Raw genomic sequence first — 56,202 nt, forward strand, 5'->3', positions numbered from 1 at the left:
CACTTCCCGCAGACAACGGACCAAAGGCAGCCCCCGGAGTACACGAACGCAAGGCTTCACATGGGTGCGGCTGGGGGTCCTAGGGGGCGAAGCCCCCTAGCGGGGGGTGTTGGGGGGCAGAGCCGCCCCAACGCCCGTCCGGCGAGGACAAAAGGGGGCTCGGGGGCGAAGCCCCCGACAACGGCGCCGCACCGGGGCGGACAACAGACGGGGGCACCCGGGGCACCCCCGGGGGAAACCGGGGCGCAGCCCCGACCGCGCGGCAAGGGACGGAGGCGCACCGTCGAGGGGACCGGGGCGCAGCCCCGGCACGTGGGGGGTGCCGCGGTGGCAGGCGGCACCTCCGGGGTGGGGGCGCCGCACCAGCGTGGGGGCGGCACCTCCGGGGTGGGGGCGGCGCCCCCGCGAAGGGGGCGCCGGGGTCAGTGGGCGCCTACTCCTGTCATGGAGCGGACCTCGAGCTCCGCGTACTTGGCGCCTCCGGCGCCCTCGTCCTTGGAGAGGAGGGAGCCGATCCACCCGAGCAGGAAGCCCAGCGGAATGGAGATGAGGCCAGGATTCTGCAGCGGGAACCAGGCGAAGTCGGCATCGGGGAACATGGAGGTCTCCTTGCCGGTGACCACCGGCGAGAAGAACACGAGGACCACGGAGGAGACGAGCCCACCGTAGATCGACCACAGCGCACCGGTGGTGGTGAAGCGCTTCCAGAAGAGGCTGTAGAGGAGCGTGGGCAGGTTCGCGGAGGCGGCGACCGCGAAGGCGAGGGCGACGAGACCGGCGACGTTGAGCTTGCCTGCGAAGATCCCCAGGCCGATGGCGACGCCGCCGATGATGACCGCCGAGACCCGGGCCGCCTTGACCTCTTCCTTCTCGGTGGCTTTGCCCCTGCGGATGACGTTGGCGTACAGGTCGTGCGCGAAGGAGGACGAGGAGGCGAGGGTCAGTCCGGCGACGACGGCGAGGATGGTGGCGAAGGCGACCGCGGAGATCATCGCCAGCAGGACGGCGCCGCCGGTGGAGTCCGCTCCGCCGCCGATCTCCTGGGCGAGCAGCGGCGCGGCGGTGTTGCCCGCGGCGTTCGAGTCGGTGATGGTCTTCGGGCTGAGCAGCGCGGCGGCGCCGAAGCCGAGCGCGATGGTCATCAGGTAGAAGACGCCGATGATGCCGATGGCCCAGTTGACGGACTTCCGGGCGGCTTTGGCGGTGGGCACGGTGTAGAAGCGGATGAGGATGTGCGGCAGTCCGGCGGTGCCGAGCACGAGTGCGATGCCCAGTGAGATGAAGTCGATCCGGGAGGTCGTCGAGACGCCGTACTTGAGTCCGGGTTCCAGGAACGACGCGCCCTTGTTGCTGTTCTCGGCGGCGGCGCCGAGCAGGGCGGAGAGGTTGTAGTTGAACTTGTGGAACACCAGCACGGTGATCACGACCGTGCCGCCGATCAGCAGGCACGCCTTGATCATCTGTACCCAGGTGGTGCCCTTCATGCCGCCGACCGTCACGTAGAGGATCATGACGATTCCGACGAAGACGACGATCAGGTTCTTGCCGGCCTCACCCGTGATGCCCAGCAGCAGCGCGACGAGGGCTCCGGCGCCGACCATCTGGGCGAGCAGGTAGAAGATCGAGACGATGATGGTGGAGACGCCCGCCGCGGTCCGTACGGGGCGCTGCCGCATCCGGTAGGCCAGTACGTCGCCCATGGTGTAGCGCCCGGAGTTCCGCAGCGGTTCGGCGACCAGCAGCAGCGCCACCAGCCAGGCGACGAGGAAGCCGATGGAGTAGAGGAATCCGTCGTACCCGGAGAGCGCGATGGCTCCGGCGATACCGAGGAAGGACGCGGCGGACATGTAGTCGCCGGAGATGGCCAGGCCGTTCTGGAAGCCGCTGAACTGGCGTCCGCCCGCGTAGAAGTCGGTGGCGTCCTTGGTCCGGCGTCCCGCCCAGACGGTGACGCCGAGGGTGATGGCGACGAAGACGGAGAAGAGGGTGATGATCAGCGTGCGGTGCTCGCCGGCGCCCTCGGCGGCCAGCTGGGTGGCGGGGGCCGCGAGTTGCTGGGTGAGACTCATGCGTCGTCCTCCTGACCGGCGAGCTGGCCCTTGTCCTCGTCCCGGGGTGCGGCCTGGTGGCCGATTTCGGCCCCGGTGGCCCGCTGCAGGTTCTCCGCCTCCAGCCGTGTCTTGAGCGCTTCCGCCTTGGGGTCGAGCTTCACTGCGGCGAACCGCGAGTACCACCAGGCGATCAGGAAGGTCGTCACGAACTGCGCCAGTCCGAAGACGAAGGCGATGTTGATGTTTCCGACGACCTCGGTGCCCATGAACCCGCCTGCGTAGTTGGAGAGCAGGACGTAGAGCAGGTACCAGACGATGAACCCGACGGTCAGCGGGAAGACGAACGAGCGGTAGCCGCGCCGGAGTTCACCGAACTCGGCACTGTGCTGGACGTCCGTGTAGTCGCGGGGGCCCGGTGGGCCGGAGTGCGCGTGCTCTGGGGCGGTGTCCACAGTGACTCCTGAGGGAACGTGAGGGGGGACGGAGCGTTCAAAAGAGTGTGACCCACGTCTCAATGACGAGCAGTGCGCGCATCGTAGATCGTCCGTCGCGCCCGCAACAGGGGTCGGTAGTTGAAACAGATAAGACCGATCACGGTTGCGTACAGCCTTCAGCCTTTCTCCATCAATCCATTGCAGTTACCTGGCTCCCAGAGATAACTTCCGTCGTCTGTGGACAACTTCAGACGACATGGAGACCCCATGCATGTGAGACCATCCAGGCGGCGGCGTGCTGTGGCGGTGCCGCTGGGACTGGTGTTGACCGCCACCCTCGGCCTGGCGGGCGCGGCCTCCGCGAACGCGCAGACCACCGAGCGGGCCGCGGCCGAGGCTGCGACACCCAAGGCGAAGGCCGGCGAGAAGCTCAGCTACATCGTCAACACCGAAACCAGTGGCCGTACCGTCAAACGTGTCAAGAAGGAAATACGCGAGGCTGACGGCAAGGTCATAGCCACTTACCGGAAAATAGGCGTCATCGTCGCGCACTCCAGCAACCCGGAGTTCGGCGAGACCCTGCGCAACGTCGACGGTGTCGACTCGGCGGGCGCCACCCGCACGGCTCCGCTCAAGGCGGCGACCACCACCGAGGTGGGCAAGCCGCACTTCGTCAAGGAGCCGAAGGCCAAGTCGTCGCTGACCGCGGCGCGGGCCAAGGACCAGGAGCCGCTGGAGTCCCTGCAGTGGGACAAGCGGGCCATCAAGGCCGACAAGGCCGCCGAGGTCAACGAGGGCAGCAGGAAGGTCACCGTCGGCGTCATCGACACCGGCGTGGACGACACCCACCCGGACCTGAAGGCCAACTTCTCCAAGAGGCAGTCGGCGAACTGCGTCGGGGGCAAGGCCGACACCTCGCCCGGCGCCTGGCGTCCGTACGACCCGAGCGAGGACTACCACGGCACCCACGTGGCGGGCATCATCGCCGCTCCCCGCAACGGTGTCGGCATCGCGGGCACCGCGCCCAACGTGAAGGTCGCCTCCCTCAAGGTGAGCGAGCCCGAGACGGCACTGTTCTACAGCGAGGCCGTGGTCTGCGCCATGGTGTTCGCGGCCGACCACGGCATCGAGGTCACCAACAACAGCTACTACGTCGACCCGTGGCTCTACAACTGCGACGACCAGGCCGACCAGAAGGCCATCACCGAGTCGGTGCAGCGCGCCATCCGCTACGCGCAGCGCAAGGGCGTCACCACGGTCACCTCGGCGGGCAACTCGTCGAACGACCTGGCCGCGGCCGAGATCAAGGACGACAGCAGCCCGGACGACAGCACCCCGGTCGAGCGGACCATCGACCCGGAGCACTGCAAGGACGTGCCGGCGATGCTGGAGGGCACCACCTCCGTCTCGGCAACCGGTCCGGAGAACCTGAAGTCGTACTACTCCAACTACGGCCGGTACGAGATCGACGTGACGGCGCCCGGCGGTGACCGCGCGTTCCAGACTCCGGAGGAGCCCGCCAAGGACGGCGGTGTGCTGTCCACCATGCCGAACGGCGAGTACGCCTACCTCCAGGGCACCTCGATGGCCGGTCCGCAGGTCGCGGGTGTGGCGGCGCTGATCAAGAGCACCCACCCCAAGTCCAGCGCCCAGGAGGTCTCCTGGCTGCTGAAGGCGCAGGCCCAGACCCTGCCCTGCCCGGAGAGCTACGACCCGGGCAACCGCGGCACCTACGCCGCCACCTGCACCGGCGTGCGGGGCAACAACAGCTTCTACGGCCACGGGCTCGTGGACGCGCTGGCGGCCGTCACCAAGTGACGCCGTGACGCCGTGACGCCGTGACGGAGTGCCGACCGCCCACCGGCCGCATGACGGCCCGGGCGGTCGGCACCAGGGGCCGGACCGCCGATCCAGCGGTCCGGCCCCTTTCCGTTTTCCGTCGCCGGGCCGGCTACCGCTCGGCGGCGAGTTCCGCCGCGGGCCGGGACGGCTGGGCGGGCTCTTCGGCGGGCTGCCAGCCGGGGCCGCGGAAGATCCGGCCGCCGCGCTCCCGCCAGCTGTGCGCCGCGCGCACGTCGCGGGCGATGGCCGCGTACTCGTGCGTGGCGACGCGCAACGGGTTGTAGGAGTCGACGTTCTTGGTCAGGCCGAAGACGCAGGCGTCGGTCTCCGGCACGAACGAGCCGAAGAGCCGGTCCCAGACGATCAGGATGCCGCCGAAGTTGCGGTCCAGGTAGCTGCCCTGGGACGCGTGGTGGACACGGTGGTGCGAGGGCGTGTTGAAGACGAACTCGACGGGGCGCGGAAGCTTCCCGATCCGCTCGGTGTGGATCCAGAACTGGTAGACGAGGTTGGTGGCGGAGCAGAACGCGAGGGCCGCCGGATGGACACCACAGGCGATCACCGGTATGTAGAACGGCCACACGGTCCAGGTTGTCCACGGCTGGCGGAGCGCCGTGGTGAGGTTGAACTTCCGGCTGGAGTGGTGCACGACGTGGCAGGCCCACAGGATGCGGATCACGTGGTGGCCACGGTGCGACCAGTAGTAGAAGAAGTCCTGCGCGAGCAGCATCAGGGGCAGGGTCCACCAGAGGATCGGCACGCGGAGCGGGGTGAGTTCGTAGACCGCCGCGTACAGGGCGACGATCGGGATCTTCCACAGCGCGTCGAACACCAGGCTGCCGAGCCCCATGGTGATGCTCGTCGCGGCGTCCTTCGCGGCGTATCCGGCGGCGTCCTCGTCCGGATGCAGGCGGTAGCTCACCATTTCGATGACGGTGAGCAGGACGAACGCGGGGATGGACCAGAGGACCACATCGGGCAGGCTAGACGGCATGTCAGCAAGGTAAGGCCGCCGGAAGTCCCGCGCCAGAGGTTGTTACCGCTTGGTATTGAATCCCGGCTGCACCACACCCGCCCCTTCCCTCCCGGAGCGGGTACCGCGCGACCGGTGCGGGGCCGGGCCCCCGGCCCCGCACCGGTCCGCTCCGCCCGGTCGTCGGCGCGAAGGCACCGGGGGCCGTCGTCGGCCGTGCCGTACGGGAGTTGAGCGGTTTCCGGGCGGACCGGGACGCCGCGCGGCCGCCGCGCGGCCGGTCGGCACGCACGCCGCCCGCCTCCCGCGTCCGGGCGCGCTCATCCGTGAACGGGACCCGGCGGCGGGGGCTTTCCCGGCCGCGCGACGGGCCCCGTACCCGGCGCAGCCGCTGCCCGGCTGCGCCGGGTACGGGGCGCGAGCGGGAGAGGCGACGTCCCGGCTCCGGCCGCGTGCGGGGAGTCCGTGCACCGTCGGGGCGCGGGCCGGCGGCCTGAGCGGAACGTCCGATCCGCCCGTACCGCTGGGGGTTTGACGGTCTTCCGGAGCGCGGGGACCGGTCCCGCCCGGAGTGCGACGCTGACCCGGGGGCGCGGGCACGGCGTGCGGCGCTGTCAGTAGCGACCCGTATTCTCTGTGACCATGCTCGAAGACCAGACGGCACGCACCGACGGGACCTCCCCGCGCATCCCCGCGCAGCCCGCCGCCGACTCCCAGCCGCCCTCCGACTGGCCCACCGGATATCCGGACGGCTATGCGGTGGTGGACGTGGAGACCACGGGCCTCGCGCGGGACGACCGGATAGTGTCCGCGGCCGTCTACCGCCTCGACGCACGCGGCGAGGTCGAGGACCGCTGGTACACGCCGGTCAATCCGCAGCGCGATCCCGGCCCCACCTGGATCCACGGGCTGACCGCCGAGGCGCTGGCCGACGCGCCGCTCTTCGGGGAGATCGCCGAGGAGTTCGCCACCCGGCTGGCGGGCCGCGTACTGGTCGCGCACAACGCCATCTTCGACTGGTCGATGATCGCGCGGGAGTACGCGCGCGCCGAGCGCGAGGCTCCGGTGCGCCAGCGGCTGTGCACCATCGCGCTGTCCAAGGAGCTGTCGCTGCCGCTGCCCAATCACAAGCTGGAGTCCCTGGCCGCGCACTACGGCGTGGTCCAGCAGCGGGCGCACCACGCGCTGGACGACGCGCGGGTGCTGGCCGAGGCGTTCCGCCCCAGCCTGCATCTGGCGGCGCGGCAGCGGGTGCGGCTGCCGCTGCTGGCGTGCCAGCCGCTGACCGAGTGGTCGGACGCGGTGGTCCCGCGCCGCCCGGGCGGCGGGACGGGTGCCGGGTACCGCGCCTCCGGCCGCGGGTACGGGACCTGGCGGCCCGCGCGCAAGCGCCCGGCCTGCCCTTACCCCAACCCCGGACGCTACGAACCGGAGGGGCGCCTGGTGCAGGGGATGCGAGTGGCCATCTCCGGGGACACCTCGGTGGACCGGGACCTGCTGGAGGACCGGGCAATCGAGGCGGGCCTCCACATCGCCACCAGTGTCTCGCGGCTCACCAGCCTCCTGGTCACCAATGACCCGGACTCTCCCACCTCGAAGGTGGTGAAGGCCCGCAGCCACGGCACGCCCGTCGTCGACGAGGCCGCCTTCACCCAGCTCCTGCAGGACGTGGCCCCCGCACCGGAGGGGTGAACCGCCGGGGGGTACCGTCGGTAGACGTGTACCGCTTCCTGCTGTCCCGGCAATGGGTGATCCTCACCCTGCTCGGCCTCGTGCTGATCCCCGCGATGATCAAGCTGGGCTTCTGGCAGCTGCACCGCCACGAGAGCCGGGTCGCGCGCAACGAGGAAGTGGCCGCGAGCCTGGCGGCGCCCACCGTACCGGTCACCGAACTGACCGGGAGGGGCCGTGAGCCCGCCGACCGCGACAAGTTCCGCACGGTCACCGCGCACGGCACCTACGACACCGCGCACGAGGTCGTCGTCCGGCATCGCACCGGCCCGGACCGCGACACCATCGGCTATTTCGTCGTCACCCCGCTCGTCCTCGACGACGGTTCGGCGGTCCTGGTCAACCGCGGCTGGATCCGCGCGGACCGCGATCTGACGGCCTTCCCCGAGGTGCCCGAGCCGCCGCGGGGCCGGGTCGGCGTCATCGGACGGATGATGCCGGACGAGACCACCGAGGCCAGCGGGATCAAGGACACCCAGGGGCTGCCCGACCGCCAGGTCATGCTGATCAACAGCCGGAAGCAGGCCCCGGAGGTGGACCACCCGCTGCTGGGGGGCTACCTCCAGCTGACGAAGACCTCGCCCCGGCCCGGCGGACAGCAGCCGGAGGTCCTGCCAGAACCCGACCACAGCGGAATCGGGCCGCACATGGCCTACGCCGTGCAGTGGTGGCTGTTCACCGCCGCGGTGCCGGTCGGCTGGGTCGTCCTGGTGCGCCGCGAGGTCAAGGAGCGGCGCGCGGCGGCCGAAGCCCCGGAGCGGCCGGAGCCGGTGGCCGAACCCGTCTGAGACCGGCCGGAATCCAGGGCACCGCGCCCTCGGGGACCGCAGCGCGGTCAGGCAGACTGCTCCCCATGGACCTTGGACTTTCAGAGCGCGTCTACGTCATCACCGGGGGCACCCGCGGGCTCGGGTTCGCCACCGCCGCACAACTGCTCGCCGAAGGGGCGCGCGTCGTCGTCACCGGCCGCTCGGAGAAGTCGGCCGAGGAGGCGGCGGCGCAGCTCGGGGTGGAGGCATCGGGCGCCGAGGGCCGGGCGCTGGGCATCGGCGCCGACAACGCCGATCCCGGGACCCCGGCGCGGGTGATCGCCGCCGCCCGGGAGCGGTTCGGGCGGTTCGACGGCCTCCTCGTCAGCGTCGGCGGCCCCCAGGCGGGCGTACCCGCCGACCAGCTCACCGACGAGCAGTGGCGGACGGCCTTCGACGACGTCTTCCTCGGCGCCGTGCGGCTGGCCCGCACGGCGGCCGGTGAGCTGGGCGAGGGCGGAGTGGTCGGCTTCGTGCTCTCCGGGTCCGTGCGCGAGCCGATCCCCGGGCTGACCCTCTCCAACGGCCTGCGCCCGGGACTGGCGGGTTTCGCCAAGAGCCTCGCGAACGAGCTGGGCCCGCGCGGCATCCGGGTGCTGGGGCTGATGCCCGGCCGGATCGGCACCGAGCGGATGCAGTACCTCGACTCGCTCTCCGGGGACGGGGACGCCGCCCGCGAGCGCAACTGCTCGGGCATCCCGCTGCGCCGCTACGGCACACCGGAGGAGTTCGGCCGGACGGCCGCCTTCGTCCTCTCCCCCGCGGCCTCGTATCTGACCGGGGTGATGCTGCCGGTGGACGGCGGGGCGCTGCACGGCTTCTGAGTGCGGGCTGCCGCCCGGAGCCGGCCGCTTCGGGGCTCAGCTCACCCGTTCCGCACGGTGCCGGGCAGCCCGCATCCTGACCTCGGCCGGCAGCTCGCGGAGCCCGGCCGAGGTCATCGCGTGGGCCAGTGCCTCGCGGTACAGCCGGTGCACCGCGGGGCCCGGCCTGGCGTGCGCGGTCAGCAGCAGCCCGACGCGGGCCCGCGGGCGGCCGCGCTTCCCCGTCAGGACGACACGCGCCCGGTCGATGCCCGGCTGGGACTCGGCCTCCGCGGCGACGGCGTCCTCCAGGGCCCGACCTCGGAGGACGGCGCCCTCGCCGTCCCCGCTGCCGATCTCGACTCCGTCCAGCCGCTGCCACCGCAACTGCGCCAGCAGCCACCACAGGAACAGCAGGAACAGCACGGCCAGGACGGCGAGAGCAACCGGCCACCACCAGCCCTCGTCGGTCCACCGGGTGCGCTCGGCGTCGCTCAGCACCACGTCCTCGGGCCGGCTCCAGGGCCAGTCAGCGGGCATGGTGACCCCCCACCGGCGGGGCAGGTCGAAGCCCGCGAAGAGCACCGCCAGGCCGAGCGCAAGCAGCACCAGCCCGACCAGCGCGAGCAGCACCCGGTCAACAGTCCGCAGCATCGTCCTCGCCTCACCGTCGTTTCGCCGGCCGCCGCACCCGGACGGCCAGTCCCGGTCGTCTGGCCAGGCCCAGCTCCGCGATGCCGGCGCGCAGCGCGCCGTCCAGGTCGCCGCGCACCCGGTCCAGATCGCGGAAGTGCGCCGTCGCCCGGGCCCGTACTCTGCGGCGCGAGACGGTGACCCGCACCGCCTGCACGCCCGAGACCTCCATGGCCCGGTCCCGCAGCACCAGCGCGGCGGCGGAGCGCTCAAGTCCGGCGCGCACCCCGGGGACGTCCGGCCGCATCGTCAGCAGCGACCGCTTGCCGGGAGTGAGTGCCAGCACCAGCAGCCACACTCCGAGTGCCGCGAGCGCGGCGGCGCCCGCCAGCATGAAGACGTCGTCGAGGCGGCGGGAGGCCAGTTCGTCGGTGAGCGTCCGGCGCCAGGCCATACCCGTGCGACCGGCCCGCACGGAGGCCGCGTCGTAGAGCAGGATCCCGGTGCCGGCGAACAGCAGCAGCGCGACCACGGCGGCCGGCACCCTGCGCACCGACCAGAACCGGCCCGCCTTCCCTTCGCCCGCTCCGGGACCGCCCGCCTCCTCGGGAGGCGCGGCGCCGGAGTCGGACGGCCCGGACGCGGCGGGCGAAGCCGACCCGGGCGACTCCGGGGGCTCGGGGGTCTCGGCGGATCCGGGGGCCCGCGAGGTCTCGGACGGGGCGCCCGCTCCTCGCCGGCCGGGCCCGGCCGGGGGCGGAGCGCCTGTGTCGCCTGCTGGGGTCACTGCACCCTCCCGGAGCGTTCGCCCCGCAGCTGCACCGAGGTCAGCCGCTCGATGTCCAGTGCCACGTCCGGCACGTCCATACCGACGAGCTCGCGCACCCGCGCGATGACGCGGCGGCGTACGGCCCCGCACTGCGCGCCCAGGTCCGAGGGGTAGCCGAGTTCCAGCCCGAGGCGTACCCGCGCGGTCCGCTCCCGCACGGTGACCGCGGTGCGGCGCACCGGCCGCCCCGCCGGGAGCCGGCCCGCGGACGGGTCCTCCCCGGCGGGGGCCTGGCGCAACGCCTCACGCGCGGCCTGCGCGGCCACTTTGGCGACCACCCGGTCGGCGATCCTGGTCGCCCCCCGCTCACCGGCGGAGATCTGGGCATCCGTCACGGAGTCACCTGCGGCGCTCGCCGTCCCGGCCGCGGAAGAAGTCCCCCGCCTCCAGGTCTCCGTCCGCGAACCGGCCCACCAGGAAGCCGACGGCCCCCAGCGCCGCGACCAGCACGAAGGCTCCGAACCCGCCGAAGTATCCGGCGAAACCCAGTGCCAGTCCGGCGATCAGGCCGGCAAAGGCCATACTCATCCTGCGCTCCTTCGGTCGGCGCCGGGGCGGGGCACGCGACGCTCCGGCACGTGCTCCGGTGTGCAGCGGCGGTTCATTGCACGCGGGTGCGGTCGGAGTCCTCGTCCTCGTCGTCCTCCTCGTCCGGCAGCTTGACGTCGCTCACCGCGATGTTGACCTCGACCACCTCGAGGCCGGTCATCCGCTCGACGGACGAGACGACGTTCTCCCGCACCGCACGCGCCACATCTGCGATCGACACGCCGTAGTCGACGACGATCTCCAGGTCGAGCGCCGTCTGCACCTCGCCGACCTCGGCCTTGACACCCCGGCTGACCGACCGGCCGCCGCCGGGGACCCGGTCGCGGACGGCTCCGAAGGTCCGGGCCATACCGCCGCCCATCGCGTGGACCCCGACCACGTCACGGGCCGCCATGCCCGCGATCTTCTCGACCACGCCGTCGGCGATGGTGGTGCGGCCCCGGACACCCGCCGCCCCCGGCCCGCGGCGCCCCTGCTCGGCTCCCCCGCCGGTCTGCCGACCGGCGGTGCCGCTGCGGTTCTCGGAGCGGTTGGACGTACTGGTCTCGGACATCTCTGCGCCCCTCTCGGAGGTTCGAAGCGGCCTGCCGCTCCGCGCATCACCGTAGGCACAACCCGGCCGACGACGCGCGCGCAGATCCGGTGCACTCCTCCGTGCGGGTGACCCTTGCCGCCCGTACGCCGTGCGGTCCGCACGGGCGCGCCGTCGGCGCGGAAGGTTCTCTCACGGCGACGGGAACGGCGGCGGACGCGGAAGGGAAGTGCGCCATGGCGGCGGAACGGCTGACCACGCAGGTACGGCAGCAGCTCGGGCTGGGGCGGACCCTGCCGCTGGGCGAGGCGGCGGACGGCGTCTGGGTGGCGGAGGAGGCGGCGTTGGCGGTGCTGCACCGGTCGGTTCCCGGCGCGCGGCTGAGCGCGGTGCGGCTGGATCCCTCCGGCCCGCGCGCCGCCGCCGAGTCCCCCGTACCCGCACCCGCCGGTGCCCTGCCGCCGGGTCCGCTGACGCTGACCGCGAATCTGGCCGTGTACGCCGACCGGCCGGTTCCGGCCGCGGCCGACGAGGCGCGGCGCACCCTGCTGGCGGCGGCCGAGGGTGAGCTGGGGCTGCCGCTGGAGTATGTGGACCTGCGGGTGACCGAACTGGTGGAGGCGGGCGGCGCCGGACGCGTTCGCGGCCAGGAGGAGTCCGGCCCGCGGGAGAGCGCGGAGGCCCCGGACTCCGGGCGGGAGCCGGCGGCGCGTGGCGCCGGCCCGGACGGGCGGTCGGCGGGGTCCGGGACGGAGCAGGAGGAGGCGGCCGACCGTGTCGCCCGGGCCGTGCTCGCGGTGGAGGGCGTGGTCCGGCTCGTCCCGACGCAGGGGCCGGCCTTCTCGCATGTCGCCGCGGGGCCGCGGTTCAGCGCCGTCCGGATCGAGGGCGATCCGGCGGCGGGCCCCTGCCATGTGCTGCTCAGGGTGGCCGTCTCGCCCGCCCGCCGCGTCCTGGACACCGCGCGCGCCGCGGGTGCCGCGGCGCGCGGGGCGCTCGGCACCTCCGGCGGGGTGACCGCGGCGATCCTGGTGGCCGCTGTCGACCGGAGGTGAGCCGCCGTCCGGATGCGTGCGGCTAGTCGCCGAGCCCGGCGAGGTCGCGGAGGCGGCGTGCCTGGGCGGCGCGCTCGGCGGCGCGCTGCTCGTCGTAGCCGCGCGTGCCGGCACCGGCGAGCAGCGCCTTGGTCTCGACGACGGCTCCCCGCGGTGCGGCGAGCAGGGCGGCGGCCAGGTCGGTGACGGCGCCGTCCAGCTCGTCGGCGGGGACCACCAGGTTGGCGAGCCCGACGCGTTCGGCCTCCTCGGCGTGGACGAAGCGGCCGGTGGCGCAGATCTCCAGGGCGCGCGCCGGACCGACCAGGTGCACCAGCGGGTGCGTCCCGGTCAGGTCGGGCACCAGCCCGAGGCTGGTCTCGCGCATGGCGAACTGCACGTCCCGCGCGCAGACCCGCAGGTCGCAGGCGAGCGCGAGCTGGAACCCGGCGCCGATGGCGTGCCCTTGGACCGCCGCGACGCTGATCAGGTCGGAGCGGCGCCACCAGGTGAACGCCTCCTGGTACTCCGCGATGGCGGCGTCCAGTTCCTCGTCGCCGCCGCGCGCGAGGTCCAGGAACGACGGTTCGCCGTCGAAGCCCTCGGGCTCGAAAGCCTGCCGGTCGAGTCCGGCGGAGAAGGACTTGCCCTCGCCGCGCAGCACGACGACCCGGACCGTGCCCGGCAGCACGCGCCCCGCCTCGGCCAGTGCCCGCCACGTGGCGGGCGTCTGCGCATTGCGCTTGGCCGGGTTGGTGAGGGTGACCGTGGCCACCTCGCCGTCGGCGGCGACGTGTACGCCGTCCTGGTTGAGCAGGGTCATCGAGGTCCTCCGGTGGTTACCCAGCAGTATTGCCAACTGAAGAGTAACTACCGGAGGGTCCGCTCGAAAGCCTCCTCAGGAGGAGCTCGACTTCTTGCCTCGGGTCGCTCCGCCGCGTCCGCGCAGGGTCACACCCGACTCACTGAGCATCCGGTGCACAAACCCGTAGGAACGGCCGGTCTCTTCGGCCAGCGCCCTGATGCTCGCTCCGGAGTCGTACTTCTTCTTCAGGTCTGCCGCGAGCTTCTCGCGCGCGGCGCCGGTAACCCGGCTGCCCTTCTTCAGAGTCTCGGCCACCCGTGCCTCCTCATGGGAAGTGCGCTCTGTACGCTCTGTGCTTCTCATGATCACCCCTCCCTGCACATCTGGCCACCCATTCGGCAAGGTCTTCATGGGCGGCTCGGGAACTTGTGCACGCTGGAAGCACCCGTGAACACGCACCTCGCCCCTCATGCAAATGCACGTGCACGACTCGTTCCGAGTCGGGATGGTGGAGAAAAACGCAGGTCAGCGAGGTGACGATGCGGTGTGCGTGGTCGGCTCCCGACCTCTGCCACGCGAATCCGGCGCGGCCGTCGGGCCGCGCCGGGGTACCAGCCGCACTCACTCAGATGAAGGATCAACCGTCGGCCGAATGATCCATCCCGGATGGATCAAGCAAGGGCGACGAGGTCCGCGTACTCCTGGCCCCACAGGTCCTCGACACCGTCCGGCAGCATGATGATCCGCTCCGGCTCCAGCGCCTCCACGGCGCCCTCGTCGTGGGTGACCAGTACGACGGCCCCGGTGAAGGTGTGCAGGGCGCCCAGGATCTCCTCGCGGCTGGCCGGGTCGAGGTTGTTGGTCGGCTCGTCCAGCAGCAGCACATTGGCCGAGGAGACGACCAGCGTGGCCAGGGCCAACCGGGTCTTCTCCCCGCCGGAGAGCACCCCGGCGGGCTTGTCCACGTCGTCGCCGGAGAAGAGGAAGGAGCCCAGTGTCTTGCGGATCTCGACCAGATCCATGTCCGGCGCCGCCGAGCGCATGTTCTCCAGCACCGTGCGCTCGGGATCCAGCGTCTCGTGCTCCTGCGCGTAGTAGCCCAGCTTCAGCCCGTGGCCGGGGACGACCTTGCCGGTGTCCGGCTCCTCGACCCCGGCCAGCAGCCGCAGCAGCGTCGTCTTGCCCGCGCCGTTGAGGCCGAGGATGACGACGCGGGAGCCCCGGTCGACCGCCAGGTCGACGCCGGTGAAGATCTCCAGCGAGCCGTAGGACTTCGACAGGTCCTCGGCCATCAGCGGGGTCTTGCCGCAGGGCGCCGGATCGGGGAAGCGCAGCTTGGCGACCTTGTCGCTCTGCCGCTCGCCCTCCAGCCCGGACAGCAGCTTCTCGGCACGGCGTGCCATGTTCTTCGCGGCGACGGCCTTGGTGGCCTTGGCCCGCATCTTGTCGGCCTGGGAGTTGAGGGCCGCCGCCTTCTTCTCCGCGTTGGCCCGCTCCCGGCGGCGGCGCTTCTCGTCGTCCTCGCGCTGGGTGAGGTACTGCTTCCAGCTCATGTTGTAGATGTCGATGGCCGACCGGTTGGCGTCCAGGTAGAAGACCTTGTTGACCACCGTCTCCACCAGGTCGACGTCGTGGGAGATGACGATGAGGCCGCCGCGGTAGGTCTTGAGGAAGTCGCGCAGCCAGACGATCGAGTCGGCGTCCAGGTGGTTGGTCGGCTCGTCCAGCAGCAGGATGTCGGCGTCCGAGAAGAGGATGCGGGCCAGCTCGACGCGGCGCCGCTGACCGCCGGAGAGGGTGTGCAGCGGCTGGCCCAGCACCCGGTCGGGCAGGCCGAGGCTGGCGGCGATCGTCGCCGCCTCCGCCTCGGCGGCGTAGCCGCCCTTGGTGAGGAACTCGGTCTCCAGGCGCTCGTACTTCTTCATCGCCTTCTCGCGCGTGGCGCCCTTGCCGCTGGCGATGCGCTCCTCGTTCTCCTGCATCTTGCGCAGCACCACGTCCAGGCCGCGCGCGGAGAGGATGCGGTCGCGCGCGAGCACGTCGAGGTCTCCGGTGCGCGGGTCCTGCGGGAGGTAGCCGACCTCACCGCTGCTGGTGATGGAGCCGGCGGCGGGCGTGCCCTCACCCGCCAGGCACTTGGTGAGCGTGGTCTTGCCCGCGCCGTTGCGCCCCACCAGGCCGATGCGGTCGCCCCTGGCGATCCGGAAGGTGGCCGACTCGATGAGGACGCGTGCTCCGGCGCGCAGCTCAAGACCGGTTGCGGTGATCACTGGAAGACTCCAAGGCAGGACTGTGGACGTGCGTACGGAAGAAGTGCGGAAGCGGCGTACGCACGCCTAATGCACGAGGAGATGAGGCATGCGGGCCAGTCTACCGGCGGAAGGCAAACGCATTTCCGGGGCGCTGCCGCACACCGCGGCCCGCCGGGCCGCAGCGGGAGAGCGGACGTGCCCCGCGTCACTCCCCGCCCGTGTGCACCTGGAAGGCGGCCCGGCGCACGGCCTTGGCCAGCGCGGGGTCGGGATGCGCGGCGGCGAGCGCGACCAGGACCTGCACCGTGCGCGGGTGGCCCGTCGCCCGGACCTCCTCCAGCAGCTTGGGCACCGAACCCTGTACGGCGGTGCCCAGATGGTCGACCAGCAGGCGCTCCTCGCCGTGGTCGGTGACGGCGGCCGCGGTGTCCACCCACAGCCAGGTCGCCTCCTGCCGGGTGAGCACGCCGGGTGCGCCGCCCGAGAGGTCCTCCGGGTCGGTGCCCGCCTGCTCGGCCAGCCACAGCAGCGCGTAGGGCCGCAGGGTGGGCTCCTCCGCGGCCTCCTGCACCGCCTCCTCGGCGGGCGCCCCCACCACGCGCAGCGCCTCGAAGGCCAGCCCCCGGATGAGCGCGTCCTCGCCCCGGGCCGCCTCCAGCAGCTCGGTGACCGCCGGTGAGGTGGGGCGCGCGGCGAGCCAGGCGCGGTACTCGTCCCGGGCCGGGCCCGGGGTCATCCGGGCGCAGCCGCGCAGCATCTCGCCGGCGGACTGCTCGATGTTCCCGGCCGGGCTCTGCGCGGCCACGCAGATCTGCTCCAGCTTGGTCCACACCGCCCAGTTGCCGAGCGGGGTGAGGACGGCGGAGCCCTGCCGGACACCGGTCCCCGGAGCGGGTTCCTCGTCCGCGCAGCGGGTCAGCGCACCGACGGCGCAGAGCCCGTCCAGCGCCCAGTCCAGGAGCCCGGGCAGGGCGACGCCGACCGTCGCGCGGTTCGGCTCCTGGTCGCGTTCGGCCCGCAGCTCGGCGATGCGCTGGGCGAGCAGATCGTGCAGCAGGTCGAAGGTGACGGGACCGCCGGAGAGGTGCATCACGGACAGGAACTGCGGCACCGCCTCGACGATCTCCGCGACCAGGCTCTGCTCGTGCGGCAGCGGAGCAGGGTGCGCGAGCGACCAGGCGTCGAAGAGGGCGACCCAGCCGCGCAGCACGGCGCTGTCGTCGTGGTCCCAGGCCCGCAGCCGCCATCCGGCGCGGGCGGTCTCCCCGTGGAGTTCGATGAGGCCGGCCAGCTTGGCCCGGTCCCAGTGGGCGCGCAGCACCGGGACCGTCAACCGCAGCGCTTCGGCCGCGCGTTCGGTCTCGGTGCCGGACTGCGGCGAGCGGCCGGTCCCGGCGGCCCAGCGGGCCACGCGGACGGCCTCGGCGAGGCAGGCGCGGGCATACCGGGCGAGCTGGTCGCGGGGCAGCACACCGTCCGGGGGCGGTGGCGTCCTGGCGGAGCGCCTGGTCGTCACAGTGCGCCGGGCGGCGGCGACGGGCTGTCGGGGAACGAGCCGGAGCCGGTTGTCCCCCGGGGTACGGGACGTCGTCACAGGAGCAGTCTTCACGCTGTGCCGTGGAAACCCAAACCTGGGGTGCCGATTCCGGTCGTTCATCCCCTCCGGCGGGCCGCCCGCGGGCGGCTGAGGAGGACTCAGGGTGACGCGGCCTCACCCGGACGGCGCGGCCCCGGAGCTGCGGGGCACCGGACCGGCAGGCCCTCGGATCGGCAGCCTCCGGACTCGCGGGGCCTGGGATCGGCGGGGTTCCGGAGCGGCGGGGCCTCAGATCAGCGGGGTGATGAAGCGGCGCAGCGCCTCCTCGTAGCCGTGCGGGTCAGCGTTCCACATGGCGGCGTGCGGGGCGTCCGGGATCTCGCGCAGGGAGATCAGCCGGGGGCGGCGCGCGGCCAGCGCCCGGGAGCTGTCCACGGGCGCGACGGTGTCGTCGGGCCCGTGCAGCACCAGGGTGGGCACGGCCAGCTTCGCGGAGTCCACCACCGCGACGTCCCGTCCCTCGGGCAGACCGGCGCGGCCCTGCACGGCGCGCACGACGAGCGGCAGCAGTGCGCGCGGGGTGCCCCGGGAGGCGGCCAGTGCGCGCACGGTGGCCGGCCAGTCCAGTACGGGCGAGTCCAGCACCAGGCCGGCCACCCGGTCCCGCAGCGGGGAGTTCGCGGCGGTGTGCAGCGCCATCGTGGCGCCGCTGGACCAGCCGTGCAGGATCACCCGCCGGGCGCCGTGCTGCACGGCGTAGCGGAGGGCGGCGTCCAGGTCGCGCCACTCGGAGTTGCCCAGGTGGCCGATGCCGTCGGGGTGCGGGGGCGCGCCGGGGTCCCCGCGGTAGGCGAGGTCGAGCACCGGGACGCTGAACCGCCGGTAGAAGGGGACGAGCGCCAGGGGGTGCTCGCGGGTGGCGCCGAGGCCGTGCACGGCGATCACCCAGACGCCTCGGTCGCCGGGGACGAACCAGGCGGGCAGCGGGCCGAGTTCGCCGGGGATCTCGGCGTCCGCGTACGCCGTCCCGAGTGCCTCGCCGGGGTCCCCGACGTACACCTGCGGGGTGAGGCGGACGGTGGTGCCGGTGCTCAGCCGCCCCCGGTCGACGCGGCGCAGTTCCCGTACGACGGCGTGCGGGCGGGGCTGCGCCGCGGTCGCGTCGGTCAGCACCGGGCCGACGACGGCGTGCACCCCGCGCCCGGTCAGGCCGTAGACACCGGGCAGGTTGGCGGCCAGGGAGCGGGTGACGGCGATGCTGCCGTCGTCGTGCGAGTGCACCGTCAGCCGGGTGCCCTCGAACCCCGCGGTGGGCCCGCTGCCGGCGTCGCCGCGGGGCCGCGGGGGGCGCAGCGCGGCGTCGGCCGCGTACCGTCCGGCCGCCAGGGTGGCCGCGCCGGTACCGAGCACGGTGGTGGCGGCCAGGGCCGCGGTTCGCAGGCGCATCCTCCACAGTGTTGACGCGATCGGAGGCGGGAAACCAGCGGGGCGGGCCGGGAGGGTGACACCCGACCGGGGGAACCGGGAGGGAAGCGGCAGCATGCACCGGGGTGTTGGCGGGCGAGCGGCCGCGTCGCGTTGGTTCCGCGGAGCCCGCTGACTACGGTGTGATCTGGCCCACACAACAGGCGTCAGGGGGCGACACTTCGATGCCCGCCCCAGTTCACCTTCCGTTCACTCGCCGTCTTTACGTTCACGACGTCACTGCCCCTCGAACTGATTGTGCCTGGTGAATGGAACACATCACGCTTCTCATCGGGATCGTGATCGTCACGGCCTTGGTGTTCGACTTCACGAACGGCTTCCACGACACGGCCAACGCCATGGCCACGACCATCTCCACCGGGGCGCTGGCCCCGCGGGCGGCGGTCGCCATGTCGGCGGTCCTCAACCTCCTCGGCGCCTTCCTGTCCATCGAGGTGGCCAAGACCATTTCCTCGGGAATCATCGACGAAGGTTCCGGCATCCGGCCCGAAGTGATCTTCGCGGGGCTGGTGGGCGCGATCATCTGGAACCTGCTGACCTGGCTCGCGGGGCTGCCCTCCAGCTCCTCGCACGCCCTGATGGGCGGACTGATCGGCGCGACGCTCGCCGCCGTCGGCACCGGCGCGGTCAACGGTGACGTCGTCGTCATGAAGGTCCTCATCCCGGCACTGGCCGCGCCCGTGGTCGCGGGCCTGGCCTCCCTGTGCGCCACCCGGCTGACCTACCGGGTCGCCCGGCACGCCGACGAGGAGCGGACCGCCAAGGGCTACCGCGCCGGCCAGATCACCTCGGCCGCACTGGTCTCCCTCGCCCACGGCACGAACGACGCGCAGAAGACCATGGGCGTCATCACCCTGGCACTGGTCACCGGCGGCGCGCTGGCGCCCGGCTCCGACCCGCCGGTGTGGGTCATCGCCTCGGCGGGGCTCGCCATCGCACTGGGCACCTACCTGGGCGGCTGGCGCATCATCCGCACCATGGGCAAGGGCATCACCGACATCCAGCCGCCGCAGGGCTTCGCCGCCCAGACCAGCGCGGCGGCCACCATCCTGGCCTCCTCGCACATCGGCTTCTCCCTCTCCACCACCCACGTGTGCTCGGGCGCCGTGATGGGCTCCGGCCTCGGCCGCAAGGGCGGCGTGGTGCGGTGGGGGACGGCCGGCCGGATGGTCGTCGGCTGGGCACTGACCCTCCCCGCCGCCGGCGGAGTCGCGGCGGGTGCCGCGCTCCTGGCCGAGCAGGGCGACTGGGGCGTGGCGACCGTCGCCGTCCTCGCGCTCGCGCTCTGCGGCGCCATCTGGGCCCGCTCGCGGCGCGCGCCGGTGGACCACACCAACGTCAACGGCGACTCCCCCACCGCGGTGGAGCCCACCGGGATCCCCGGCCCGGCCGCCGAACCGACCGCGGAGCCCGCACCCATGTCCGTGCCCGCCGGCGTGGTCACCACCGCCGTCCGGGCCGTCGCCCCGCCCCCGCCGCCCGCGGGACTGGCGGTCGGCTCCGCCGAGGAGGCAGCGCCCTCCGAGACCCCGCAACCGACCGGCCGCCCCGCGTCGGCGAGCAGCCTCAGCTAGGCAGAAGGGACGACCACATGCACATCGACTGGGCCGCGCTCGGCCAGGTCTTCGGCGTCAGCCTGGTGGCGACGGTGGGACTCGTCGGCATCTTCACCCTCGGCATCGTCTCCGGCTCGCCGCGCACCGCCGGCACCGCTCCCTCGGCACTGGCCCGCACCGGCGCCTACGCCTGCTACGGGCTGTGCCTGGCAGCGGTGGCGTACGGGATCTACCTGATCGCGGGCTGAGCCCGCTCCCGTCCCGGCGGCCCACGGCAGGGCTGCCGCGGCCGGACGAGCCGCTTCGGTGAGGGGGTACGGGAGCATCCCGTACCCCCTCACCGACGTTGCTGCTCGCCGCCCCGTCGCAGGTCAAGGGCGAGTTGACGGGGCCGGACCGGCGTGGTGGACTTCCCGTGCCAAACGGCGGCATGGAGAGGAAGCCGGTGCGAATCCGGCGCGGTCCCGCCACTGTCACCGGGGAGCGCCACCCCAACGAAGCCACGGCCCGCACGGGCTGGAAGGCCGGGGACGGTGTGGATCCGGGAGCCAGGAGACTCTCGCCGCCGGTCGACTCGAGCCAGGGCGAGGACCCTGAGTGAGGACGCCGAGATGCGTGGCTGTGCCGCCATATCCGCCGCCGACGTGCCCGCCGCCGCGGGGAACACCGTCGCGGGGACCGCTGCCGTGGGTGAGTGCGCCGGACCCGTCCGCTGATGGGCGGCGCTGACGTCCAGGTGCGCGGGATCCTGCTGGGGTTCGCCGCCGACGCGCTGCTGGGCGATCCGCGGCGCGGCCACCCGGTGGCCGTCTTCGGCCGGGCCGCCGGAGCGCTGGAGCGCCGGCTGTGGCGTGACGACCGGGGTGCGGGCGCGCTGCACACATTCCTCGCCGCGGGCGGCGCCGTCGCCGCGGCCGGTGCCGCCCGCCGTGCCGCGCGCAGCCGGGCGGCTGCGCCGCTCCCCGAACTCGTCCTGACCGCCGCCACGACCTGGGCCGTCCTCGGGGGGACGTCGCTGACCCGGGAGGCGCGGGCCGTGTGCGGCGCGCTGGAGGCCGGGGACCTGGAGCTGGCACGCGAGCGGCTGCCCGCACTGTGCGGGCGCGATCCGCAGCGGCTGGAGGCACCGGAAGTGGCCCGTGCCGTGGTGGAGTCGGTCGCGGAGAACACCTCGGACGCCGTGGTGGGGGCCCTGGTCTGGGGAGCGGTCGCCGGTGTCCCCGGTCTGGTGGGCTTCCGCGCCGTCAACACGCTGGACGCGATGGTCGGCCACCGCTCCCCGCGGCACCGCCGCTTCGGCTGGGCCGCCGCGCGGCTGGACGACGTGGCGGGCGGCCCGGGAGCGCGGCTGACCGCCGTGCTGGCCGCGCTCGCCGGACCCGATCCGCGCGGTGCCCTGCGCGCCTGGCGGGCCGACGCACACCGCCATCCCAGCCCCAACGCGGGCCCGGTGGAGGCGTCGTTCGCGGGCGCCCTCGGGCTGCGGCTGGGCGGCACGCTCGCCTACGGCGGGCGGGTCGAGCACCGGCCCGTCCTCAACGCTTCCGGCCGCGCCGTACGCACCGCCGACATCGAGCGGGCCGTGCGGCTGTCGCGCCGGGTGGGGCAACTGGCCCTGGTGACGAGCTGTCTGACGGGAGCGGCGGTGCGCCGCCTGCGGCGGGGCCGCGCGACGGGAGGAACACGGTGAGCGGGCGCGGAACGGGCGGGCTGCTGGTCGCGGGGACGACCTCGGACGCGGGCAAGAGCGTGGTGACGGCGGGCATCTGCCGCTGGCTGGCCCGCAAGGGGATACGCGTCGCGCCGTTCAAGGCGCAGAACATGTCGCTCAACTCCTATGTCACCTCCGACGGGGCGGAGATCGGCCGCGCCCAGGCCATGCAGGCCGCCGCGGCGCGGGTGGAGCCGAGCGCGCTGATGAACCCGGTGCTGCTGAAGCCGGGCGGCGACCGCACCAGCCAGGTCGTCCTGCTGGGCAAGGCGGTCGGCGAGATGTCGGCGCAGGGCTATTTCGGGCGCCACCCGGGCGGCGGGAGGCCCGCCGGGGACGGAGCGGGCGGCGAGGGCGCGCCGCCGGCGGGGCGCGCGGAGCTGCTGGAGACGGTCGCGGGCTGTCTGGAGGAGCTGCGGCGCACCCACGACGCGGTCGTCTGCGAGGGCGCGGGCAGCCCGGCCGAGATCAACCTGCGGCGCAGCGACATCGTCAACATGGGGCTGGCCCGGGCCTGCCGGCTGCCGGTGCTGGTGGTCGGCGACATCGACCGCGGCGGGGTGTTCGCCTCGCTCTTCGGTACGACGGCGCTGCTGGCACCGGAGGACCAGGCGCTGCTCGCGGGCTATCTGGTCAACAAGTTCCGCGGCGACGGCTCGCTGCTGGAGCCCGGCCTTCAGATGCTGCGGAAGCTGACGGGGCGCCCCACGCTGGGGGTGCTGCCCTACCGGCACGGGCTGGGCATCGACGAGGAGGACGGGTTGCGGGTGTCGCTGCGCGGGACCGTGCGCGAGTCCGCCGTCGCGGGCCCGTACGGCGCGGACGTGCTGCGGGTGGCCGTGCTGCCGGTGCCGCTGATGTCCAACTTCACGGATGTGGACGCGTTGGCGGCCGAGCCCGGCGTGGTGGTGCGGTTCAGCGACCGCCCCGAGGAGCTGGCCGACGCGGACCTGGTGGTGGTGCCGGGCACCCGCGGGACGGTCAAGGCCCTGGAGTGGGTGCGGGCGCGGGGGCTGGCGGCGGCGCTGGCGCGGCGCGCGGCCGAGGGCCGTCCCGTGCTGGGGATCTGCGGCGGCTACCAGTTGCTGGGCGAGCGCATCGAGGACGACGTCGAGTCGCGGGCGGGCGAGGTCGACGGCCTCGGACTGCTGCCGGTGCGGGTGCGGTTCGCGCCGGACAAGACGCTGGCACGCCCGCACGGGCTGGCGCTGGGCGAGCCGGTGGAGGGGTACGAGATCCACCACGGGGTGGCCGATGTGCGAGGCGGCGAGCCGTTTCTGCGCGCCGCTGACGGCGCCGACGGCGCTGACGGCACTCCCGTGGACGGCTGCCGGGTCGGCGCCGTGTGGGGCACCCACTGGCACGGCTCGCTGGAGTCGGACGGGTTCCGCCGCGCCTTCCTGCGCCGGGTCGCCGCCGACGCGGGCCGCGCGTTCGCACCGGCGCCGGACACCCGGTTCGCGGCGCTGCGCGAGGAGCAGCTCGACCGGCTGGGCGATCTGATCGAGGAGCACGCGGACACGGACGCGCTGCTGCGGCTCATCGAGGACGGCGTGCCGGAGGGGCTGCCGTTCGTACCGCCGGGGGCGCCGTGAGAGGCCCCGGGTCCGGGCGGCGCGGCACGGCACGCGGCACAGCAGGCGCGGCACCCGGCGCGCGCGGCTGGACCGGCTCGACCGGCAGCAGGACCAGCAGGACCAGCAGGATCGGCACGGCCGCCTCGGCCACCTCGGCCCACTCGGCCAGCACAGCACGAAAGCCACTCGAAGGAGTGATCAGCGCATGAGCGCCCGGTATCCGTTCACCGCGATCGTCGGCATGGCCGACCTGCGGCTGGCCCTGCTGCTCAACGCCGTCAGCCCGGCGGTGGGCGGTGTGCTGGTGCGCGGTGAGAAGGGCACCGCCAAGAGCACCGCCGTCCGGGCCCTGGCGGACCTGCTGCCGGAAGTGCCCGTGGTGGCGGGCTGCCGGTTCAGCTGCGACCCCGCGGCGCCGGACCCCGAGTGCCCCGACGGGCCGCACGAGACGGCCGCTCCGCAGGCCCGCGCGGCACGCATGGTCGAACTGCCCGTCGGCGCCTCGGAGGACCGGCTGGTGGGCGCGCTGGACATCGAGCGCGCGCTCGCGGAGGGCGTGAAGGCGTTCGAGCCGGGGCTGCTGGCGGACGCGCATCGCGGCATCCTGTACGTGGACGAGGTCAATCTGCTCCACGACCACCTGATCGACGTCCTGCTGGACGCCGCCGCCATGGGCGCCTCCTACGTGGAGCGCGAGGGCGTCTCCGTCCGGCACGCCTCCCGGTTCCTGCTGGTCGGCACCATGAACCCGGAAGAGGGCGAGCTGCGCCCCCAGTTGCTCGACAGGTTCGGGCTGACGGTCGAGGTGGCGGCCTCCCGGGAGCCTGAGGAGCGGGTGGAGGTGGTACGGCGACGGCTCGCCCACGACGACGACCCGGCGGGCTTCGCGGCCCGCTGGGCGGACGACGAGCAGGAGCTGCGCGAGCGCGTCGCGGCGGCCCGTGCGCTGCTGCCCGCCGTCGAACTCGACGACGCGGCGCTGCGGCAGATCGCCGCCGCCTGTGCCGCGTTCGAGGTCGACGGCATGCGGGCGGACATCGTGATGGCACGCACCGCGGTGGCGCTCGCCGCCTGGGCGGGCCGGACCCGGGTCGAGTCCGCGGATGTGCGGCAGGCGGCGCTGCTGGCGCTCCCGCACCGGCGCAGGCGCAATCCGTTCGACGCCCCGGGCCTGGACGAGGACAAGCTGGACCGCACGCTGGAGGAGAACAGCGACCCCGACGGCGGTCCCGGGCCGGACGGGCCGGAAGAACCCGGCGGACCGGACGGCCCCGAGGACGGTGGTCCCGACGGCGGCGGGCCGGGTGGCGGCGGCGGTGGCGCGGCGCCGCCCCGGGAGGAGCCGCGGGACGGCGCAGGCGGCGAGCCGTCCGTCCCCGAACAGGCGCAGCCGGACCCCGCCGAGCAGAGCACCGAACAGCCCGGCCCGCAGCCCTCGCCCCGGTCCTCGGCGCAGGCACCCGACTCCGAGCAGGGCACACCCGACCCGGACGCACCCGCGGCGCCCCAGGGCACCGCGGCCTCCGGCGAGCCGTTCGCGGCCCGCACCCTGACCGTTCCGGGACTCGGCGAGGGCGCGGCGGGCCGGCGCTCGCGGGCCCGGACCTCGCACGGCCGCACCACGGGATCGCGCCGCCCGCAGGGGACGCTGGGCAAGCTGCATCTGGCTGCGACCGTGCAGGCGGCGGCCCCGCACCAGCGCGCCCGCGGCCGCCGCGGCAGCGGCCTCGTGCTGCGCCGGGACGATCTGCGGGAGGCCGTGCGGGAGGGCCGCGAGGGCAATCTGGTGCTGTTCGTGGTGGACGCCTCCGGCTCGATGGCGGCCCGGCAGCGGATGGGCGCGGTCAAGGGCGCGGTGCTGTCGCTGCTGCTGGACGCCTACCAGCGGCGGGACAAGGTGGGCCTGGTGACGTTCCGGCGCGGTGCGGCCGAGGTGGCGCTGCCGCCCACCTCGTCGGTGGACGCGGCGGCGGCCCGGCTGGAGTCGCTGCCGACCGGTGGGCGCACCCCGCTGGCGGCGGGGCTGCTGCGGGCGCGGGAGGTGCTGCGGATCGAGCGGCTGCGGGACCCGGCCCGGCGGCCGCTGCTGGTCACCGTCACGGACGGGCGCGCGACGGGCGGCCCGGAGCCGCTGGTGCGGGCCCGGCAGGCGGCCCGGCTGCTGGCGGCGGACGGCACCGCCTCGGTGGTGGTGGACTGCGAGGCGGGGCACGTGCGGCTGGGGCTGGCCCGCGAGCTGGCCGCCGAACTGGGCGGCGAGGCGGTCACGTTGGAGGAGCTGCGCGCGGACGCGGTGACGGACCTGGTCCGGCACACGACGGACGCACGCAGCGCACGGCAGGCAGGCAAGCACACAGGGAGGGCTGCATAGTGCCGAAGGGACAGCCGGAAGCCGTACCCCAGGACGGTCTCACCACCCGCCAGCGGCGCAACAGGCCGCTGGTGGCGGTCCACACCGGCGTCGGCAAGGGCAAGTCGACGGCCGCCTTCGGGCTGGCGCTGCGCGCCTGGAACCAGGGGTGGCCGATCGGGGTGTTCCAGTTCGTCAAGTCCGCGAAGTGGCGGGTCGGCGAGGAGCGCGCCCTGAAGGTGCTCGGCGACTCGGGCGAGGGCGGCAGCGTGGCCTGGCACAAGATGGGTGAGGGCTGGTCCTGGATCCAGCGCAACGTCCAGGACGGCGAGATGGGCAGCGAGGCGGCGGCCCGGGAGGGCTGGGAGCAGGTCAAGCGGGATCTGGCGGCCGAGACCTACCGGCTGCTGGTGCTGGACGAGTTCGCCTACCCGATGCACTGGGGCTGGGTGGACCCGGCGGAGGTCGTGGCCGTGCTGCGGGACCGCCCCGGCACCCAGCACGTGGTGATCACCGGCCGGAACGCGCCGCAGCAGTTGATCGACGCGGCCGACCTGGTCACCGACATGTCGAAGGTCAAGCACCCCATGGACGCGGGTCAGAAGGGGCAGAGGGGCATCGAGTGGTGAGCGGCAGCGCTGCCGGGCGGCGGGGAGCCGCCGCGTGATCCGTACCCCCCGTCTGGTCGTCGCCGCGCCGTCCTCCGGCAGCGGGAAGACGACCGTGGCCACCGGGCTGATGGCGGCGTTCACCGCGCGGGGGCTGGCCGTCTCGCCGCACAAGGTGGGCCCCGACTACATCGACCCCGGCTACCACGCGCTGGCGACCGGCCGCCCCGGCCGCAACCTGGACGCCTATCTGTGCGGCCCGGAGCGGATCGCCCCGCTGCTGGGCCATGCCGCCGCCGGCGCGGATCTCGCGGTCGTCGAGGGCGTGATGGGGCTGTACGACGGTGCCGCCGGGCAGGGCGAACTGGCGTCGACGGCGCATGTCGCCAAGCTGCTGCGGGCCCCGGTGGTGCTGGTGGTGGACGGCTCCTCGCAGTCGCGTTCGGTGGCCGCGCTGGTGCACGGCTTCGCCTCCTGGGACCCGCAGGTGCGGGTCGCGGGGGTGGTGCTCAACAAGGTGGGCTCGGACCGGCACGAGGAGCTGCTGCGGGAGGCCCTGGAGGGTTCGGGAGTGCCGGTGCTGGGGGTGCTGCGCCGTGCCAAGGCGGTCCGGGCGCCCTCCCGGCATCTGGGGCTGGTGCCGGTCGCGGAGCGGCGCGCGGAGGCGGTGGAGTCGGTGGCGGCCCTCGCGGAGCAGGTGCGCACCGGCTGCGATCTGGACGCGCTGCTGGCGCTCGCGCGGCAGGCGCCGCCGCTGCCCGAGGAGGCGTGGGACCCGGCCGCCGCGCTGGAGGCGCGGCCGGTCGCCCGGGCGCCGCGGGTGGCGGTGGCCGGCGGCGAGGCGTTCACCTTCTCCTACGCCGAGCACGGCGAACTGTTGCGGGCCGCGGGTGCCGAGGTCGTCCCTTTCGATCCGCTGCGGGACCGGGCGCTGCCGCACGGCACGGCGGGGCTGGTCGTCGGTGGCGGCTTTCCCGAGGTGTACGCACCGGAGTTGGCCGAAAACCGACCCCTGCGGGAGCAGATCGCGGCCTTCCGCGGACCGATAGCGGCCGAGTGCGCCGGGCTCCTCTACCTCGCCCGGGAGCTGGACGGCAAGCCGATGTGCGGAGTGCTCGACGCGCGCGGGCGGATGGCGGAGCGGCTGACGCTGGGCTACCGCGAGGCCGTCGCCGTGGCCGACAGCGCGCTGGCCGAGGCGGGCACCCGGGTACGCGGGCACGAGTTCCACCGCACCGAACTGCTGCCGGGCGCCGGGCAGGTGCCCGCCTGGGGGCTGGTGCGGCCCGAACGCCGCACCGAGGGCTTCGTCCAGGGCAACGTGCACGCCTCCTACCTGCATGTGCACTGGGCCGCCGCACCGCGCATGGCGGCCCGGTTCGCGGCGCGCTGCGCGGCGCGGTGGGAGGCCGGGAGCCCGGCGGGAAGCGCCGCATGAGCGCGCGGGGCACGGGAGCCGGGCCCCGGCTCGTCACCGTCGGCGTGGGCACCTGCGCGGGGGTGCCGGCGGAGGAGGTGCTGGACGTGGTGGTGAGTGTGCTGGCAGCCGCGCGCACGGCTGCCGGGACCGGCCGAGAGCCGCTCCCGGCGGACGGCGCCGCCTCCGGCGGGGCGACCGCGCTCGCGACCGTCCAGGCGCGGGCCGCCGAACCCGGGCTGCTGGCGGCGGCCCGGCGGCTGGACCTGCCGCTGATCGCCTACGACGCGAGGACACTGGCCCGGGTGCGGGTACCGCACCCCTCGGACTTCTCCCGCGCGGCCGTGGGCACGCCCTCGGTCGCCGAGGCGGCGGCGCTGCTGGCCTGCGGAGGCGGCGGCGGGACGACCGTGCGGGGCGGCGCCCCGGTGCTGCTGGTGCCGAAGACGAAGTCGCGTCCCGCGGCGGGAGCCCCGGTGCGCGCCACCGCAGCCGTGGCCGCCCTCGCCATCCCGGGGCGGGAGCGGTGAGCGGGCACGAGCCCGGCACGTCCGGGGGCGCACCGGCCGCCGCGGACGGACTGCGGCACCACGGGGACGCGGAAGTGCGGGGCGACGGAGCCGGGTTGACCGACCTGGCCGTCAACGTGCGCACCGGCACGCCCCCGGCGTGGCTGCGGGAGCGGCTGGCGGCCTCGCTGGCGACGCTGGCCGCCTACCCCGACGGCGGGGCCGCGCGCGCCGCGGTGGCCGAACGGCACGGGCTGGCCGCGGAGCGGGTGCTGCTGACGGCGGGAGCCGCGGAGGCGTTCGTCCTGCTCGCCCGGGCCCTTCCGGCCCGCCGCCCGGTCGTGGTGCATCCGCAGTTCACCGAGCCGGAGGCGGCGCTGCGGGACGCGGGCCACCGGGTGGAGCGGGTGCTGCTGCGTCCGGAGGACGGGTTCCGGCTGGCGGCGGACGTCGTGCCGGACGAGGCCGACCTGGTGGTGGTCGGCAACCCGACCAACCCGACATCCGTGCTGCACCCCGCCGCCACGCTGGCGCGACTCGCCCGCGAGGGGCGCACGCTGATCGTGGACGAGGCGTTCATGGACGCGGTACCCGAGGAGCGGGAGTCGCTGGTGCCGCTGCTGGCCCGGCTGCCCGGGCGGACGGTCGTGCTGCGCAGCCTGACCAAGACCTGGGGGCTGGCCGGACTGCGGGTCGGTTATGTGCTCAGCGACCCGGCGACCGTGGCCGCCCTGGCCCACCAGCAGCCGCTGTGGCCCGTCTCCACCCCGGCACTGGTCGCGGCGCAGGCGTGCACCGCCCCCGAGGCGCTGGCCGAGGCACAGGCGGCGGCCCTCCGGTTCACGGCGGACCGCGACCGGCTGCGGAAGCGGCTGGCGCCGCTCGCCGTGGCCGGGGTGCAGGAGGCGACCCCGGCGCCGCAGGGCCCGTTCCTGCTGGTGCGGCACCCCCGCGCCGCCGCACTGCGCGACCGGCTGCGGGAGCTGGGGTTCGCCGTGCGGCGCGGGGACACCTTCCCCGGGCTCGGCCCGGAGTGGTTCCGGGTGGCGGTGCGTGACCCGGCGACGACCGACCGGTTCGCGGCGGCGCTGGAGCGGGCGCTGGAGACACCGGACGCCGCGGGCGCGCGTTGAGCCGGCCCGTAGGCGGAACCACCGAAGGAGGAACGCCATGCCCACCGTGCTGCGGCATCCCGGCACCGTGCTGCGGGACCATGTCTTCGCCGTCCCGCTGGACCATGCGCGGCCGGACGGCGAGCAGATCGAGGTGTTCGCACGCGAGGTGGTCGCCGCGGGCCGCCAGGACGAGGAACTGCCGTGGCTGCTGTTCCTCCAGGGCGGGCCCGGCAACGGTGCGCCGCGTCCGGTCGGCCGGGCCGACTGGCTCCAGGTCGCACTGCGGCACTACCGGGTGCTGCTGCTCGACCAGCGCGGCACCGGGCGCTCCTCCCCCGCCAACCGGCAGTCCCTCGCGGCGCGCGGCACCGCGCGGCAGCAGGCCGCCTGGCTGGCGCACTTCCGCGCCGACTCGATCGTCCGGGACGCGGAGCTGATCAGAAAGCGGCTGCTGGGCGAGGACGTGCCGTGGTCGACGCTCGGGCAGAGCTTCGGCGGCTTCTGCACGCTCACCTACCTCTCCCTCGCGCCCGAGGGGATCCGGGAGGCGTTCGTGACGGGCGGTCTGCCGGGGCTGCGCACCGGCCCCGAGGACGCCTACCGCGCGGCCTACCCGCGGGTGGCCGCCAAGAACGCGGCGCACTACGCGCGCTACCCGCAGGACGTGGCAACGGTGCGGCGGATCGCGGCCCACCTGGCGGAGCACGAGGTGCGGCTCCCGGACGGGAGCCCGCTGACGGTGGAGCGGTTCCAGTACCTGGGCATGCTGCTGGGAGAGGGCTCCGGATCGCACCGGCTGCACTATCTGCTGGAGGACGCCTGGATCGGGGGCGCGGCGGGGCCGGAGCTGTCGGACGGCTTCCTGGAGGGCGTGCGGGCGCAGGTCTCACTGGCGGCCAACCCGCTCTTCGCCGCGCTGCACGAACCGATCTGGGCGCAGCGCTCGGTGAGCGCCGGCGGCACCCGGTGGGCCGCGCAGCGGGTGCGTGCGGAGTTCCCCGAGTTCGACGCGGGACGTGCACTGGCCGGGGACGGGCCGGTGCTCTTCACCGGGGAGATGATCTATCCGTGGATGTTCGACCTCGACCCGGCGCTGGTACCGCTGCGCGAGGCGGCGCGGCTGCTGGCGGAGCGGGGCGACTGGCCGGACCTGTACGACACGCGGCGGCTGGCCCGCAACGAGGTGCCGGTGTACGCGGCCGTCTACCACGACGACATGTACGTCGACCGCGACGACTCACTGGCCACCGCGCGCGCCGTGGCCCGGGTGCGCACCTGGGTGACCGACGAGTGGGAGCACGACGGGCTGCGGGTCAGCGGAGGCACGGTACTTGAGCGCCTGGTGGCGACGGCGCGCGGCGAGGTGTGAGGCGCGCGCACGCCGGGTCCCACACCGGAGTCTTCCGTACCGGAACCCCCGTGCGCACACGGCTGCGGGGCGCGCCGGCCCCGGCGGGGCGGCGCCCCCGCGCCCTGCCCGGCCGGGACCGGTTCAGGCTCGGCGAGACGCGTCAGCGGTCCTCGGTGCGGCGGGCCGAGCGCCACTCCCGCACCGCGCTCTCCACGTCGAAGGGGACGAGGCGGTGCGGCGGGCCCTCCGGGGGGCGGCGGACGGCCTCGTCGATCTTCTCGTTGATCTCGGTGAGGATCCGCCGCACCTCCGCTTCCGAGCGCGCCCGCGCTGCCTGCTCCCGGGCCTCCTGCGCCTCCTTGCGGAGTGCGAGGGAGGGCGGCAGGTAGGAGAGGTTCTCGTCGCGCATCTTTCGCTCGACCCACCACTGTTCGGTGTACGGCTTGTCCAGGCCGGGCAGCGGCTTCCCGGTGCCGGGCAGGTCCGCGAACTCGCCGCGCTCCTCGGCCTCCCTGATCTGCCGGTCGGCCCAGCTCTCGAAGCTGATTCCGGGCGGCTTGCGTTCCGTCATGGCGCATCCTTCGCTTCGGGTTCACCGTCGGTGGTCGACTGCCGACGGTCGCCGTGGCGGGCGTCGTCCCCATTGTCCCAGGCGGAGGCGCGTGCGGACAGACGGCTTCGCGCAACGCGCGCGCAACCGGCCCTCCCGGGCGGCCCGGTGGCGGTGTGCGACACCGGGATGTGCGGACCCCGCGCGACCGCGCCGGCCGCTGCCGCACGGCGGAAAGGGTCCGGTCCGGTGCGCTACCGGCGGCTGCGGGCGAGGAGGTGCAGGAAGTACGGCGTACCGATCACGGCGGTCACCAGTCCGGCACCCAGCTGGGCGGGTGCGATCACGGTGCGGCCCAGCAGGTCGGCGGAGCCGACCAGGAGGGCGCCGAGCAGTACCGCGACCGGGATCACCCGGTGGTGCTGCCTGCCCACCAGGGCGCGGGCCGCGTGCGGCGCGACGAGCCCGACGAAGCCGATGGCACCGGCGGCCGCCACCGCGGAGGCGCTCAGCACGACGCTCAGGACGAGGAAGCCGAGCCGGGCCCGTCCCAGGTTCAGCCCGAGGAGGCGCGGGGTGTCCTCGTCGAGCGACACCAGGTCGAGTTCCCTGCGCCGGGCGACCGCGACGGCGACGCCGACGGCGAGCACCGCCGCGAGCGGCACCGCGTCGGCCAGGGTCCGCCCGTAGGTGGAACCCGACAGCCAGGTGAGGGCCTTGATGGCGTTGAACGGGTCGGTGAGGATGATGAGCAGGCTGATCAGCGCGGCGGTCCCGGTGGCGAAGCCGAACCCGACGAGGACCAGCCGGTTCTGCCGGAAGCCGCCCCGGGCGGCGAGTCCGAAGACGAGCACGGCGGTGAGCGCGGCGCCCGCGAACGCCGCACCGGCCACGCTCCACGATCCGGCCAGGGGCACCGTCGTCACCAGGGCCACGGCGCCCAGTGCGGCGCCGCCGGAGACGCCCAGGACGTACGGCTCGGCGAGGGGGTTGCGGGTCACGGCCTGGACGAGCGTCCCGGCCAGCGCGAGCGCCGCACCGGTGAGGAGCGCGCAGAGGGCCCGGGGCACCCGGGTGTCCAGCACGAACGACACGGTCCGGCCCGCCCTGCCCTGGGCCCAGTTGAGCACGTCGCCCAGCAGCAGCTTGGCGTCCCCCAGCAGGACGGCGGCGACGGCCACCGCGACGAGCACGGCCACCAGGACGGCCGCGGTGGTGAGGAAGGCGGCCCGGCTGCGCAGGCGCAGCCGGTCCTGCGCTGCCGCTCCGGCGGTGTCCCGCACCCGGGTGGCCATCGCGATCAGGAAGACGGCGCCGACGAGGCTGGTGACGACGCCGGTCGGCACGGCGACCGCGGTGTCCGCGGGCACGAGCGCGCGCAGCAGCACGTCCGAACCGAGCACCAGTGCCGCTCCGGCCAGCCCCGCCGCGGGAATGCGGGCCCGCGCCCGGGCGAAGGCGCGGTACCGGCGGGCGAGGGGGCGGACGAGGGCGGGGGCGCACAGCCCGACGAAGCCGATCGGCCCCGCGAGGGTGACGGCCGCGGCGGACAGCAGCGTCGCGAGGACGACGCCGGTGACGCGGGTGGCGCGGACGGGGACACCGAGGCCGCGGGCCGCGTCGTCGCCGAGGGCCAGGGCGTCGACCCGGCGCGCGGCCAGCAGCAGCCCGAGGAAGGCGACCAGGCCGATGGGCGCCAGTTGCAGCACACCGTCGAACCCGTGCTGTGCGATGCTGCCCTGCTTCCACTGGTAGAGGCCGTGGGTCTCCTCGGGGTGGAGCAGCAGCAGCGCCTGGGTGACGGCGGTCAGGCCGAGAGTCAGGGCGCTTCCGGCGAGCACGAGCCGTACGGTGCCCGCGCCCAGGCCGGACAGCCCGAGCACCACGGCGGCCGCCGCGAGGCCCCCGGTGAACGCGATTCCGGAGGAGGCGAACAGCGGGAGCGAGACGCCGGTGGCGGCGGCCAGCCCGAGCGCCAGGTAGGAACCCGCGTTGACCGCGAGGGTGTCGGGGGAGCTGAGCACATTGCGTGTGACCGCCTGCAGGGCGGCACCGGCCGCGCCCAGTACGGCGCCGACGAGCAGCCCCGCGGTCATCCGCGGCAGCCGGGAGGCGATCACGACGGACGCGTCGGCGGGGTCGGCCCGGCCGGTCAGCGCCTTCCAGACCTCGGGGGCACCGACCGAGGCGGTGCCCTGCGTGATGTCGACGAGCGCGAGTCCCGCCACGAGCAGCAGCAGAGCGGCCGCCACCGCGGCCGTGCCCTTCCGGGCGGGGCCCTGCCGGGTCCCGGCCTCGCGGGGCGCGTCCGGCGGAGGGGGGCCGGAGGTGGTCGCGGTGACGGTCATGCCCTACTCCGCCAGGGCTTCGACGACCGCGTCGACGTACTGGTTCATCGACTCGGGACCGCCGAACATCCAGATGCCGTCGGGCAGCCGGTGGACGTTGCCCTTCTTGACGAACGGCAACGACTTCCACACGGAGTCGTCGGCGAGGGCGCCGGTGAACGGCGTGCTGCTCTTGTCGCCGTCGTTGCCGATGTAGGCGAAGTGGACGTCGTCGTCGAGCTTGGTGAGACCCTCGACGTCGGTGCTGCCGAGGCCGTAGGCCTTGTCGCCCTTGACCTTCCAGTCGTTCCTCAGGCCGAGCTTCTCGTTGACGGCTCCGGTGAGCGAGCCGCTGGTGAAGGGCCTGATGGAGACCTGGTTGGAGTTGACGTAGCCGTCGGCGAAGGCGTACTCGGCGCCCTCCAGACCGGCGTCGGCGAGGGCCTTCCGGCCGTCGGCGAGGTGCGCGTCGAAGTCCTTCTTGAGCTTCTCGGCCCGCTGTGTGGTGCCGGTGGCCTCGGCGATCAGGTCGAGGTTGTCCTTCATGTGCCCGATCGGGTCGGAGGCGTCGGCGGACTGCACCTCCAGCACCGGGGCGATTCTGCGCAGCTGCTTGACGGCCTTGGGCGGCAGGTCGGTGCTGGCGACGACGAGGTCGGGCTTCAGGGCTGCGACGGTGTCCATGCTGGGCTCGCCGCGGGTGCCGATGTCCCTGGGCTCGTTCTTCAGCGGAACCGCGGTGTCCCAGGTCCGGTAGCCCTCGACGTCGGCGACGCCGACCGGGTCGACGCCGAGGGACACCAGGAGTTCGACCTCGTGCCACTCGGTTCCGACGACCCTCTTGGCGGGCGCGTCGAGTTCGACCTTCTTGCCGGAGGCGCCGGTGAGGGTGACGGGGTCGCTCTTCTTCCCGGCGTCGTCGGCCGCGGGCTCGGTGGTGCCGCAGGCGGTCAGGGTGAGTGCCGCGGCGACGGCCGCGGCCGTCAGGAGGAGGTGTCTCATGCGGTGCGGAGCCTCTCGTTTCGCGAGTGGTGCCGGCCGATCGCGCGGGTGCGCGGCCGGCCGGTGCGGGGGTCGGTGTCGACGTCGACGCGGATGCCGTAGGTGTCGGTGAGCCGCTGGGGCGTCAGCACGTCCTCGGGGAGGCCGTCGGCGACGATCCGCCCGGCGTCCAGCAGGACGATCCGGTCGGCGACGGCGGCGGCCTGGTCGAGGTCGTGCAGGACGGCGCCGACGGCGACACCGTGGTCGTCGGCCAGGTCCCGGACGAGGTCGAGGAGTTCGACCTGGTACCGCAGGTCGAGGTAGGTGGTCGGCTCGTCGAGGAGCAGCAGGCCGGTGTCCTGGGCGAGGCAGCTCGCGAGCCACACCCGTTGCAGCTGGCCTCCGGAGAGGTGCTCTGCGCCCCGTTCGGCCAGGTCCGCGAGGCCCGTCAGGGCCAGCGCGCGGTCCACGGCGGTCCGGCTGTCCGGGTCCGCCTTGCCCCAGCGGCCGCGGTACGGGTAGCGGCCGAATTCGACGACGTCCCGCACGGTCAGTCCGCTGGGGGTCGGCCGTCCCTGGGTCAGCAGCGTGACGCGGCGGGAGAACTCGCGCGGGGTCAGGGCCAGGCCGTCGGTCTCGCCGTCGAGGGTGAGCGTCGCGCTCCGGGCACGCTGCAGCCGGGCGAGGGTGCGCAGCAGCGTCGACTTCCCGCTGCCGTTCGGGCCCACCAGGACGGTCACCACGCCGGGGCGCAGCGTCAACGAGGCGTCATGGACGACGTCGACGCCGTCGTAGGCCACGGTGACGTCCGTGGCGGACAGCTCGTGACCGCGGGGGCGCCGCGCCTTCGGGGTCTCTTCACCGGCATTCACCCAGCAAAGGTTAGCCTACCCTTACCGCCCCTCGAAGTGGGGTGCACGGCATGCGCAAGACGACGGCGCGCCCGTACCGGACCGGTCGGCACCGGGCCCCTGCACCGGAAGCGGCGCCCCGGCGAGCCGTCCGGCCGCCCCCTCGGCGCGGCCGTCCACCGCGCCCCCGCCCATGGCGTCCGCCGACAGGTCGGGAACCGACCGGCCCCGCACCTGCGGCGCGGCTCGCGGGGCAGTCGCGTTCGAACGGATCCTTCCCCGCCGTCCGGCCGGTCCAATCGCAGCGGCGGGCGGCTACTCCGCCGCCTTCCGGTCTCCGCGCGCGGCGTCCGGGGGGTCACCCCACTCCGCTGCCCCGCCGGGCGCCGGGCCCGCCACACCGCGGACCACGCCCAGTTCGACGGCGTCCTGCGGGCGCAGCCGCAACTCCTCGGCGGTCCGCCGGACCTGGTCGGGGCCGCGTTTGAGGATGGCGGCGGCCGCCTCCGGGGCGATGACGGAGAAGTAGCTGTCGGGCGTGGCCCACAGATTGCCGGGCGCGGCCAGGGCGAGGGCGCCGCCCGAGCCGCCCTCGCCGATCAGGAGGGAGGTGAGGGGGACGGTGGCCTCGGCGACGGCGGCGAACACCTCGGCGATGGCGGGGCCCGCACCGGCGCGCTCGTCCTCCGGCCCGTTGGCGGCACCGGGGGTGTCGATCAGCGTCAGGACCGGGATGCGCAACCGGTCGGCCAGTCTGATCAGCCGGGCCGCGGTGCGGTAGCCGGCCGGACCGGTGGGGGTGCCGCACTGCGCCGCGTAGGCCACCGTGCGGCCCGCGCGCCGCCCGAATCCGCACAGCACTCCCGGATCGGTACCGCCGCAGCGGTCACCGCTGATCTCCTCGCGGCCGGTGAGGCAGGCGTCCAGATAGGCGGCGGCGCGGGGGCGGTCCGCCGCGCGGGCGCGTGCGACGGCCTCGGCACCGGTTGCCGGCAGCCGTCCGCCGCCGGACGGTCCGGGCAGGGCGTCCGGCACCGGGACCGGCTCGGGCCGCGCCCGGCCGCCGGACGCCGGGGTGAGCAGGGTCAGCCAGCGGGTGAGCACCCCGGGAAGCTCCGCCTCGGGCACGATCCGGTCGAGGTGCCCGGCCGCGTGCTGGGCCTCCGCGGTGTAGGCGGCGGGATCGGCTCCGCCGGGCCGTACCCGGGAGCCCGCGAACGCGGCCTGCGCTCCGGGCAGCGCGAGCACCACGTCGGCGCCCGCGGCCAGGGTGGCCCAGCCGCCGCCGGTCGTCGGGTCGCGGACGACCGCGAGTTGCGGCAGTCCGGCCGCGCGGGTCAGCGCGCTCTGCCGGGCCACCCGCTGGAGCTGGACGAGGGCCCGCATCCCCTCCTGCATCCGGCTGCCGCCGGTGGCGACCAGCGTGACGAGCGGCAGCCGCAGCTCCCGCGCCCGGGTGTGGGCCGCCTCGATCCTCTCGCCCGTGCGCTCCCCCAGGGAGCCGCCGAGGTAGCCGAACTCGAAGCAGAGCAGTACGGCGTCCCGTCCGCCGATCCGCCCGGTGCCGCACACTACCGACTCGTGCTCCCCGGTGCGCTCGTGCGCCCGCGCGCGCATCGCGTCGTACCCGGGCCAGCCCAGCGGGCCGTCGGCCGGGTACGGGTCGGGCCCGGCGCCGCCGGAGTGGCACTCACGGAAGCCGGTCGCCAGCCGGGCGAGCAGCGTACGCGCACTGGTCCTGGGTCCGGTGGGGCTCATGGGTCCAGGCTGGGGTACGCACGCCCGTCTGTCAGCGGGGCCTGCCGCGCCACCGGCCCGGTTCCGCGGTGCGCGCCCTGCGCGCACCGCCTGCATCGCGACGGCCTGCGCCCGAAGCGCCCCGCGTCCCGCACCCCGGCGGCCCGCACCGGCCCCGGGTCAGCGCATCACACGCCCCCGCAGCACCACGTGACTCGGGGCTTGCAGGACGCGGACGTCGGCGCGCGGGTCCGCCTCGTAGACGACGAAGTCGGCGGGCGCGCCCTCGGTGAGGCCGGGGCGGCCCAGCCAGTCCCGGGCGGCCCAGGTGCTCGCGGCGAGCGCGTCCAGCACCGGTATGCCCGCCGTCACCAGTTCGGCGACCTCCTGGCCGACCAGCCCGTGTGCCAGCGAGCCGCCCGCGTCGGTGCCGGTGAAGACGGGGAGACCCGCCTCCCAGGCGGCCCGTACGGTGTCGTGGCGGCGGGCGTGCAGGGAGCGCATATGGGCGGCCCAGCGGGGGAACTTCGCCTCGCCGCCCGCGGCGAGGGCCGGGAAGGTGGCGATGTTGACCAGGGTGGGCACGATGGCGACGCCGCGCTCGGCGAAGAGCGGGATGGTCTCCTCGGTCAGCCCGGTGGCGTGCTCGATGCAGTCGATCCCGGCCTCCACCAGGTCGCGCAGCGAGTCCTCGGCGAAGCAGTGCGCGGTGACCCGGGCGCCCTCCTGGTGCGCGGCCTCGATGGCCTCCTCGACGGCCCAGCGCGGCCAGCAGGGGCTCAGATCACCCTCGTCCCGGTCGATCCAGTCGCCGACGAGCTTGACCCAGCCGTCACCGCGCCGCGCCTCACGGCGCACGTACGCCGCCAGGTCGCCCGGCTCGATCTCGTGCGCGTAGTTGCGGATGTAGCGGCGGGTACGGGCGATGTGGCGGCCGGCACGGATGATGCGGGGCAGCTCGTCGCGGTCGTCGATCCAGCGGGTGTCGGAGGGCGATCCGGCGTCGCGCAGCAGCAGCGCGCCCGCCTCCCGGTCGGTGAGCGCCTGCTTCTCGCTGGTCGAGTCGTCCACCGGGCCGTGCGCGTCCAACCCGACGTGGCAGTGCGCGTCCACCAGCCCCGGGAGCACCCAGCCGGTCAGCACGTCGGGCCCGGTGCCGTCGGACGCAGCGGGCCGCCGGTAGGTGACGTGCCCGTCCACCACCCACAGCTCGTCCCGTACGTCCTCGGGCCCGACCAGCACCCGCCCCTTGATATGCAGACTCGCGCGCTCGCTCATGCCCGCACTGTACGAGTGCCGGGCGCCGCGGCGTCCAGAGCGCCCGCGGCGGAAGCGGTCCGGCGGGAGACGGGTGCGTGAACACCGGCGGAGCCGAAAGCGAAGAATCGAGCAACGGATCCGGCGAAAAGGCAGACACGTCGGGGTCTCCAGCTTTACGATGCAATCCGGGTCACTTTTCCGGTGCAGCCGTCCTTATTCTTCTGCCCGCTTTCCGCAAGCTCAAACGCTAAGATTTTGTTACCTGCGACTCGCTAATCCAGGGCCGGCGCCGATGACGTTATAGCACTGTGACGTACTCCACAGGTCGACTGCTATACACGGACACATCCGCTTAAAATCGGGCCGAACCCGGCGGGTCTGCGCGCCCGCACGCCCGTGCGCGATAACACAGACACCCCCCTCCGCGTAACCCCTCTCCCCCGTGCAGTTTCAGATTCTGCTGGGTAAATTGAATTCACATGACCGCCGCACAAGCAGACCATGCAGGTGCCCACAGAGACTTTCTCGAAATGCCGGAGGGACTGAAGCTCGACACACCCCGTGTGGACGACGGAGCCGCGATCTGGCGCATCGCCCGCGACTCGAAGACCCTCGATCTGAACTCCTCGTACAGCTACCTGCTGTGGTGCCGCGACTTCGCCGCCACCTCGGTGGTCGCCCGCGACGGCGCGGGTGAGCCGGTCGGTTTCATCACCGGCTACGTGCGCCCCCAGCAGCCGCGCACCCTCCTCGTCTGGCAGGTCGCCGTCGACGAGGCCGCCCGCGGCCGCGGACTCGCCGCCGCGATGCTGGACGGACTGACGCTCCGCGTCGCCGAGGAGCTCGGCATCGACACCGTCGAGACCACGGTCACCCCGGACAACACCCCCTCCAACCGGCTGTTCACCTCCTACGCACAGCGCCACTCGGCCGCGGTCGCCAAGGACGTGCTGTTCGACGCCGCCCTCTTCCCGGAGGACGGCCACCTGCCGGAAGTGCTGTACCGGATCGGTCCGGTCGTGTTTCCCGGCGCATCGAAGCGCTGACGTATACGGCCGCACCCCGGCGGGTAGGCACCGTCGCCGACCGCCCATAACCAGACTTTCTTCGCACACGACTCACTCCCTGGAGCAAGCTGTGACCATCACCCCGCCCGACCTCAGCGTCTTCGAAACCGTGGAGTCGGAGGTGCGCAGCTACTGCCGTGGCTGGCCGACCGTCTTCGACCGCGCGCAGGGCGCGCACATGTACGACGAGGACGGCCACACCTACCTGGACTTCTTCGCCGGAGCGGGCACCCTCAACTACGGCCACAACAACCCGGTCCTCAAACGGGCGCTGCTGGACTACCTCGAGCGCGACGGCGTGGTGCACGGGCTGGACATGTCCACCAGCGCCAAGCGCGCGTTCCTGGAGACCTTCCAGGAGCTGATCCTCAAGCCGCGCGGCATGGACCACAAGGTGATGTTCCCCGGCCCGACCGGCACCAACGCCGTGGAAGCGGCGCTGAAGCTGGCCCGCAAGGTCAAGGGCCGCGAGTCGATCGTCTCCTTCACCAACGCCTTCCACGGCATGTCGCTGGGCTCGCTCGCGGTCACCGGCAACGCGTTCAAGCGCGCGGGCGCCGGCATCCCGCTGGTGCACGGCACCCCGATGCCGTTCGACGACTACCTCAACGGCACCACCGAGGACTTCGTCTGGTTCGAGCGGCTGCTGGAGGACCAGGGTTCCGGCCTGAACAAGCCCGCCGCCGTGATCGTCGAATCGGTGCAGGGCGAGGGCGGCATCAACGTCGCCCGCGCGGAGTGGCTGCGGGCCCTGTCCGAGCTGTGCGAGCGGCACGACATGCTGCTGATCCTGGACGACATCCAGATGGGCTGCGGCCGCACCGGTGCCTTCTTCTCCTTCGAGGAGGCGGGCATCAAGCCGGACATCATCACCCTGTCGAAGTCCATCGGCGGCTACGGCATGCCGCTGGCGCTCACCCTGTTCAAGCCGGAGCTGGACATCTGGGAGCCGGGCGAGCACAACGGCACCTTCCGCGGCAACAACCCGGCCTTCGTGACCGCGACCGCCGCCCTGCAGACCTACTGGGCGGACGGCCAGATGGAGAAGCAGACGCTCTCCCGCGGCGAGCAGGTCGAGGCGCAGCTGAAGGCCATCGCCGAGGAGCACCCCGAGGAGGTGGCCGACTACCGCGGCCGCGGCCTGGTGTGGGGCCTGGAGTTCCACAACAAGAGCCGCGCCAACGCGGTGGCCAAACGCTGCTTCGACCTGGGGCTGCTCATCGAGACCTCGGGGCCGCAGAGCGAGGTCGTCAAGCTCCTGCCGTCGCTGACCGTCAGCCCTGACGAACTGGACGAGGGGCTGCGTATCCTGGCCCGGGCTGTCCGCGAGACCGCCTGACCCGCATGGTTCGGCCCGTCCCGGCTACTCGCCGGGACGGGCCTCTTCCGTAGTGGACACCGCCGGAAGAGCGCTCCGCCGGAATGGACACAGGGAGGCTCTTCCGACATGCACACAGAGAAAGGCACCATCACGCCGTGATCATTCGTTCCTTCAAAGACATCGAGAACACCGACCGACACGTCAAGGCGGCGTCAGGCACCTGGGAGAGCAAGCGCATCGTGCTCGCCAAGGAGAAGGTGGGCTTCTCCCTGCACGAGACCGTGCTCTACGCGGGCACCGAGACCTCGATGTGGTACGCCAACCACATCGAGGCCGTGCTCTGCGTCGAGGGCGAGGCGGAACTGACCAACGACGAGACCGGCGAGAAGCACTGGATCAGCCCCGGCACGATGTACCTGCTGAACGGGCACGAGAAGCACACGATGCGTCCGAAGACCGACTTCCGGTGCGTGTGCGTCTTCAACCCGCCGGTCACCGGTCGTGAGGACCACGACGAGAACGGCGTCTACCCGCTGCTCACCGAGCCCGACGAGGGCTGACTCCGGGGCAGAGCGGCGACGCGCCGCAGTACGGCGGGGCATCTGCTCCGCCGTACTGACACGCTGAGGCTCAGCCCCACCGTGCTGGGGGACCGTTCGCCGGTCCACTTCGGCCGTCCCGGCCGTTTCGCCATGTGAACAGGGCCGTACGAGAGGAGAGGAAGGCACATCCATGACCACCGCACCCGAGCGCACCGCCGACCTGTACCCGACCCGTGGAACCACCGAGGTGGCCATCCCGCGGATGGACCCCGTCGTGTGGTCCGAACCGGGTACTCCGGGGCCGATAGAGGCCGCGGAGCTGGCGGGCTTCGAGCGGGACGGGTTCCTCGCCGTCGATCAGCTCGTCGGGCCTGACGAGGTCGACGAACTGCGCGGGGAACTGGAACGGCTCACCTCGGATCCGGAGATGCGTGCCGACGAACGCTCCGTCGTGGAGCCGAAGTCGAACGAGATCCGGACCGTGTTCGAGGTGCACAAGATCAGCGAGGTCTTCGCCCGGCTGGTGCGGGACCCGCGAGTCGTGGGCAGGGCACGGCAGATCCTGGGCTCGGACGTCTACGTCCACCAGTCCCGGATCAACGTCAAGCCGGGCTTCGGCGCCACGGGATTCTACTGGCACTCCGACTTCGAGACCTGGCACGCGGAAGACGGTATGCCGCACATGCGGGCCGTGTCGGTCTCGATCGCGCTGACGGAGAACTACGACACCAACGGCGGTCTGATGATCATGCCGGGGTCACACAAGACCTTCCTCGGCTGCTCGGGCAAGACGCCGAAGGACAACTACAAGAAGTCGCTGCAGATGCAGGACGCGGGGACACCTTCCGACGAGTCCCTGACCAAGTTCGCCGAGGCGCACAGCATCAAGCTGTTCACGGGCAGCCCGGGCTCGGCGACCTGGTTCGACTGCAACTGCATGCACGGCAGCGGTGACAACATCACTCCGTACCCGCGAAGCAATGTGTTCATCGTCTTCAACAGCGTCGAGAACGAGGCAGTGGAGCCGTTCGCCGCACCCGTCCGCCGCCCCGAGTTCATCGGGGCGCGGGACTTCACTCCGGTGAAGTGACGCGGCCGGTGCCCTGATGGTGCGGGGGCGGGACCTGCGGGTCCCGCCCCCGCATCATGCGGGTACGGCCCCGTTGCGACGCCAGGCCGTACGAACAGCCGGGACGGCCGGGACCCCCGGGCAACCGGCCCCGGGTCAGCCGGCCAGCAGGTCGAGCAGCCGCTCCACATCCCCCTCGGTGTTGTGCAGATGGAAACTGGCGCGCAGATTTCCGTCCCGGGCCGCGACCGCCACCCTGGCCGCGGCCAGCTTCTCGACGGCGTGCCCGAGACCGGGTACCGCAACGATCGCCGAGTCCCCCGGCACCGGTTCGTAGCCGCCGGGCAGTTCGGCGACCCCCGCACGGAACCGGGCGGCGAGCGCCCGGTCGTGCGCGCCGATCGCCTCCGGGCCGCCCAACTCCTCGACGAGAGCGAGCGAGGGCACCGCACCGAGATACGGCAGAAAGGCGATCGACTCCGTGTACGCCCGGGCGTCCGGGGCCAGCCGGGCGATCGGGCCGTAGCAGTCGTCCCACGGCGAGGCTCCCGCCACCCAGCCCGCGTGCAGCGGCAGCAGCGCCCCGTCCTCCTGCGCCTGCGCGGAGACGACCAGGAACGACGCGCCCCGCGGGCACAGCAGCCACTTGTAGGCGTTGCACACGACGTAGTCGTACTCGTCGGCCTCGACGGGGAACCAGCCCGCGGCCTGCGTGGCGTCCAGCAGCACCCGCGCGCCGTGTGCGCGGGCGGCGGCCCGGACGGCGGGCAGGTCGGCGATCCGGCCGTCCGCCGACTGCACCGCGCTGAGGGCCACCAGCGTGGTGGAGGCGTCCACCGCCTCGGGCAGGTCCGCCAGGGGTACGGTGCGCAGCGTCACGTCGTCCCGCACCGTGAAAGGGTTGACGACGGAGCTGAAGTCGCCCTCCGGGGCCAGCACTTCCGCACCGGCGGGGAGCGAGGCGGCGACCAGTCCGGTGTGGGTGGAGACCGCGCTGCCGGCCGCGACGCGGTCCGGGGTCGTCCCGGCGATCCGCGCGAAGGCGGCCCGCGCCGCGTCGGCCGCGGCGTAGTAGGCGGCATGGTCGATCCGCCCGGCCGCCATGTCGGCGGTGGCCGTCGTGAGCGCGGCTGCGGTACGGGTGGGGAGGAGGCCCTGGGACGCGGTGTTGCAGTAGGTGGCCTCGGGCTGGAACTCGGCGGCGAGCACACATTGGTCCATCCGTCCAGTCTCCCGGGCCCGGTCGGCGGGGTCCACCGGTTACCCGGCGGCGGGCCCGCGCGCGCCCCGGTCCGCCGCCGGCTGCTCCCGTACGCCGTCGATCCGGCGGGGCAGCCCCAGCGGATTGGCGTCGTGCAGCTCGGGCGGGAGCAGCGCCTCGGGCGTGTCCTGGAAGACGACCGGCCGCAGCCAGCGCTCCAGCGCGGTGGCCCCCACCGAGGTCGAAGTCGAGGTGGTGGCGGGGTACGGCCCCCCGTGGTGCTGCGCCGGGGCGACGGCGACCCCGGTGGGCCACCCGTTCACCAGCACGCGCCCGGCCAGCGCGGTGAGCCGCGCGACCAGCCGGGCGGCACCGCCGCCGGCGGCCTCGTCGGCGGCGGCCTCGTCGGCGGCGGCCTCGTCGGCGGCGGCCTCGTCGGCGGCGAGGTGCACGGTGGCGGTGAGGCTCCCCTCGATCCGCCCGAGCACGGCCTCGGCCTCGGCCTCGCCGGCGTACCGGACTGCGACGGTCACCGGGCCGAAGCACTCCTCGAACAGCAGCTCGTGCTCCGCGCCCAGGTCGGCGGCGGCGACGGCGAACAGCCCGGGCCGCACGGTCCGCTCGTCCTCGCCGGTCCCGGCGGCGACCGGGGTCGCGACGGAGGCGAGGCGGGCCCGTCCGGCGGTGCCCGCCAGGAACGCGTCCCGCATCCGGTCGTCGAGCAGATGGCCGGGCGCGGTGGCGCGCAGCGCACCGGAGAGCGCCGCCAGCAGCCGGTCGCCGTCGGCGCCGTCGGGCACCAGCACCAGGCCGGGCTTGACGCAGAACTGACCGGTGCCCAGGGTCATGGAGCCGCCGAGCCCCTCGCCGATCTGCTCGGCGCGCTCGGCGGCCGCGGCGGGGGTGACCACGACGGGGTTGAGCGAGCCGAGTTCACCGTGGAAGGGGATCGGGCGGGGCCGGGCGGCAGCCGCGTCGAAGAGGGCACGGCCGCCCTTGACCGAGCCGGTGAACCCGGCGGCCGACACCCGGGGGTGCCGCACCAGTTCGACGCCTGCCTCGAACCCGTGCACGACGGAGACGACGTCCTCGGGGAGCCGGGTGTCGGCGGCGGCGGCGCGCAGTGCCGCCGCGCACAGCTGGGAGGTGGCGGGGTGGTCGGGGTGCGCCTTGACCACGACGGGGCAGCCGGCGGCGAGGGCGCTGGCGGTGTCGCCGCCGGGGACGGAGAAGGCCAGCGGGAAGTTGGAGGCGGCGTAGACCGCGACGACGCCGATCGGCAGCTTGTAGCGGCGCAGATCCGGGCGGGGCGGGGTGCCTGCGGGGTCGGCGCGGTCGATGATGACATCGAGGTGTCCGCCGTCCTCGACCTCGTCGGCGAAGGCCCGCAACTGTCCGGTGGTCCGGCCCAGTTCACCGGTCAGCCGGGGCAGGCCCAGGGCGCTCTCGGCGTCCGCGGCGGCGATGATCCGCTCACCGTCGGCCTCCAGGCGCTGCGCCGCGGCGCGCAGGAAGGCCGCCCGGGCGACCCGGTCGGCCAGCGCCGGGAGCGCCAGGTGCGCGGCTTCCACGGCCGCGTCCACGTCGGCCGCCGTGGCCTCGTCGGCGACCCGTTCGCGCTGCTTTCCGGTACGGGGGTCGACGCTCCACACTGGTGCTGCTGCCACCGGGGTCCTCCTGGTCTGGCGGATCGGCTCCCCCGCAGGCGCCCGGCAGATGTCCGGGCCCCGCAGAGCGTGTTCGGTATGCTGAACGACATCCCTGTGGATGAATTCCTTTCGGACTGTAGAGCTGCGCGAACAGAGGGGTCAAGGTCGATGCCGGGTACCGAGGCGGGGAGCTCGCAGGTCAAGTCGGCCGTACGGACGGTGGAACTGCTGGAGTTCTTCGCGGAGCGGCCGGGGATGCACACCCTCGCCGCCGTCCAGGCCGCGGTCGGCTACCCCAAGTCGAGCCTCTACATGCTGCTGCGCACCCTGGCCGACCTCGGCTGGGTCGAGACGGACGCCGCCGGTACCCGGTACGGCATCGGGGTGCGGGCGCTGCTGGTGGGGACGTCGTACATCGACGGCGACGAGGCGGTGGCCGCGGCCAAGCCCGCGCTCGACCACCTCCTGGCCGACACCACCGAGACCGTCCACCTGGCCCGGCTGGACGGCACCGACGTCGTCCACCTCGCCGTCCGGCAGTCCCCGCACCATCTGCGCCCGGTCGCCCGCGCCGGCCGCCGGCTGCCCGCGCACTCGACCGCGCTGGGCAAGGCGCTGCTGGCGACGCACTCGGACGAACAGGTGCGCGCCATGCTCCCGGAGACGCTGGAGCGGCTCACCGAGCACACCCGCACCAACCGCGCACAACTGCTGGAGGAGCTGCGGCTGGTGCGCGAACAGGGGTACGCGCTGGACCGCGAGGAGAACACGCTGGGGCTGCGCTGCTACGGCGTCGCCATCCCCTACCGCACCCCGGCCCGGGACGCCATCAGCTGCTCGGTGCCGGTGGCCCGGCTGACGCCCGAGCACGAACGGACGGTCAAGCACGCGCTGTTCGACGCCCGCGACCGGCTGGTGCACGCCACCCGCACCCTCTGACGGGCCCCGGCCGGGAGGCTCCCCCGGCCCTCCGGTCTCCCCCTCCGCGACGAGCCGGGTCCGCCGCGCGGGGGAGCCGGTCCGCCGCCCGGACGGATGCCCGGCCGCCGCCGTACCCGGAATCGTGACGGCCATGACGCACGTCAGACCCGTTCTCGCCACCGTCGCGGTGGCCGCCTGCCTGCCCTATCTGACACTGAAGCTGAACTGGCTGTCGGGCGGCCGCACCGGCATCCCGGAAGGCAGCCCGCTGTACGACAGCGGCACCGCCATGTGGCTCCTCAACGCGCTGACCGTCGCCATGGACGGCACCGTCGTCCTGCTGGTGCTCGCGCTCACCAGGCCCTGGGGACGGCGGCTCCCCGTCCCCGTGCTGACCCTGCCCCTGTGGATCGCCTGCGGACTGCTGGGCCCGATCGTGGTGGCCTTCCCGGTCAAGGCGCTGTCCGGACTGCTGGGCGGCGGCACCGGAGGAGGCGGTGACACCGGTGGGGCCGACACGGTGCTGGAGAGCTGGGTGTGGACTGTCGTCTACTCCGGCTTCGTGGTCCAGGCGCTCGCCCTGGGAGCGCTCTTCGCCTGCTACGTGCGCGACCGCTGGGGAACGCTGCTGCGCTCCCCGCTGCACCGGCACGCGCGCGGCCGGCGGTCCGGCGGCGCGCGGAGCACTTACGGGTTCGCGGCGGCGGTGACGGTGGCGCTGCCCGACCTGGTGGCACACGCGGCGCGGCTGGCCGACGAGCACGCCGACAACCGCGTCACCGAAGCGACGTTCCTGCTCTGCACGGTGACGGGACTCGCGGCGGTGGCGAGGCTGCTGCGGGCGGGCGGCGCGGACCGCCCCGGCGGGGCCGTGGTGTGGCCGACCCTGGCCGCGGCCTGGCTCGGCTCCGCGGTACCGGCCTGCTGGGGCGGCTGGCTGCTGCTGGGCGCTCTCTCGGGCGGCGGCCGGACACTGGGACAGCAGGCGAACGGCACGGACCTGCTCACCTATGCTTGCCAGACACTCGCCGGGCTGCTCCTGGCCGCACTGGCAGCCCGGCAGCTACACCACCGCGCGCACCTGCCGACAGCCGGCGCCGCGGCGAGTTGAGCGGTGCCGGGCTGAAGCCGGTGGGGACGGCGGGGGTGAGCGGGCATGACCGGACCGCATGGGGGCCGGGTGCGGGTCCTGGCACTGCGCTGGGTACATCTGCTGCAGGGTGGCGCGCTGCTGATGCCGTTCTTCCTGCTGGTGAACGTGGGCATCGGAGTCGTGCGGCCCGGCTCGGCCCGCCTCCTGAACGGCGCGCTCGGCCCGCAGTTCCTGGCCTTCGGGCTCTGCCTGCCGCTGGTGGCGGCGGCCGGGCTGCTCCCCGTCGTCCGGGCGCTGGAGTCCGCGGCGGCGCGCACCCTGTGCGGGCTGCCGGACGGCGCACTCGCCCACGGCCCCGCCGACTCCTGGGCGGCGCGGCGCCGTTGCGCGGGCTGGTTCACGCTGCACGTCGGCGTCGGCGGCCTGCTGAGCGGCGCTTCGCTGGCCGTCCCGCCGATGGCCCTGGTGCTGCTCGCCCACCCGCTCTTCCCGGTCCTGCGCAGCGAGCGGTGGGCCTGGCCGTGGGCGCACGCGGGCAGCGCGCTGTGGACGGCTCCGGTCGCCGGTCTCGCGCTGCTCGCCGCCCTGGCGGCAGCCGTGCACGGCGCCGGGGCACTGCTGGCGCGCTGCGCGCCGCCGCTGCTGGGGCCGACCCCCGCCGACCGGCTGGCCGCCGCCGAACGGCGCGCGGCCGACCTGGCGGCCCGCAACCGGCTGGCCCGCGACCTGCACGACTCGGTCGGACATGCGCTGAGCGCGGTCGCGCTCCAGGCGGCCGCGGCGCGCCGGGCGCTGGAGCGCGACCCGCAGTTCGTCCGGACCGCGCTGGCCGCGATCGAGGAGACCGGCCGGAGCGCGGTGGCGGAACTCGACGGTGTGCTCGGCGTACTGCGGGCCGGGGAGAGCGGCCCGGCGCCGGGGCCAGGGCTGGGCACCGGCCTGGAGTCCCTGATCGCCCGGTCCCGCGCCACCGGCACCCGGATCGACCTGTGGGTGGACGAGTCGCTCGGCCCGTCGGCCGGGCTGGACGCCCAGGTGTCCGCCGAGTCCTTCCGGGTGGTGCAGGAGGGGCTGAGCAACGCGCTGCGGCACGCGCCGGGCGCCGCGGTGTCCGTCCGGCTGGAGCGGCAGCGCGCCCCGGAGGGCGAGATGCTGGCGGTGACGGTCGAGAACGCGGCGCGTACGGTGCGGGAACCGCGCCGTACCGGCGGCCGGGGCCTGGCCGGGATCTCCGAGCGCGCCGCGCTGCTGGGCGGCACCGCGCGGACGGAGGACGCGGGCGGCGTGTGGCGGCTGACGGTCCGCCTGCCCCTGGCCCCCGCGGCAGGCGCGGAGCGCCGGCGGGCGGGCGGCCCGGGGAACGGTACGCAACGGGAGGGCACGCCATGACGTCGGGGACATCGGCACCGCTGCGGGTCCTGCTCGCGGATGACGAGCACATGGTGCGCACGGCGCTGTGGACGATTCTGGCCGTCGAGCCGGGTATCGAGCCGGTGGGCGAGGCGAGGGACGGCGACGAGGCCGTCTCCGCGGTGCGCGCGCTGCGCCCCGACGTGGTGCTGATGGATGTGCGGATGCCGCGGGTCGACGGGATCCGCGCCACCGAGCAGCTGGTGCGGACCCTGGGCGGGGAAGCGCCGCGGATCCTGGTCCTGACCACCTTCGAGAACGACAGCCACGTGTACGACGCGCTCCGCGCCGGAGCGCACGGCTTCCTGCTCAAGCGGACGACCGCCGAGGACCTGGTGGCCGGGATCCGGCTGGTCGCGCGCGGCGACTCGCTGCTCTTCCCCGCCGCCGTCCGCGCGCTGGCGGCCCACCATGCCGACCGGCGCCGCACGGCGGCGCTCACCGCGCGGCTGACCGCACGCGAGACCGCGGTGCTCGGCCTGATGGCCCGGGGGCTGACCAACGCGGAGATCGCCGTGCGGCTCGCGGTAGGCACCGCCACGGTGAAGACGCATGTGGCCGGGGTGCTGGCCAAGCTGGGGGCGCGGGACCGCACCCACGCGGTCATCCTGGCCTACGAGCACGGTGTGGTCACTCCGGGCGGAGAGACACCCCGGCCGGAGAGATGAGAATGTCCTGAGAAGTCCCTCTCGGACGGAACCCGCACCGTCCCGGAGTGCGTTCTCGTGCGGGATGAACAGGACGATCAGGCGTGCGGGCACCGTCACGCTGCTGCTGGTGATGGCGCTGCTGATGCGGCTGACCTGGCTGCAGACGGTGGACGGCGAAGCCCTCGCGGACAACGAGGACAACCGGCGGAACGCCATCGAGCGATACGCGCATCCGTTCGGCGACATCTATGTGGGCGGCGAGCCGGTCACCGGCTCCGAGCGCGCCGGGGACGGCGGCGACCTGCGCCACCGGCGGACCTACACCGACGGACCGCTCTACGCGCCGGTCACCGGTTTCGCCTCGCAGGTGCGCGGTACGACCCAGCTCGAGGGCATCTACCGGGACGTGCTCGACGGCACCGACGACCGGCTCAAGGACCCGCTGGAGCTGCTGACCGGCGAGCGGGCCCAGCCGGGCAACGTGCTCACCACCATCGACCCGGACGTGCAGCGGGCCGGGTACCGGGCGCTGGACGGCAAGAAGGGCGGCGCGGTGGCGATCGACCCGGACAGCGGCGAGATCCTGGGCGCCGTCAGCACCCCGTCGTTCGACCCGTCGTCGGTCAGCGGCAGCACCGCGGAGGACGCCGCGGCGTGGCGGAAGCTGACCGCCCGCAGCGGCACCGACCGGACCGACGACCAGCCGACCCTGAACCGCGCGCTGCGCCAGGCCGTGCCGCCGGGCTCGACGTTCAAGCTGGTGGTGGCCGCCGCGGCACTGGAGAACGGGCTCTACTCGTCGGTGGACGAGCGGACCGACAGCCCCGACCCCTACACCCTGGAGGGCACCTCCACGGTGCTGAGGAACGAGAACGCCGCGGCTCCCTGCGAGGACGCCTCCTTGCGGACGGCGCTGCGCTACTCCTGCAACAACGTCTTCGCCGCGCTGGCGACCGAGTTGGGCACCGCGAAGCTGCGGGAACAGGCCGAGAAATTCGGCTTCGACGACGCGAAGCGGGACGTGCCGGTCCGCGCGGCGCGGAGCAACTTCCCCGCCCGGATGGACCCGGCGCAGACCGGGCTCTCCGGGATCGGGCAGTTCGAGGTCACCGCGACCCCGCTCCAGATGGCGATGGTCTCGCAGGCCGTCGCGCGGGGCGGCGAACTCGTCGACCCGCACATGGTCTCCCGGGTGCAGGACGGCAGCGGGCACACGCTCCGGTCCTACGAGGACCCGGACACGCACCGGGTGATGAGCGAACGCACCGCCGGGCAACTCAAGTCGGCGATGGGCACGGTGGTGGAGAAGGGCACCGGCAGCAACGCGAAGATCGACGGCGTCACGGTGGGCGGCAAGACCGGCACGGCCCAGCACGGAGTCGACAACAGCGGCACGCCGTACGCCTGGTTCACCTCCTTCGGCGAGACGGACTCCGGCCGGAAGGTCGCGGTGGCCGTGCTCGTGGAGGACTCGGACGCGGCCCGCGCCGAGGTCAGCGGCAACGGGCTGGCGGCGCCCGTCGCCCGGAGGATGATGGAGGCGGCGCTGCGGTGACCCCGCCGCACGGCCCGTCGCACCCCGTGCGGGCGGGCCGTGCGGCCCTCGGGGCGCGCCGGACCGCACCAGCGGCGGGGCGGCGTCTTGACGCGCGGTGCGGCCCTTCGTAGCGTCGCCTTCCCCCTGGTGTCCGCCTCTGTGCGCCCGCATCGGCGCACCGGGGCCGAAGCCCCGCCGGACGACCGGATGGAGACCGCACGTGCCCGAGAGTTCCGCGGCCGGGTCCGCGCCCCGCACCGTACTGCTGACCGGCGCCGCCGGGGGCATCGGCACCCGGATGCGGGAGCTGCTGCCCGGCTACGGCTGGACCCTGCGGCTGCTGGACATGCACCCCGACGCGGACGCACCCGACGCCCACGTACTGGACCTGGGGGCCACGGACACCGACGCGCTGCGCACCGCGGTCCGGGGCGTGGAGGCGATCGTGCACCTGGCGGGGATCTCCCTGGAGTCCACGTTCGAGAAGATCCTCGCCGCCAACATCCGGGGCACGTACGCGCTCTACGAAGCCGCCCGCGCCGAGGGCGTGCGCCGCGTCGTCTTCGCCTCCTCCAACCACGCGGTCGGCTTCACCCCCGTCCCGGCGGACGGCGCGGCGCTGATCCCGCCGGACACCCCGCACCGCCCCGACACCTTCTACGGCCTCTCCAAGTCCTTCGGCGAGGACCTGGCGCAGCTCTATTGGGACCGGCACGGCATCGAGACCGTCTCCCTCCGGATCGGCTCCTGCCAGGCGGCACCGACCTCCGTACGGGAGTTGTCGACCTGGCTCAGCTTCGGCGACTGCGCCCGGCTCCTGCACGCGGCGCTGACCGCGCCGGACGTCGGCCACACGGTCGTCCACGGCTCCTCGGCCAACACCCGGATCTGGTGGGACCTCGCCCCGGCCCGCGCCCTGGGCTACGCGCCGCGCGACGACTCGGAGCCCTACGCCGCGGAACTGATCGCTCGGCACGGCGAGTTGGACACCGAGGACCGCGATCAGGCACACCTGGGGGGCGAGTTCTGCACGCGTCCGCCGAGGTGGCCGCACTGAGCCGCGCCGCGCGAAGGGCCGGACGGGGCGAACGGGGCGACGGGCGGGGCAGGCATGATGGATCCGCAACCGACCAGCCACGGGGAGGCCCCTGAGATGCTCGCCACACCGCTCACCCAGCTCGCCGACGCACAGGACGCGGGTTCGGACCTGCTCTCCGACCTCGCGCACTCGGGCGTGCTGAGCTGGATCGTCCTCGGCCTGGTCGCGGGCACGGTGGCCAAGATCCTGCTGCCCGGCCGCGATCCGGGCGGCCTCGTGGGCACCGTGCTCATCGGTGTCGCCGGGGCGTTCACCGGGGGCTGGCTCTCCGCCACCTTCCTGGACCGTCCGATAGCCAACAACGTGGTGGACCCCGGCCTCTGGATCGCCGCCGTCGCCGGGGCGCTCGTGCTGCTGATCGTCTACCGGCTGCTCTTCGGACACTCCCGCGACCGCCGCTGACCACCGCGGGCCCGGGTACGGGCCGGCACCCGGGCCGCGCAGGGCAGGACGGACGGCCTCGCAGCAGGTGCCCTCCGTGCTCCGCCGGTCCGGGTGGTTCGGAAGAGGAAGCGGGTGGGTGGTAGAAACGCGGAGGTATACATCCCTCGTGTGAAAGGAGACGCCATGTCGTCCAAGCGTCGGCGCAAGAAGAAGGCCCGCCGCGGCAACGCGGCCAACCACGGCCGCCGTCCGCAGTCCTGAGTGCGGCTCCCCGCGTGCCGCACGGGCACGCGGGGAGCCCGCCCGGTGGTCCGCCGCCTCCCGAGGGCCGCGGCCCCGTATCCTCCCGGCGGCCGGTCTCGTTAGGAGGCCGTGAGCACTCGAACCTCCGCCCGGTATCTCGTCCGTACCGCTGTGGCCGCGGCCGCGCTGGCGGTACCCCTGCTGACCTCACAGGCGGCACCCGCCGCCGACACCGCGAACGCCCCCGCCGACTCCTCGCCCGGCGGCCCGCACACCGGGCCCGGCTCCGACGGCGACCCCCAGGGCGTCTTCCTGTCCGTCTCCGGCTCCGAGGACTCCTGGATCCGGGGCGTCATGCTGCACTGCGAGCCGACGCCGCACGGACACCATCCGAGGGCCGCGGAGACCTGCGCGGCCCTCGACGCGGCGCACGGCGATCTCGACGCGCTGCCCGCCGGCAGCGGCCACTGCACCATGCAGTACGACCCGGTGACCGTCACCGCCCGCGGCAGTCACCGGGGGCAGGCCGTGAACTGGAAGAAGACCTTCCCGAACGCCTGCGAGATGCATCAGGCGACAGGTCCCGTCTTCGACTTCTGAACCGGTTCCGGCGAGCCGACCCGTCGGGGCCGGTCCACGCCGTGCGGCCGTGCCGTCCGGCGCCACGCTTGACCGGACCGTGCGAGCGGCGGCCGGACCCGCAGCTCGACGCGGGCCCGCAGGACCGCCGGAGCTCGCACCCACCGGCCCGCCGCGCTCCCGACTCCTGCTCCCGGCCGGGCGGCGCGGCGGGTCGGCTCGGTGGGCCTACAGCGCGGCGGCGCCGGGCTTCACCATGCCGCGTACCGTGCGCGAGTCGACATACTCACCCAGCGCCGTCATCTCCCACTCGCCGGAGAACTGGCGGATGAACTTCGCCATCAGGACACCCGTCCGCGGCTCGGACTGGGTCAGGTCGAACCGGACCAACTCCCCGCCACCTCCGTCGAGCAGCCGGCAGTACGCCTTGGCGACGTCCGTGAACTTCTGGCCGGAGAAGGAGTTGACGGTGAAGACCAGCCCCGTCACCTGGGGTGGGATGTCGCCGAGGTGGACGGTGATCACCTCGTCGTCCCCCTCGCCCTCGCCCGTGAGGTTGTCGCCGGAATGCTGGATGACACCGCCGAGAATGGCCAGCTTGCCGAAGTAACAGGCGTCGACCTTCTTGCGGTTGGCGTCGTAGGCGATGACCGAGGCGTCGAGGTCGATCTCCTTCGCCCGCCTCCCGGCGCGGAAGACCGGCTCCCAGCCGAGCCCCATCCGCACCGAGGTGAGCAGCGGCCTGCCTCCCTTGACCAGCGACACCGTCTGGTTCTTCTGCAGGCTCACCCGCCCCTTGTCCAGGTTGATCTTCCCCGTCCCGGCAGGCGCGGCCGGGGCGGCGGGAGCGGGTGCCGCCGCGGGCGGGGCGGGAGCGGCGACCGGTGGGGCAGCGGGCGCCGCGGGGGCGGCCGCGGGCGCGGGCGGGGCGGCGGGCTCCTCCACCTGCACGCCGAAGTCGGAGGCGATCCCGCCCAGCCCGTCGGCGTATCCCTGGCCGACGGCACGCACCTTCCAGGCGCCGTTCCTGCGGTAGACCTCCACCACCAGCAGCGCCGTCTCGGCACCGAGCTGCGGCGGGGTGAAGGTGGCCAGCACCGCGCCGGTGCCGGCGTCCCGGACCGTGGCGGTGGGTTCGGTGCCCGCGAAGGTGGCGCCGGGGGCGTCCGGACTCGCGAGGACGGTGACCTTGTCGATCCCGGCGGGCACCGCGCCGGTCTCGACGGTGATGGTGTCGGTGGCGCCGCCGGTGTGGGTCACGCCGGGAGCGGTCGGCTGGTTGTAGAAGACGAAGTCGTCGTCCGAGCGGACCTTGCCCTCCGGGCTCAGCAGCAGTGCCGAGACGTCGAGCTTGCTGGGTGCGGTTACCTCCACCGCGACGCGCTGCGCGGTCAGCGGAAGATTGGAGCCGGGAGTCATTGCCGTCATGCCGGAGTAACGACCGGCCGGGCTTTGCGGTTCCTTTGCCGTGACCGGGGTGTACCCGTCCGGGCGGCCCCCGCGCCCGTCAGGCGCGCCGCGGGGGCCGCCCGGGTCCGGGTCGGCGCAGGTGCACCGCGGCGGGAGGCGGCGGGAAGCAGCGGGCGACGCCGGTGGACGGCTCCGCACCCCGTCGGTCCCGGAGTACAGTGGTGTAGACAGACCTGTTTACCGTAGTGCGGGCAGGGCCCGGCACGGCGGGGCGTCGACGAAGGGAGCTGCGAGCAGTGCGGACGGGGACAGCGGAATCGGCGGCGGCGCAGCCTGCGGCCCCGGAGGAGCTGACGCCCGGCGCCCGGCGGATTCTGGACGCGGCGAGCGCCCTCTTCTACGAGCGCGGCATCACGGCCGTCGGCGTCGACCTGATCGCCAAGGAGGCCGGCACCACCAAGAAGACGCTCTACGACCGGTTCGGCGGCAAGGACGCGCTGATCGCGGCGTATCTGCGCGAGCGGGACCGGCGCTGGCGCTCCTGGCTGACCTCGTGGGTGGCGGCGCACGCCGCGGACACCGGGGCCTCCGCGCAGCTGCTGGCCACTTTCGACGCGCTCGCGGAGTGGACGCGGCAGCACAATCCGCGCGGCTGCGGATTCGTCAACGCCGCGGCGGAGCTGCCCGACCCCGCGCACCCGGGACGCCGTGTGATCACCGAACAGAAGCACTGGATGCACGGCTATCTCCGCGAGCTCGCGGTCGCGGCCGGTGCGCGGGAGCCGGGGCGGCTGGCCGACCGGCTGGCCGTGCTGCACGAGGGCGCCATGGTCATGCGCGGCCTGGCGCTCGTGGACGACCCGGTCGGCACCGCGCGCGCTGTGGCCGAGCTGGCCCTCCGGGAGGCGCTCCCCGGGCCCGGCACCGGTGGAACGCCCGGACCGGCACGGCGCTGAGCCCGCGCCGGGAGAGAGGCTGAGGCCGCGCCGGGAGGAGGCATGCGGTCCTGTGGGCGGATCGGCGCGGTGACCGCGCTCTGCGCGGTGCCCCCGCGCTCCGAGGTGCATCGCGGGGGCCGCGGGCGCAGCCTGGAATCATGAGTGCGTTCGTCGTCGTCCATCCTCCCGCGCCCGGCGGCGGTCGCCGCGTCAGTGTGCACGGCGAGACGCTGGGCACCGCCTACGGTCTGACCGACCTGATCGAGTTCCTCGCCCGCGCTGGTCTGGACATCGCCACCGTCGACCTGTACGACGAGTCGGTCATCGAGTGGCAGGGCGGCAACCACCTGGTCTGGGGGCGCGCGGCGGAGTGAGGTCGCGCTCCGCGGGGCAGGCGTAAGGGACGAACGGGGACGTGGAGGGGAGCGCGGGGCGTGCGGGGAACGCGAGCGCAGGAGGACCGGAGCGGGGAGGCGTCCGGCGGTGCGGCGTTCCCGTGGGGGTGGCTGGTACCCGGGGTGCTGGTGCTCACGGGGCTGCTGGTGTGGGGGATCGTGGTCTACCCGCGGCTCCCGCAGCAGGTGCCGCAGCACTTCGGCAGCGATGGCGTGGACCGGTACGCGGACAAGTCGGTGGGCACCGTCTTCCTGCCCGTCCTCGTCCACGCGGGCGCGCTCGCGCTGCTGGCGGGGACGGCGTTCGCCACCCTGCGGATCACCCCGGTCCGCGACCTGCCCCCGGGGCGGCAGACGTCGAGCCTGGTCAACCGGCCGCAGACGGCACAGGGGGCGCTGGGCCTGGCCCGGGCGCAGCTCTTCCTCGGCTGCTGCCTCGGGGTGACCGTCGCCGTGGCCTGCAGCCTGATGTGGGCCGTCGAACCGCCTGCC

52 protein-coding genes, 1 pseudogene and 1 riboswitch (1 of these 54 only partly in view) are annotated in these 56,202 nt (G+C 74.0%); of the genes and pseudogenes, 31 read left to right on the plus strand and 22 right to left on the minus strand.

Annotation, left to right across the window (positions count from 1 at the left end; all coding sequences use genetic code 11):
* Window positions 1–422: 422 nt before the first annotated feature.
* Both ACFYNS_RS13320 and ACFYNS_RS13325 read right to left on the minus strand, forming a co-directional pair.
* Entirely contained in the window at window positions 423–2,069 is a 1,647-nt protein-coding gene (locus ACFYNS_RS13320; RefSeq protein ID WP_388602675.1) for a cation acetate symporter, read from the minus strand.
* A 98-nt stretch (window positions 2,070–2,167) separates the two neighbouring features.
* Window positions 2,168–2,503 (minus strand): annotated as a pseudogene (locus ACFYNS_RS13325) (DUF485 domain-containing protein); the annotation flags it as partial.
* Between the two features lie 249 nt (window positions 2,504–2,752).
* Between ACFYNS_RS13325 and ACFYNS_RS13330 the strand changes: the two are divergent.
* Window positions 2,753–4,303: a S8 family serine peptidase gene (locus tag ACFYNS_RS13330; protein ID WP_360303174.1), complete on the plus strand. Its 1,551-nt coding sequence runs from the start codon at window positions 2,753–2,755 to the stop codon at window positions 4,301–4,303.
* Window positions 4,304–4,436: 133 nt separating this feature from the next.
* Here the strand turns inward: ACFYNS_RS13330 and ACFYNS_RS13335 are convergent, their stop codons facing one another.
* On the minus strand, window positions 4,437–5,321 hold the full coding sequence (locus ACFYNS_RS13335; protein ID WP_360303172.1) for a sterol desaturase family protein: 885 nt from the start codon (window positions 5,319–5,321) through the stop codon (window positions 4,437–4,439).
* 621 nt (window positions 5,322–5,942) lie between these two features.
* On the opposite strand from ACFYNS_RS13335, the gene ACFYNS_RS13340 reads away from it, so the two are divergent.
* From ACFYNS_RS13340 to ACFYNS_RS13350, 3 genes are all read left to right on the plus strand, one after another.
* Window positions 5,943–6,992: a DEDDh family exonuclease gene (locus tag ACFYNS_RS13340; RefSeq protein WP_388602679.1), complete on the plus strand. Its 1,050-nt coding sequence runs from the start codon at window positions 5,943–5,945 to the stop codon at window positions 6,990–6,992.
* A 26-nt stretch (window positions 6,993–7,018) separates the two neighbouring features.
* Complete coding sequence (locus tag ACFYNS_RS13345) at window positions 7,019–7,819, plus strand: SURF1 family protein (RefSeq protein ID WP_388602681.1); 801 nt, start codon at window positions 7,019–7,021, stop codon at window positions 7,817–7,819.
* A 65-nt stretch (window positions 7,820–7,884) separates the two neighbouring features.
* Window positions 7,885–8,664 (plus strand): SDR family oxidoreductase, encoded by a 780-nt coding sequence (locus ACFYNS_RS13350; protein ID WP_360302892.1) that lies wholly within the window; start codon window positions 7,885–7,887, stop codon window positions 8,662–8,664.
* A gap of 36 nt (window positions 8,665–8,700) precedes the next feature.
* Here the strand turns inward: ACFYNS_RS13350 and amaP are convergent, their stop codons facing one another.
* The 5 genes from amaP to ACFYNS_RS13375 all read right to left on the minus strand — a co-directional run bounded on the left by amaP (window position 8,701) and on the right by ACFYNS_RS13375 (window position 11,207).
* Window positions 8,701–9,297, minus strand: a complete 597-nt coding sequence (amaP, locus tag ACFYNS_RS13355; RefSeq protein ID WP_360302894.1) for an alkaline shock response membrane anchor protein AmaP — start codon at window positions 9,295–9,297, stop codon at window positions 8,701–8,703.
* A 10-nt stretch (window positions 9,298–9,307) separates the two neighbouring features.
* Complete coding sequence (locus ACFYNS_RS13360; protein WP_388602684.1) at window positions 9,308–10,063, minus strand: DUF6286 domain-containing protein; 756 nt, start codon at window positions 10,061–10,063, stop codon at window positions 9,308–9,310.
* Complete coding sequence (locus ACFYNS_RS13365) at window positions 10,060–10,440, minus strand: Asp23/Gls24 family envelope stress response protein (RefSeq protein ID WP_360302897.1); 381 nt, start codon at window positions 10,438–10,440, stop codon at window positions 10,060–10,062. The genes ACFYNS_RS13360 and ACFYNS_RS13365 overlap by 4 nt, the downstream gene beginning before the upstream one ends.
* A gap of 4 nt (window positions 10,441–10,444) precedes the next feature.
* Window positions 10,445–10,633, minus strand: a complete 189-nt coding sequence (locus tag ACFYNS_RS13370) for a hypothetical protein (RefSeq protein ID WP_026004925.1) — start codon at window positions 10,631–10,633, stop codon at window positions 10,445–10,447.
* 73 nt (window positions 10,634–10,706) lie between these two features.
* Window positions 10,707–11,207: an Asp23/Gls24 family envelope stress response protein gene (locus tag ACFYNS_RS13375; protein WP_360302899.1), complete on the minus strand. Its 501-nt coding sequence runs from the start codon at window positions 11,205–11,207 to the stop codon at window positions 10,707–10,709.
* Between the two features lie 215 nt (window positions 11,208–11,422).
* On the opposite strand from ACFYNS_RS13375, the gene ACFYNS_RS13380 reads away from it, so the two are divergent.
* Window positions 11,423–12,241 (plus strand): hypothetical protein, encoded by an 819-nt coding sequence (locus ACFYNS_RS13380; protein ID WP_388602687.1) that lies wholly within the window; start codon window positions 11,423–11,425, stop codon window positions 12,239–12,241.
* 22 nt (window positions 12,242–12,263) lie between these two features.
* Here ACFYNS_RS13380 and ACFYNS_RS13385 read toward each other — a convergent pair whose 3' ends face one another.
* From ACFYNS_RS13385 to ACFYNS_RS13405, 5 genes are all read right to left on the minus strand, one after another.
* Complete coding sequence (locus ACFYNS_RS13385; protein ID WP_366774329.1) at window positions 12,264–13,043, minus strand: enoyl-CoA hydratase/isomerase family protein; 780 nt, start codon at window positions 13,041–13,043, stop codon at window positions 12,264–12,266.
* 75 nt (window positions 13,044–13,118) lie between these two features.
* Window positions 13,119–13,340, minus strand: coding sequence for a helix-turn-helix domain-containing protein (locus tag ACFYNS_RS13390; protein ID WP_019358282.1), 222 nt, complete (start codon window positions 13,338–13,340; stop codon window positions 13,119–13,121).
* A 356-nt stretch (window positions 13,341–13,696) separates the two neighbouring features.
* Window positions 13,697–15,295: an ABC-F family ATP-binding cassette domain-containing protein gene (locus ACFYNS_RS13395; protein WP_360301890.1), complete on the minus strand. Its 1,599-nt coding sequence runs from the start codon at window positions 15,293–15,295 to the stop codon at window positions 13,697–13,699.
* A 187-nt stretch (window positions 15,296–15,482) separates the two neighbouring features.
* Entirely contained in the window at window positions 15,483–16,748 is a 1,266-nt protein-coding gene (locus tag ACFYNS_RS13400; RefSeq protein ID WP_360301900.1) for a hypothetical protein, read from the minus strand.
* A 354-nt stretch (window positions 16,749–17,102) separates the two neighbouring features.
* The gene (locus tag ACFYNS_RS13405) at window positions 17,103–18,260 is read right to left on the minus strand and encodes an alpha/beta fold hydrolase (protein ID WP_360301887.1); all 1,158 of its coding nucleotides are present in this window, start codon (window positions 18,258–18,260) and stop codon (window positions 17,103–17,105) included.
* A 287-nt stretch (window positions 18,261–18,547) separates the two neighbouring features.
* On the opposite strand from ACFYNS_RS13405, the gene ACFYNS_RS13410 reads away from it, so the two are divergent.
* The 10 genes from ACFYNS_RS13410 to ACFYNS_RS13455 all read left to right on the plus strand — a co-directional run bounded on the left by ACFYNS_RS13410 (window position 18,548) and on the right by ACFYNS_RS13455 (window position 30,511).
* Window positions 18,548–19,873 carry an anion permease gene (locus ACFYNS_RS13410; RefSeq protein ID WP_388602690.1) on the plus strand — a complete coding sequence of 442 codons (1,326 nt, stop codon included), beginning with the start codon at window positions 18,548–18,550 and terminating at the stop codon, window positions 19,871–19,873.
* 17 nt (window positions 19,874–19,890) lie between these two features.
* Window positions 19,891–20,103, plus strand: coding sequence for a hypothetical protein (locus ACFYNS_RS13415; protein WP_360301881.1), 213 nt, complete (start codon window positions 19,891–19,893; stop codon window positions 20,101–20,103).
* Window positions 20,104–20,289: 186 nt separating this feature from the next.
* Window positions 20,290–20,414: riboswitch (cobalamin riboswitch) on the plus strand.
* Between the two features lie 156 nt (window positions 20,415–20,570).
* Entirely contained in the window at window positions 20,571–21,545 is a 975-nt protein-coding gene (locus ACFYNS_RS13420) for a cobalamin biosynthesis protein (RefSeq protein ID WP_360301897.1), read from the plus strand.
* The gene (locus tag ACFYNS_RS13425; RefSeq protein WP_388602692.1) at window positions 21,542–23,161 is read left to right on the plus strand and encodes a cobyric acid synthase; all 1,620 of its coding nucleotides are present in this window, start codon (window positions 21,542–21,544) and stop codon (window positions 23,159–23,161) included. The genes ACFYNS_RS13420 and ACFYNS_RS13425 overlap by 4 nt, the downstream gene beginning before the upstream one ends.
* Window positions 23,162–23,348: 187 nt before the next feature.
* Window positions 23,349–25,514 carry a putative cobaltochelatase gene (locus ACFYNS_RS13430; protein ID WP_388602695.1) on the plus strand — a complete coding sequence of 722 codons (2,166 nt, stop codon included), beginning with the start codon at window positions 23,349–23,351 and terminating at the stop codon, window positions 25,512–25,514.
* Window positions 25,514–26,122, plus strand: a complete 609-nt coding sequence (cobO, locus tag ACFYNS_RS13435) for a cob(I)yrinic acid a,c-diamide adenosyltransferase (RefSeq protein WP_388602698.1) — start codon at window positions 25,514–25,516, stop codon at window positions 26,120–26,122. The genes ACFYNS_RS13430 and cobO overlap by 1 nt, the downstream gene beginning before the upstream one ends.
* Before the next feature lie 34 nt (window positions 26,123–26,156).
* Window positions 26,157–27,539: a cobyrinate a,c-diamide synthase gene (locus ACFYNS_RS13440; RefSeq protein WP_388602701.1), complete on the plus strand. Its 1,383-nt coding sequence runs from the start codon at window positions 26,157–26,159 to the stop codon at window positions 27,537–27,539.
* Complete coding sequence (locus ACFYNS_RS13445) at window positions 27,536–28,048, plus strand: cobalamin biosynthesis protein (RefSeq protein ID WP_388602702.1); 513 nt, start codon at window positions 27,536–27,538, stop codon at window positions 28,046–28,048. The genes ACFYNS_RS13440 and ACFYNS_RS13445 overlap by 4 nt, the downstream gene beginning before the upstream one ends.
* Window positions 28,045–29,160, plus strand: a complete 1,116-nt coding sequence (gene cobC, locus ACFYNS_RS13450) for an Rv2231c family pyridoxal phosphate-dependent protein CobC (RefSeq protein WP_388602705.1) — start codon at window positions 28,045–28,047, stop codon at window positions 29,158–29,160. Before ACFYNS_RS13445 ends, cobC begins: the two co-directional genes overlap by 4 nt.
* A 37-nt stretch (window positions 29,161–29,197) precedes the next feature.
* Window positions 29,198–30,511 carry an alpha/beta fold hydrolase gene (locus ACFYNS_RS13455; RefSeq protein ID WP_388602707.1) on the plus strand — a complete coding sequence of 438 codons (1,314 nt, stop codon included), beginning with the start codon at window positions 29,198–29,200 and terminating at the stop codon, window positions 30,509–30,511.
* A gap of 142 nt (window positions 30,512–30,653) precedes the next feature.
* Here the strand turns inward: ACFYNS_RS13455 and ACFYNS_RS13460 are convergent, their stop codons facing one another.
* The 6 genes from ACFYNS_RS13460 to ACFYNS_RS13485 form a co-directional block, all read right to left on the minus strand.
* Window positions 30,654–31,064, minus strand: coding sequence for a DUF1992 domain-containing protein (locus tag ACFYNS_RS13460; protein WP_388602708.1), 411 nt, complete (start codon window positions 31,062–31,064; stop codon window positions 30,654–30,656).
* A gap of 233 nt (window positions 31,065–31,297) precedes the next feature.
* Complete coding sequence (locus ACFYNS_RS13465; RefSeq protein ID WP_388602710.1) at window positions 31,298–33,391, minus strand: iron ABC transporter permease; 2,094 nt, start codon at window positions 33,389–33,391, stop codon at window positions 31,298–31,300.
* A gap of 3 nt (window positions 33,392–33,394) precedes the next feature.
* Window positions 33,395–34,372 (minus strand): ABC transporter substrate-binding protein, encoded by a 978-nt coding sequence (locus ACFYNS_RS13470; RefSeq protein ID WP_388602713.1) that lies wholly within the window; start codon window positions 34,370–34,372, stop codon window positions 33,395–33,397.
* Complete coding sequence (locus ACFYNS_RS13475) at window positions 34,369–35,226, minus strand: ABC transporter ATP-binding protein (RefSeq protein WP_360301966.1); 858 nt, start codon at window positions 35,224–35,226, stop codon at window positions 34,369–34,371. Before ACFYNS_RS13475 ends, ACFYNS_RS13470 begins: the two co-directional genes overlap by 4 nt.
* Window positions 35,227–35,520: 294 nt before the next feature.
* Window positions 35,521–36,963: a carboxyl transferase domain-containing protein gene (locus tag ACFYNS_RS13480; RefSeq protein ID WP_360301963.1), complete on the minus strand. Its 1,443-nt coding sequence runs from the start codon at window positions 36,961–36,963 to the stop codon at window positions 35,521–35,523.
* Window positions 36,964–37,122: 159 nt separating this feature from the next.
* On the minus strand, window positions 37,123–38,220 hold the full coding sequence (locus tag ACFYNS_RS13485; RefSeq protein WP_360301473.1) for an amidohydrolase family protein: 1,098 nt from the start codon (window positions 38,218–38,220) through the stop codon (window positions 37,123–37,125).
* 512 nt (window positions 38,221–38,732) lie between these two features.
* Here ACFYNS_RS13485 and ectA point away from each other — a divergent pair.
* The 4 genes from ectA to thpD all read left to right on the plus strand — a co-directional run bounded on the left by ectA (window position 38,733) and on the right by thpD (window position 42,222).
* Window positions 38,733–39,248 (plus strand): diaminobutyrate acetyltransferase, encoded by a 516-nt coding sequence (ectA, locus tag ACFYNS_RS13490; RefSeq protein WP_027759477.1) that lies wholly within the window; start codon window positions 38,733–38,735, stop codon window positions 39,246–39,248.
* Between the two features lie 91 nt (window positions 39,249–39,339).
* Window positions 39,340–40,608: a diaminobutyrate--2-oxoglutarate transaminase gene (gene ectB, locus ACFYNS_RS13495; RefSeq protein ID WP_360301477.1), complete on the plus strand. Its 1,269-nt coding sequence runs from the start codon at window positions 39,340–39,342 to the stop codon at window positions 40,606–40,608.
* 137 nt (window positions 40,609–40,745) lie between these two features.
* On the plus strand, window positions 40,746–41,150 hold the full coding sequence (locus ACFYNS_RS13500; protein ID WP_019358304.1) for an ectoine synthase: 405 nt from the start codon (window positions 40,746–40,748) through the stop codon (window positions 41,148–41,150).
* A 172-nt stretch (window positions 41,151–41,322) separates the two neighbouring features.
* Window positions 41,323–42,222: an ectoine hydroxylase gene (gene thpD, locus ACFYNS_RS13505; RefSeq protein ID WP_360301481.1), complete on the plus strand. Its 900-nt coding sequence runs from the start codon at window positions 41,323–41,325 to the stop codon at window positions 42,220–42,222.
* A 135-nt stretch (window positions 42,223–42,357) separates the two neighbouring features.
* Here thpD and ACFYNS_RS13510 read toward each other — a convergent pair whose 3' ends face one another.
* Window positions 42,358–43,422 (minus strand): aminotransferase class V-fold PLP-dependent enzyme, encoded by a 1,065-nt coding sequence (locus ACFYNS_RS13510; RefSeq protein ID WP_360301484.1) that lies wholly within the window; start codon window positions 43,420–43,422, stop codon window positions 42,358–42,360.
* A 39-nt stretch (window positions 43,423–43,461) separates the two neighbouring features.
* Complete coding sequence (locus ACFYNS_RS13515; protein ID WP_388602718.1) at window positions 43,462–45,069, minus strand: aldehyde dehydrogenase (NADP(+)); 1,608 nt, start codon at window positions 45,067–45,069, stop codon at window positions 43,462–43,464.
* Window positions 45,070–45,219: 150 nt separating this feature from the next.
* On the opposite strand from ACFYNS_RS13515, the gene ACFYNS_RS13520 reads away from it, so the two are divergent.
* The 9 genes from ACFYNS_RS13520 (at window position 45,220) to ACFYNS_RS13560 (ending at window position 52,988) form a co-directional block, all read left to right on the plus strand.
* Entirely contained in the window at window positions 45,220–45,990 is a 771-nt protein-coding gene (locus ACFYNS_RS13520; protein WP_360301490.1) for an IclR family transcriptional regulator, read from the plus strand.
* 133 nt (window positions 45,991–46,123) lie between these two features.
* Window positions 46,124–47,083, plus strand: a complete 960-nt coding sequence (locus ACFYNS_RS13525) for a hypothetical protein (protein ID WP_388602719.1) — start codon at window positions 46,124–46,126, stop codon at window positions 47,081–47,083.
* 45 nt (window positions 47,084–47,128) lie between these two features.
* Complete coding sequence (locus tag ACFYNS_RS13530) at window positions 47,129–48,454, plus strand: sensor histidine kinase (RefSeq protein WP_388602721.1); 1,326 nt, start codon at window positions 47,129–47,131, stop codon at window positions 48,452–48,454.
* Window positions 48,451–49,143, plus strand: a complete 693-nt coding sequence (locus ACFYNS_RS13535; protein ID WP_360302956.1) for a response regulator transcription factor — start codon at window positions 48,451–48,453, stop codon at window positions 49,141–49,143. The genes ACFYNS_RS13530 and ACFYNS_RS13535 overlap by 4 nt, the downstream gene beginning before the upstream one ends.
* Window positions 49,144–49,207: 64 nt before the next feature.
* Window positions 49,208–50,680 (plus strand): peptidoglycan D,D-transpeptidase FtsI family protein, encoded by a 1,473-nt coding sequence (locus ACFYNS_RS13540; protein WP_388602724.1) that lies wholly within the window; start codon window positions 49,208–49,210, stop codon window positions 50,678–50,680.
* Window positions 50,681–50,882: 202 nt separating this feature from the next.
* Window positions 50,883–51,719 carry an NAD-dependent epimerase/dehydratase family protein gene (locus ACFYNS_RS13545; RefSeq protein WP_388602726.1) on the plus strand — a complete coding sequence of 279 codons (837 nt, stop codon included), beginning with the start codon at window positions 50,883–50,885 and terminating at the stop codon, window positions 51,717–51,719.
* 96 nt (window positions 51,720–51,815) lie between these two features.
* Window positions 51,816–52,163 (plus strand): GlsB/YeaQ/YmgE family stress response membrane protein, encoded by a 348-nt coding sequence (locus ACFYNS_RS13550; protein ID WP_360302950.1) that lies wholly within the window; start codon window positions 51,816–51,818, stop codon window positions 52,161–52,163.
* 150 nt (window positions 52,164–52,313) lie between these two features.
* A complete protein-coding gene (locus ACFYNS_RS13555; protein ID WP_388544748.1) occupies window positions 52,314–52,406 on the plus strand; it encodes a 50S ribosomal protein L37 in 93 nt (30 codons plus the stop codon).
* Between the two features lie 111 nt (window positions 52,407–52,517).
* The gene (locus tag ACFYNS_RS13560; protein WP_360302948.1) at window positions 52,518–52,988 is read left to right on the plus strand and encodes an SSI family serine proteinase inhibitor; all 471 of its coding nucleotides are present in this window, start codon (window positions 52,518–52,520) and stop codon (window positions 52,986–52,988) included.
* Window positions 52,989–53,195: 207 nt separating this feature from the next.
* Here ACFYNS_RS13560 and ACFYNS_RS13565 read toward each other — a convergent pair whose 3' ends face one another.
* Window positions 53,196–54,386, minus strand: a complete 1,191-nt coding sequence (locus tag ACFYNS_RS13565; RefSeq protein ID WP_388602954.1) for a TerD family protein — start codon at window positions 54,384–54,386, stop codon at window positions 53,196–53,198.
* A gap of 287 nt (window positions 54,387–54,673) precedes the next feature.
* Here ACFYNS_RS13565 and ACFYNS_RS13570 point away from each other — a divergent pair, with 287 nt between their 5' ends.
* The 3 genes from ACFYNS_RS13570 to ACFYNS_RS13580 form a co-directional block, all read left to right on the plus strand.
* Window positions 54,674–55,333, plus strand: coding sequence for a helix-turn-helix domain-containing protein (locus ACFYNS_RS13570; protein ID WP_360303417.1), 660 nt, complete (start codon window positions 54,674–54,676; stop codon window positions 55,331–55,333).
* 140 nt (window positions 55,334–55,473) lie between these two features.
* Complete coding sequence (locus ACFYNS_RS13575) at window positions 55,474–55,689, plus strand: hypothetical protein (protein WP_360303415.1); 216 nt, start codon at window positions 55,474–55,476, stop codon at window positions 55,687–55,689.
* Between the two features lie 60 nt (window positions 55,690–55,749).
* A protein-coding gene (locus ACFYNS_RS13580) for a DUF1648 domain-containing protein (protein WP_360303413.1) crosses the window boundary here: on the plus strand, window positions 55,750–56,202 show its 5' portion. It continues 135 nt past the right edge of the window; only the first 453 of its 588 coding nucleotides appear in the window; the start codon lies at window positions 55,750–55,752; the stop codon falls past the right edge of the window.

The organism is Streptomyces sp. NPDC006925 (assembly GCF_042869575.1).
GTDB lineage: Bacteria > Actinomycetota > Actinomycetes > Streptomycetales > Streptomycetaceae > Streptomyces.

Excerpts from the sequence above, each read along its gene's own strand:
- ACFYNS_RS13320 (WP_388602675.1), bottom strand. The coding sequence starts at position 2,069 with ATGAGTCTCACCCAGCAACTCGCGGCCCCCGCCACCCAGCTGGCCGCC.
- ACFYNS_RS13330 (WP_360303174.1), top strand. The coding sequence starts at position 2,753 with ATGCATGTGAGACCATCCAGGCGGCGGCGTGCTGTGGCGGTGCCGCTG.
- ACFYNS_RS13335 (WP_360303172.1), bottom strand. The coding sequence starts at position 5,321 with ATGCCGTCTAGCCTGCCCGATGTGGTCCTCTGGTCCATCCCCGCGTTC.
- ACFYNS_RS13340 (WP_388602679.1), top strand. The coding sequence starts at position 5,943 with ATGCTCGAAGACCAGACGGCACGCACCGACGGGACCTCCCCGCGCATC.
- ACFYNS_RS13350 (WP_360302892.1), top strand. The coding sequence starts at position 7,885 with ATGGACCTTGGACTTTCAGAGCGCGTCTACGTCATCACCGGGGGCACC.
- amaP (WP_360302894.1), bottom strand. The coding sequence starts at position 9,297 with ATGCTGCGGACTGTTGACCGGGTGCTGCTCGCGCTGGTCGGGCTGGTG.
- ACFYNS_RS13370 (WP_026004925.1), bottom strand. The coding sequence starts at position 10,633 with ATGAGTATGGCCTTTGCCGGCCTGATCGCCGGACTGGCACTGGGTTTC.
- ACFYNS_RS13375 (WP_360302899.1), bottom strand. The coding sequence starts at position 11,207 with ATGTCCGAGACCAGTACGTCCAACCGCTCCGAGAACCGCAGCGGCACC.
- ACFYNS_RS13380 (WP_388602687.1), top strand. The coding sequence starts at position 11,423 with ATGGCGGCGGAACGGCTGACCACGCAGGTACGGCAGCAGCTCGGGCTG.
- ACFYNS_RS13385 (WP_366774329.1), bottom strand. The coding sequence starts at position 13,043 with ATGACCCTGCTCAACCAGGACGGCGTACACGTCGCCGCCGACGGCGAG.
- ACFYNS_RS13405 (WP_360301887.1), bottom strand. The coding sequence starts at position 18,260 with ATGCGCCTGCGAACCGCGGCCCTGGCCGCCACCACCGTGCTCGGTACC.
- ACFYNS_RS13410 (WP_388602690.1), top strand. The coding sequence starts at position 18,548 with ATGGAACACATCACGCTTCTCATCGGGATCGTGATCGTCACGGCCTTG.
- ACFYNS_RS13415 (WP_360301881.1), top strand. The coding sequence starts at position 19,891 with ATGCACATCGACTGGGCCGCGCTCGGCCAGGTCTTCGGCGTCAGCCTG.
- ACFYNS_RS13420 (WP_360301897.1), top strand. The coding sequence starts at position 20,571 with ATGGGCGGCGCTGACGTCCAGGTGCGCGGGATCCTGCTGGGGTTCGCC.
- ACFYNS_RS13430 (WP_388602695.1), top strand. The coding sequence starts at position 23,349 with ATGAGCGCCCGGTATCCGTTCACCGCGATCGTCGGCATGGCCGACCTG.
- ACFYNS_RS13445 (WP_388602702.1), top strand. The coding sequence starts at position 27,536 with ATGAGCGCGCGGGGCACGGGAGCCGGGCCCCGGCTCGTCACCGTCGGC.
- ACFYNS_RS13455 (WP_388602707.1), top strand. The coding sequence starts at position 29,198 with ATGCCCACCGTGCTGCGGCATCCCGGCACCGTGCTGCGGGACCATGTC.
- ACFYNS_RS13460 (WP_388602708.1), bottom strand. The coding sequence starts at position 31,064 with ATGACGGAACGCAAGCCGCCCGGAATCAGCTTCGAGAGCTGGGCCGAC.
- ACFYNS_RS13465 (WP_388602710.1), bottom strand. The coding sequence starts at position 33,391 with ATGACCGTCACCGCGACCACCTCCGGCCCCCCTCCGCCGGACGCGCCC.
- ACFYNS_RS13470 (WP_388602713.1), bottom strand. The coding sequence starts at position 34,372 with ATGAGACACCTCCTCCTGACGGCCGCGGCCGTCGCCGCGGCACTCACC.
- ACFYNS_RS13480 (WP_360301963.1), bottom strand. The coding sequence starts at position 36,963 with ATGAGCCCCACCGGACCCAGGACCAGTGCGCGTACGCTGCTCGCCCGG.
- ACFYNS_RS13485 (WP_360301473.1), bottom strand. The coding sequence starts at position 38,220 with ATGAGCGAGCGCGCGAGTCTGCATATCAAGGGGCGGGTGCTGGTCGGG.
- ectA (WP_027759477.1), top strand. The coding sequence starts at position 38,733 with ATGCCGGAGGGACTGAAGCTCGACACACCCCGTGTGGACGACGGAGCC.
- thpD (WP_360301481.1), top strand. The coding sequence starts at position 41,323 with ATGACCACCGCACCCGAGCGCACCGCCGACCTGTACCCGACCCGTGGA.
- ACFYNS_RS13510 (WP_360301484.1), bottom strand. The coding sequence starts at position 43,422 with ATGGACCAATGTGTGCTCGCCGCCGAGTTCCAGCCCGAGGCCACCTAC.
- ACFYNS_RS13520 (WP_360301490.1), top strand. The coding sequence starts at position 45,220 with ATGCCGGGTACCGAGGCGGGGAGCTCGCAGGTCAAGTCGGCCGTACGG.
- ACFYNS_RS13525 (WP_388602719.1), top strand. The coding sequence starts at position 46,124 with ATGACGCACGTCAGACCCGTTCTCGCCACCGTCGCGGTGGCCGCCTGC.
- ACFYNS_RS13530 (WP_388602721.1), top strand. The coding sequence starts at position 47,129 with ATGACCGGACCGCATGGGGGCCGGGTGCGGGTCCTGGCACTGCGCTGG.
- ACFYNS_RS13535 (WP_360302956.1), top strand. The coding sequence starts at position 48,451 with ATGACGTCGGGGACATCGGCACCGCTGCGGGTCCTGCTCGCGGATGAC.
- ACFYNS_RS13540 (WP_388602724.1), top strand. The coding sequence starts at position 49,208 with ATGAACAGGACGATCAGGCGTGCGGGCACCGTCACGCTGCTGCTGGTG.
- ACFYNS_RS13550 (WP_360302950.1), top strand. The coding sequence starts at position 51,816 with ATGCTCGCCACACCGCTCACCCAGCTCGCCGACGCACAGGACGCGGGT.
- ACFYNS_RS13565 (WP_388602954.1), bottom strand. The coding sequence starts at position 54,386 with ATGACTCCCGGCTCCAATCTTCCGCTGACCGCGCAGCGCGTCGCGGTG.
- ACFYNS_RS13575 (WP_360303415.1), top strand. The coding sequence starts at position 55,474 with ATGAGTGCGTTCGTCGTCGTCCATCCTCCCGCGCCCGGCGGCGGTCGC.